The sequence below is a fragment of the Thermomonas sp. genome (assembly GCF_041905325.1).
Taxonomy (GTDB): domain Bacteria; phylum Pseudomonadota; class Gammaproteobacteria; order Xanthomonadales; family Xanthomonadaceae; genus Thermomonas.
Window position 1 is genome coordinate 1 of the sequence record NZ_JAYRLK010000014.1, and the last position, 47,027, is coordinate 47,027.

Sequence of the window (47,027 nt, forward strand, 5' to 3'; positions counted from 1 at the left end):
ACCGGCAGCAGCTGCTTGCTGATCGCCTGCGTCAGCGGATACAGCCGGGTGCCGCTGCCGCCGGCGAGGAGGATTCCCTTTCGGAGCGGGCCCTTGCGTTTCATGCCGTTCCCATCCTTTCCAGCCGGTAGCTGCCGTCCAGCACGCGATTCACCCAGTCCTGATGGGCCAGATACCAGTCCACCGTCTCGGCGATGCCCTGCTCGAAACTGTACCTCGGCGTCCAGCCCAGTTCGTTGCGCAGCTTGCTGGCATCGATGGCGTAGCGGCGGTCGTGGCCGGGGCGGTCGGCCACGAAAGTGATCTGCGATGCGCGCGGCAGGCCGTCGGCGCGCGGACGGCGCGCATCCAGCAGCGCGCAGAGCGCCTGCACCACCTCGATGTTCTGCTTCTCGGCATTGCCGCCGACGTTGTAGGTCTCGCCCACCCGGCCCTTGGCCAGCACGGTGCGGATCGCCTCGCAATGGTCGGCCACGAACAGCCAGTCGCGCACCTGCCTGCCATCGCCGTACACCGGCAGCGGCTCGCCGGCCAGCGCCTTGGCGATCACCAGCGGGATGAGCTTCTCGGGGAAGTGGTACGGCCCGTAGTTGTTGCTGCAGTGGGTGGTCAGCACCGGCAGCCCGTAGGTGTGGTGGAAGGCACGCACCAGGTGGTCGGAGGCGGCCTTGGACGCCGAATACGGCGAATTGGGCGCGTATGGCGTGGACTCGGTGAACTGCCCCGTCGCACCCAGCGTGCCGTACACCTCGTCGGTGGAGACATGCAGGAAACGGAAGGCGTCTTTCGCCTCGCCTCGCAGCGACGTCCAGTAATCGCGCGCTGCTTCCAGCAGCGCCAGCGTGCCCACCACATTGGTCTGGATGAACGCGGCGGGGCCGTCGATGGAACGGTCGACGTGGCTTTCGGCGGCGAAGTTCAGCACCGCGTCGGGGCGGTGTTCGGCCAGCAATGCGGCAACCAGCGCACGGTCGCCGATGTCGCCGTGCACGAAGACATGGTTCGGGTCGCCCTGCACGGCGGCCAGCGTGTGCAGGTTGCCGGCATAGGTCAGCGCATCCAGGTTCACCACCTTGATGCCGCGCGCCACCGCCTGCAGCACGAAATTGCCGCCGATGAAACCGGCGCCGCCGGTGACCAGCCAGGTTGGCATGTGCCTGCGCTCTCCTTGGCCCCGAAACGCGGAAGCCCTGCTGTCCAGCAGGGCTTCCGGTGGTTCCGGACCGAGCCGGACGAGTTGGTCGGGGTAGCCGGATTTGAACCGACGACCACTTGTCCCCCAGACAAGTGCGCTACCAGGCTGCGCTATACCCCGAAGATTGGCCGGCAAGTATAGCCGATACCGGGAAAATGTCAGCGCCGCAGCAACTGCAAAACTTCTTCCAGTTCAGCCCGCACCTGGCGGACGATCTGGTTGCTCAGTGCCGACTCCTGCTTTGCACCGTCACCTTCCAGGCGCAGGCGCGCGCCGCCGATGGTGTAGCCCTGTTCGTACAGCAGGCTGCGGATCTGCCGCACCATCAGCACGTCATGGCGCTGGTAGTAGCGGCGGTTGCCGCGCCGCTTGGACGGTTCCAGGCTGGGGAACTCGGTCTCCCAGTAGCGCAGCACGTGCGGCTTGACCTCGCACAGTTCGCTGACTTCGCCGATGGTGAAGTAGCGCTTGGCCGGGATGGGCGGAAGCTCGCGGTTGCTGCCCGGGTCAAGCATGGGCGACACCCGCGTAGGCTTCCACGCGCTCCTTCAGTTTCTGCCCCGGGCGGAACGTGACCACGGTGCGCGCGGAGATCGGGATTTCCTCGCCGGTCTTGGGGTTGCGGCCGGGGCGCGGGCTCTTGCGACGCAGGTCGAAATTGCCGAAGCCGGACAGCTTCACCTGCCGCCCCTGCTCCAGCGCCTCGCGCAATGCGTCGAAGAACGCATCCACGAATTCCTTGGCCTCACGCTTGTTCAGACCCACATCCTCGTAGATGCGCTCCGCCATTTCCGCCTTGGTCAACGCCATCACCGCCCCCTGTCAGCCCCGCATGCTCGCGCCATGCACCTTGCCCAGCGCGGCCACCACGGCGGCCACCACGGCATCCACATCGGGGTCTGTCAGGGTGCGGGATTCGTCCTGCAAAATCAAGCCGATGGCGAGACTCTTGAAACCCGATTCGATGCCCTTGCCGGCATAGCGGTCGAACAACCGCAGTTCGCGCAGGCTCGGGCCCGCGGCGGTTTCCGCAGTCGCCTTCATGGCCGCCCACGACACCGTTTCCGGGACAACGAACGCAAGATCCCGGCGGACGGACGGATACTTCGACAGCGCCTTGGCGCGCGGCAACGGGCGCGCCAGCAGCGCGTCCAATGCCAGTTCGAAACCGTAGACATCCACGTCCAGGCCCAGCGTGTGCTCCAGGCGCGGATGCAGCTGACCGATCCAGCCGATGCACGCGCTTTCACCCGCCTCATCGCGGCGATACACGTCGGCGCTGCGTCCGGGATGGGCGAACGGCTGCGTCGAGGCGCGGTACTCCAGCACCGCGCCTGACAGCGCGGCCAGGCTGTCCAGATCGCCCTTGAGGTCGTGGAAGTCGAGCGCGCGCTCGGCCACGCCCCATTGCTCGGCGGTGGCCTTGCCGCAGGCAACGGCGGCGACGCGACGCGTCTCCTGCGGCGCGTCTTCGCTCGCCGCGAACGTGCGGCCCAGCTCGAACAGGCGCACGCGCGGCTGCTGGCGCGCCACGTTGCGCGCCAGCGCCGCCGCCAGCCCCGGCAGCAGGCGGGTGCGCATCACGCCCAGCTCGGCGCTGAGCGGGTTGGCCAGCGCGACGCCGCCGGCGTCCAGCTGCCACGTCTTCAGCAGATCGGCATCGACGAAGGCGAAATTGATCGCCTCCAGATAGTCGCGCGCCACCAACTGGCGACGCAGGTCGTGTTCGCTGCTGCGGCTTTCGCTGGGCGCGATCAACCGGGTGGAGCCGCCCGGCAGGGTGGCGGGAATCGCGTCGTAGCCGTGGATGCGGGCGATTTCCTCGATCAGGTCTTCCTCGATGGCGAGGTCGAAGCGGCGCGCCGGCGGCGTCACCTGCCAGCCCTCGGCAACCGCCTGCACCGCCAAGCCGAGCGCGGTGAGGATGCGCGCCACTTCGGCATCGGCCACCTGCGTGCCCAGCACGCGGGCCAGCCGCGTGCGGCGCAGGATGACCGGCTGCGGCTGCGGCAGATATTCGGGCAGCACGGCCTCTACCACCGGACCGGGTTGGCCGCCGGCGATCTCCAGGATCAAGCGGGTAGCACGCTCGATGGCGATGCGCGGCAACTCCGGGTCCACGCCGCGCTCGAAGCGGTGCGCGGCATCGGTATGCAGGCCCAGCTTGCGGCTGCGGCCGATGATGGCGGACGGCGCGAAATGCGCGGCCTCCAGCAGCACGTTGCGGGTGGTGTCGCCCACCTTGGTGTCGTTGCCGCCCATGATGCCGGCCAGCCCGACCACCCGGTCGGCGTCGGTGATGACGAGGAAGCCAGCGTCCAGCTTCGCCTCGTCGCCATTGAGCAGCATCAGGGTTTCACCCGCATGTGCATGGCGGACGCCGACCGGCCCCTTGAGTAGGTCGCGGTCGTAGGCATGCATCGGCTGGCCGAGCTCCAGCATCAGGTACTGGGTGACGTCGACGAGAAAGCTGACCGGGCGCACGCCGCTGCGCACCAGCCGCTGCGCCATCCACACCGGCGTCTTCGCCGCCGGGTCCACGCCCTCGATCACGCGGGCGACGAAGCGCGGCGCATCGCTGCCGGCGTGCAATTCCACCGCCATCACGCTGTCGATCAGCGCAGGCACGGCGTCGGCCTGCAGCGGCTCCACTTCGCAGCCGGTGGCAGCCGCCACGTCGAAGGCGATGCCGCGCACGCCGAAGCAGTCGGCGCGGTTGGGGGTGAGCTTCAGCTCGATGCTGGCATCCGGCAAGCCCAGGTAATCGGCCAACGGCTTGCCCACCGGCGCATCGTCCGGCAGTTCCAGCAGGCCGGAGGCGTCGGCGTCGATGCCCAGCTCTTTCGCCGAGCACAGCATCCCGTTGGACTCCACGCCGCGCAGCTTGGCGGCCTTGATGGTCAGCGTGCCCACCGTGGTACCGATGGTGGCCAGCGGCGCCACCAAGCCCGCACGCGCATTCGGCGCGCCGCAGACGATTTGCAGCGGTGCGCCCTGCCCGGCATCCACCTGGCAGATTTGCAGTTTGTCCGCTTCCGGGTGTTTTTCAGCGGACAGAATTTTGGCCACCACCACGCCGCCCAGTGCCTCGCCAAGTGGCGTGAGTTCTTCCACTTCCAGACCGATGGCGGTCAGGGTGGCGGCCAACTCCTCGCGCGTCGCGCTGGTCTTGACGTGCTGGCGCAGCCAGTTTTCGGAAAATTTCATCGCACTACCTCAGGCGAACTGGCGCAGGAAGCGCACGTCGTTGTCGAAGAAGGAACGCAGGTCATCCACGCCGTAGCGCAGCATGGCGAAGCGCTCGACGCCGAGGCCGAAGGCGAAGCCGGTGTACCTCTCCGGGTCGATGCCCACGCTCTTCAGTACGTTCGGATGCACCATTCCGCAGCCCAGTACCTCCAGCCAGCGGGTGCTGCCATCGGCCTGCTGCCAGGCGATGTCCACTTCCGCCGACGGCTCGGTGAAGGGGAAGTAGCTGGGGCGGAAACGCATTTCGAAGTCGCGTTCGAAGAACGCGCGCACGAACGCCACCAGCGTGCCCTTGAGGTCGGCAAAGCTGGCGTGCTCGTCCACCAGCAGGCCTTCCACTTGATGGAACATCGGCGTGTGGGTCTGGTCGGAATCGCTGCGATAGACCTTGCCGGCCGCGATCATGCGCAGCGGCGGCTGCCCGCCGCGCGCCAGCAGGTCCTGCATGTAGCGAATCTGCACGCCGGAGGTATGGGTGCGCAGCAGCCGGCCATCCGGGAAATAGAACGTGTCGTGCATGGCGCGCGCCGGGTGGTGCGGCGGGAAGTTCAGCGCCTCGAAGTTGTGCCAGTCGTCTTCGATTTCCGGGCCGTCGGCGGACGCGTAGCCCAGCCGCCCGAAGATCTCGCTGATGCGCTCCAGCGTGCGGCTGACCGGGTGCACGCCGCCGCGCGCGGCATCACGCCCCGGCAGGGTGACATCGATGGACTCGCCGGCCAGGCGCACGTCCAGCGCCGCAGCGTCCAGCAGTTGCTTGCGTTCGGCCAGCGCGCTGCCGATGGCATCACGGGCACGATTGATCGCCTCGCCCGCGGCCTTGCGCTGGTCACCCGGCAACGTGCCCAGCGCCTTCAGCTGCGCGGTGATGCTGCCGTTCTTGCCCAGCAACGCAACACGCAGGGCCTCCAGCGCATCGGGGGTCGCGGCAGCTTTGATCTCGGACAACGCCGAATCGGACAGGGATTGGATGTCGGTCATGGGATTTCCCGGAGCCAGAAACAAACATGGGGAAGGACTTGCGCCCTTCCCCACGTGATGGCGACCGAGGCCGCCGCTACAACTGCTGTGGAGTGACGGCTTACGCCGCCAAAGCGCCCTTGGCCTTTTCGGTCAGGGCGGTAAAGCCCGCCGCGTCGTGCACGGCGATGTCTGCCAGCACCTTGCGGTCCAGGGTGATCCCGGCCTTCAGCAGGCCGTTCATGAAGCGGCTGTAGCTCATGCCGTTGGCGCGCGCAGCAGCGTTGATACGCGCAATCCACAGGGTGCGGAAATGGCGCTTCTTCTGCTTGCGGCCGATGTAGGCGTACTGCAGGGCCTTGGTGACCGCCTGCTTGGCGACGCGGAAGACCTTGCGGCGGGCGTTGTAATACCCCTTGGCGGCCTTCAGGACTTTCTTGTGACTGCGCCGTGCGACGACGCCGCGCTTGACTCGTGCCATGGTTCAGTCCTCCTCAGAGATAAGGCAGCATGCGGTCCAGACGGCCTGCGTCCTCGGCACGAACATGGTTCGTCTGCCGCAGGTTGCGCTTCCGCTTGGTCGCCTTCTTGGTGAGGATGTGGCTCTTGTTGGCGTGGCCGCACTTGTACTTGCCGGAAGCGGTCTTCCGGAAGCGCTTGGCCGCCGCCCGATTGGTCTTGATCTTGGGCATTGGAAATCCTTGTGAAATCTAGAACTGGCCTGGGCGGCGGCATGCCTTGCGGCACGACCACGCTTTCCATCCTGCCCGACCGGTGGGTAAGCCCTTGATCCGAAACGGACAGGGCGGGTCCATGAGTACAACCGACAGCAAACCCAGCGAACCGGGCCAGCCATTATGCCTTGAATTGCGGGCGATTGCAAAGCAAGAGCCCCCTCCCCACTTGCCCTCTCCCCGCGTTGCGGGCGAGGGGGCGAGAGCCCTTCACCCGGCGCTTTGCGCCACCTTCTCCCGCGAGGGGAGAAGGAAGGGCATCACTTTTTCTTGGGGGCGATCATCATCACCATCTGCCGGCCTTCCAGGCGCGGGCGCGACTCGATGACGATGTCCTCGCCAAGATCGGCCTCGATCCGCGCCGCCATCTCGCGGCCCAGCTCCTGATGGCTCATCTCGCGGCCACGGAAGCGGATGTTGACCTTGATCTTGTCACCCTCGACCAGGAATTCGCGCATCTTGCGCAACTTGATCTGGTAGTCGCCCTCGTCCGTGACCGGACGGAACTTCACTTCCTTGATCTCGACCTGCTTGGTCTTCTTCTTGGCTTCGTTGGCCTTCTTCTGCTGTTCGAACTTGAACTTGCCGAAGTCCATGATCTTGCAGACCGGCGGCTCGGCATTGGGCTGGATCTCGACCAAATCGAGCTCTTCGTCCTCGGCCATGCGCAGCGCTTCATCACGGGACAGCACGCCAATCATCTCGCCATCGCTGCCGATGACGCGGACGCGCGGGACGCGGATTTCGAGGTTGCGCCGGTTCTGCTTGTTGTCGGGGGTACTGATGTTGCAATCTCCAAGGGTTGGCCTCGCCAGAGGCCGGATCGACCACCGGTTGGGATACCGGCGGCCTGCCAATGCACGACGGAGCTGGCGTCAACCAGCCCCTTCTTCGCGCAAACGTGCGATGAAGGCATCGACGGACATGCTGCCAAGGTCTTCCCCGCCCCGCGTGCGCACCGACAGCTGGCCGTTTTCCTTCTCGCGGTCCCCGACCACCAGCAGGTACGGCACGCGCTGCAGCGTGTGCTCGCGGATTTTATAGCCGATTTTTTCGTTCCGCAAATCGGAAACCACCCGGAAGCCTTGATTCGCAAGGGCTTTTCTGGCGTCTTCGACGGCATCGGCCTGCGCATCGGTGATATTCATGACCACCGCCTGCACCGGCGCCAGCCAGGCCGGGAACTGGCCGGCGTGGTGTTCGATCAGGATGCCGATGAACCGCTCCATCGAACCGACGATGGCGCGGTGCAGCATCACCGGGTGCTTGCGCTGGCTGTGTTCATCCACATATTCCGCGCCCAGCCGGCCCGGCATCATGAAGTCCACCTGCATGGTGCCCAGCTGCCAGGTGCGGCCGATGGCGTCCTTCAGGTGGTACTCGATCTTCGGGCCATAGAACGCGCCCTCGCCCGGCAGCTCCTGCCATTCTACCCCGGAGGCCCGCAGCGCATTGCGCAACGCGTCCTCGGCCTTGTCCCAGGTGGCATCGTCGCCCAGCCGTGAATCCGGCCGCAGCGCGATCTTGATCTGGATGTCGGAAAAGCCGAAATCCGAATAGACCTTGAGCGCCTGCTCATGGAAGGCGCGCACTTCGGATTCGATCTGACTTTCGGTGCAGAAAATGTGGCCGTCGTCCTGGGTGAAGCCACGCACGCGCAGGATGCCGTGCAGCGCGCCGGACGGCTCGTTGCGGTGGCAAGCGCCAAATTCGCCGTAGCGGATCGGCAAGTCGCGGTAGCTGTGCAAGCCTTGATTGAACACCTGCACATGGCCGGGGCAGTTCATCGGCTTCACCGCATAAGTCCGTTTTTCGGACTCGGTGAAGAACATGTTGTCCTTGTAGTTGTCCCAGTGGCCGGACTTCTGCCACAGGGTCACGTCGAGAATCTGCGGGCAGCGCACTTCGCCGTAGCCGGTCTCGCGGTACACCTTGCGCATGTACTGTTCGACCACCTGCCAGATGCTCCAGCCCTTAGGGTGCCAAAACACCAGCCCGGGACCTTCTTCTTGCAGGTGGAACAAATCTTGCACCTTGGCGATTTTGCGGTGGTCGCGCTTTTCCGCTTCCTCGATCTGATGCAGATACGCCTTCAAATCTTTGTCGTTCAACCACGCGGTGCCATAGATGCGGCTGAGCATCTGGTTGTTGCTGTCGCCACGCCAGTAGGCACCAGCCACCTTCATCAGCTTGAATGCACGCAGCTTGTCGGTACCGGGCACATGCGGGCCGCGGCAGAGGTCGGTGAACTCGCCCTGGGTGTACAGCGACAATTCTTGATCGGCCGGAATGCTTTCAATGATCTCGGCCTTGTAGGCCTCGCCCAGCCCCTTGAAGTAGGCCACCGCGTCGTCGCGCGACTTCACGCTGCGCGACAGCGGCAGCGCTTCTTTCACGATCTTCTGCATCTCCGCCTCGATCACCGGCAAGTCTTCCGGCGTGAACGGGCGCTCGTAGGCGAAGTCGTAATAGAAGCCGTTGTCGATCACCGGGCCGATGGTGACCTGCGCGCCGGGGAACAGGCGCTGCACGGCCTGCGCCAGCAAGTGCGCGGTGGAGTGGCGCAGGATGTCCAGCGCTTCCGGTGATTTCTCGGTGATGATGGCAAGCGAAGCGTCGTGCTGGATGCGAAAACTGGCATCCACCAGCGCGTCATCCACTTTGCCGGCCAAGGTGGCTTTGGCCAAGCCCGCACCGATGGAGGCGGCGACATCGGCCACCGTCACCGGCGCATCGAACGAACGGACGGAACCATCGGGCAGCGTGATATTGACCATGTTCGGTTGTCTCGGGGGCATCCGGCCAGTGCCGGCGGGAAGGAAATTCGGGGCGCAAATACGAAAAAAGACGCCGCAGCGCCTTTCGAAAACCCATCACAAGAAGGATCGAACGCGTCGGCAGGCTCAGCAGTGGGCGCAGGTAGTGCTCATGTCGCACGCTCGGCCGGCGTTGCCGCGGGCCACCTTTCTCCGATGTGTTGCCACGCCGCCAGATGCAGCGTGGTGGGCGGTACAGGGTTCGAACCTGTGACCCCTACCATGTCAAGGTAGTGCTCTACCGCTGAGCTAACCGCCCGGTTGCCCCGATCGCTTCGCTCACGGGGGCGCGAATTGTAGCCCGATGCGAAGGCTGCCGACAAGCGCCGCGATTCCGCCGCGATTTCATGGCGGCACCCCGCATGTCACGCCGGGCAGGCGGTGGCCACCGCCGGCCGCTGGCTGCGCGGGCGACCGATGTTGTTGACGATCACCTGGCCCAGCAATTGGCCATCGGGGGTGCACACGGAGACGGTGAGATTGCTGCCGGCGCTGGTGCCGTCCGGCAGGTAGCGCAGTTGGGCACGGCCACTGTTGCTGGTGATCCGCAAGTGCGGACTGGCGGCCTGCAGGTCAACCTGCAGGATGTCATCGGCGTGATCCGGCTGGCGATTGCCATCCTCGTCGATGAACATCATCCAGCCCGGGCTCCAGTCGTTGCCCGCCACGCAGTGCGCCCCGTCGCTGGTGGGGCACAGCACCGCGCGCCGGTTGCGGCTGATGGCCGCGATGCGGGCCAGTTGCATGTGCGCGGTCAAGGTGTTCATGGCCACGTTGGCACGGTGCCGCTCGACCAGCCGGCCCATCGGCGGCAGGCCGATGCCGGCCAGCAAAGCGACGATGGCGACGCTCATGAGCAATTCGATCAAGGTGAATCCGGCGTGGCGTTGCAACATGGCGGGGCTCCCGATGGCGTAGCCCCAGTCTGGCGTGGCGGGATCGTCGTCACGATCGGCCCCTGCCCCACGCACGGGTCGGAAAAAACCCTGCACGTGCCCCGGAATTCCCCGGCATGCGGCAGGCCGTCCGGCTTCACGGCGTAGACTTGCAGGTTGCCTGTTGCCAGCGCCGCCCGATGAGCCAGTCCGTTCCCTCCGACCTCGACCTTGCCACCGCCTCCGACCGCTTCCAGCTGGTATCGCCCTACCAGCCTGCCGGCGACCAGCCGCAGGCGATCGAAAGGCTGGTTGCCGGTTTCGACAATGGCGTGGCCCGGCAGGTGCTGCTGGGCGTGACCGGCTCGGGCAAGACCTACACCGTCGCCAACATGATCCAGCGGGTGCAGAAACCCACGCTGGTGATGGCACCGAACAAGACACTGGCCGCGCAGCTGTATGGAGAATTCAAGGCGTTTTTCCCGCACAACGCGGTGGAATATTTCGTCAGCTATTACGACTATTACCAGCCGGAAGCCTACGTGCCGGCCAGCGACACCTTCATCGAGAAGGACAGCGCAATCAACGACCACATCGAACAGATGCGACTGGCCGCCACCAAGGCGCTGCTGTCGCGCCGGGACACGATCGTCGTGGCCTCGGTATCCGCCATCTACGGCCTCGGCGCGCCGGAAGACTACCTGGCGATGCGCCTGATCCTGTCGCGCGGCGAGCGCATCGACCAGCGCGAGTTGCTGCGCCACCTCACCACCCTGCAATACAGCCGCAACGAATTGGTGCTGGATCGCGGCACGTTCCGCGTACGCGGCGAAACCGTGGACGTGTTTCCGGCGGAATCCGAGCTGGAGGCGCTGCGGATCGAACTGTTCGATGGCGAGATCGAGCAATTGTCGATGTTCGATCCACTCACCGGCCAGCTCCTGCGCAAGCTGCCGCGCTACGTGGTCTACCCCAAGACCCATTACGCCACCCCGCGCGAACGCACGCTGGCGGCCATCGACACCATCAAGGACGAGCTGCGCGAACGACTGGAGCACCTGTACGCCAACAACAAGCTGGTGGAGGCGCAGCGCCTGCAGCAACGCACCCAGTTCGACCTGGAAATGATGGCGGAAGTGGGCTACTGCAGCGGCATCGAAAACTATTCGCGCCACCTCACCGGGCGCGCGCCGGGCGAGCCGCCACCGACCCTGTTCGACTACCTGCCGGCCGATGCGCTGCTGGTGGTGGACGAATCGCACGTCACCATCCCGCAGGTGGGCGCGATGTACAAGGGCGACCGCTCGCGCAAGGAAACCCTGGTGGAGTTCGGTTTCCGGCTGCCGTCGGCGCTGGACAACCGACCGCTGAAATTCGAGGAATGGGAAGCACGCACACCGCGCAGCGTCTATGTCTCGGCCACGCCGGGCCCGTACGAACTGCGCGAAGCCTGCAATGACATCATCGAGCTGGTGGTGCGGCCCACCGGATTGATCGATCCCGAGGTGGAAATCCGCCCGGTGGCGACCCAGGTGGACGACCTGCTCAGCGAAATCCACAAGCGCGTGGCGATGGAAGACCGCGTGCTGGTGACCACGCTGACCAAGAAGATGGCGGAAAACCTCACCGAGTACCTGGGCGAGCACGGCGTGAAGGTACGCTACCTGCACTCCGACGTGGATACGGTCGAGCGGGTGGAAATCATCCGCGACCTGCGGCTGGGGGTATTCGACGTACTGGTGGGCATCAACCTGTTGCGCGAGGGCCTGGACATGCCGGAGGTGTCGCTGGTCGCCATCCTCGATGCCGACAAGGAAGGGTTCCTGCGCAGCACCGGCTCGCTGATCCAGACCATCGGCCGCGCCGCCCGCAACCTGCGCGGCAAGGCGATCCTGTACGCGGACCGGATCACCCGTTCGATGCAGGCGGCGCTGGACGAAACCAGTCGCCGCCGCCAGAAGCAGCAGGAGTTCAACGCCGAACACGGCATCACCCCGCAGTCGGTGCAGCGTGCCGTGCGCGACGTGATGGAAGGTGCCCGCAACGAACCGGGTGTGCTGAAGGGGCACGGCAAGACCAAGCGCGTGGCCGAGCCGGTGCAGGACTACCTGCGCCTGTCGCCTGCGCAACAGGCCGCGCGGCTCAAGGAACTGGAGCAGAAGATGCACCAGCATGCCCGCGACCTCGAGTTCGAGGAGGCCGCCAGCGTGCGCGACCAACTGCGCCGCCTGCGCGAAGCCGGGCTGTAAGGCGCACGACCCGCGCAGCACTGGCCGCGAACCCTTGCGCAAGGCACACTAGAGCATTCGCTCGACGCGCCCCACGCGCACCACACAAGGAGACACCATGGGATTCCTGCAAGGCAAGCGCGCGCTGGTCACCGGCATCGCCAGCCAGCGTTCGATCGCCACCGGCATTGCCGACGCCTTCCACCGCGAAGGTGCCGAGCTGGCGCTGACCTACCAGAATGAAAAGCTCAAGTCGCGCGTCGAGGACGCCGCCGCCGGGTACGGCAGCAAGATCGTGCTGCCGTTGGACGTGGCCGACGACGGCCAGATCGACCACTGCTTCGCCGAGCTGGGCAAGCACTGGAGCGACGGCTTCGACATCCTCGTGCACTGCATCGCCTTCGCACCGCGCGAAGCGATCGAGGGCGACTTCCTCGATGGCATCAACCGCGAGCGCTACCACATCGCCCACGACATCAGCGCCTACTCGCTGGCCGCGCTGGGCAAGGCCGCGCGCCCGCTGATGAAGGGCCGCAACGGCAGCATCCTCACCCTGTCCTACCTCGGCGCAGAACGCGCGCTGGCCAACTACAACACGATGGGCGTCGCCAAGGCCTCGCTGGAAGCCACCGTGCGCTACATGGCGATGGCACTGGGCCCGGAAGGCACCCGCGTGAATGCGATCTCGGCCGGCCCGATTCGCACGCTGGCCGCGTCGGGCGTCGCCAATTTCCGCAAGATGCTGAGCAGCTTCGAAGCCGCCGCGCCGCTGCGCCGTGCGGTCACCATCGAAGACGTCGGCAACACCGCCGCGTTCCTGTGCTCGGACCTTGCCAATGGCATCACCGGCGAGATCACCTACGTCGACGCCGGCTACAACATCATGGGCATGAGCGGGATCGACTGATCGGACTCCACCGCAGCAAAAAAACGCCCGGCAGTGCCGGGCGTTTTCGTTTCCGGGTGGCAGGCAGCACGGTCAACCGCGCCACCTGCCGCCAGCCGGGGCTCAGAGGCGGTCTTCCGCCACCTTGATGTCGTAGCGCTTGCGTTCGGTGCGGATGAAGGCTTCCTGCGCCTGCTCGCCATCGGCGGCGGTGATCTGGCGCAGGATCTGCGCGCGCTCCTGCGGCGTCATCTGGGTAATGTCGCCATCGCGTGCGGCACGCACCGCGAACACCAGGAACTGGCCCGCCACCCGGGCCTTTTCCAGCACCGGATGTTCCGCGCGCGGGCGCGGCACGTCGAAGAACGCCGCCACCGCCTGCGGCGACGGCAACGGGCTCTGGCGAACAAGGTCGTTGGCCTCCACCACCGCCAGCCCGGCCGCACGCGCGGCGGCATCCAGGCCATCCTTGCGTGCCGCCTGCAACAACGTCTGGGCCGCAGCCTCGGCGGCCTTGCGCTGGCGGTCGGCACGGATCGAAGCCACCACCGCATCTCGCACCTGCGCCAGCGGTTGCGCCTTTTCCGGCTCATGCGCGATCACCCGGATCAGCACCGTGCGCATCGGGCCCAACTCGATCGGGTCGCTGGCAGTGCCATCCTGGATCAGGGTGTCGGAAAACGCCGCCCGCAGCACCTTCTGCTCGCTGGCAATGCCCGCAGCCCCGGCGCGACTGAAGACCGGCGTGGTCTGCACCTGCAAGCCCAATGCCTTGGCCGCCGGCGCCAGCGACGACGGATTCTTGTAGACCGCATCCACCAGCTTGCCGGTCAAGTCGTTGAACGCTTGTTCGCGCCCACCCTGCTGCAACTCCTTCTCCAGCTCCGCGCGTACCTCTTCGAACGGCCGCTGCACGCCGGCCTGGACCTGGTTGACCTTGATGATGTGCCAACCGAAGTCGCTCTTGACCGGGCCGCGCACTTCGCCAGCCTGCATCGCGAAAGCCGCCTCATCGAATGCGCCGGGCATGCTGCCCTTGCCCAGCCAGCCCAGGTCGCCACCAGCGGCCTTGGAACCGGTGTCATCGGAATTTGCGCGTGCCAGCGCCGCGAAATCGGCGCCCGGCGCGCGCGCCATCTCGGCCAGCTTCGCCGCCTTGGCTTCGGCCGCCTTCTGCACCGCCGCATTCGCACCGGCCGGCACCGCGACCAGGATGTGCGAAATCTCCCGCTTCCCGGCACTCGCGTACTTCGCGCTCTGTTCCTGATAACGCTTGCGCAGCGCGGCCTCGTCGGTGGCCGGTGCCGGCAACTTGCTGCCGTCCACTTCCACGTATTCCAGGCGCACGGTTTCCGGCGAACGGTATTCGCCCTGGTGCGTCTTGTACCAGGCATCGACCTGCGCCTGCGTGACCTCGTCGGTATCGGCTGCCGGAGCCGGCAAGGCCACGTAGGCCACGTCGCGATGCTCACCCAGCAAGCGCATCAGGCGGTCGAATTCGCCATTGGTGACGAAGGTGGAGCGTGCCAGCCGCCCCGGGATCAAGTTGCCCAGCAATTGCTCGCGGATTTTCGCCTCGTAATCACGCGGCGTCATCGGCGGGCGCAGGGTGCCCAGCAGCATCTGGTAACGGTCGGCATTGAAATTGCCGTCGACCTGGAAGTCCGGGGTCTTCATGATCGTGTCCCGCACCAACGCGTCACTGATGACGACGCCGGCCTGCTTGCCGGCCATCAGCATCAGGCGTTCGTCCACCAGCGCATCCAGCACCCGGCGCTTGTTTTCCACCGATTCGAATGCCTTCGGGTCGAAGTTCTCGCCCTGCGCGTCACGCACGCGCATGCGCGCGCCCTCCAGCCGTTCCTTGTATTCCTGCTGGTCGATGTCCTCGATCTTCCACAGGTAGGTCACCGGCCACACCTGCGGTGCCGACTGCCACCACGACGGCGGCTGGGCGATGCGGGCGACGTAGGTGTCGACCCGCTGCGACATGTACGACTCCATGCCGAAGAAGGCAAACGGAACCGTCACGATCGTGAGGATGGTGCCGGCGATCCAGCCGGTGGTCTTGTCGCGGAGTTTCTGCAGCATGGGCAAACCGGCAGTGAGGCGTAGCCGCCAAGTTTAACCCGAGCGAGCTCCGTTCCTGCATCCACCTGCACGCAGGGTGCGGGCATGGCCGTGAAAAACGAAAAACCCTGCATCGCTGCAGGGTTTTCGCTTGGAACTGGCGGAGTGGACGGGACTCGAACCCGCGACCTCCGGCGTGACAGGCCAGCATTCTAACCGACTGAACTACCACTCCGCTGGGAGCCCGTAACTATACCGGAATATTTCGATCGTGCAACTTTTTTTTCATTCCGGAATCTGGTGGGCACTGAGGGGATCGAACCCCCGACCCGCTCCTTGTAAGGGAGCCGCTCTACCGCTGAGCTAAGTGCCCACAAGGGCGCGCATTATCGCAGGCCGGCACGCACAACGGAACACCCCGCCATGAAAAGCCCGGCACGAAAAAGCCCGGCACGTGGCCGGGCTGTTCGGGCATCAAGCCAGACGGGCAACGATCAGTTGACCGCGTCCTTCAGCGCCTTGCCAGCCTTGAACGCCGGGTTCTTGGAGGCCTTGATCTTGATGGTGTCGCCGGTGCGCGGGTTGCGGCCGGTACGGGCACCACGCTTGCGCACCGAGAAAGTGCCGAAGCCCACCAGGGTCACGGTGTCGCCCTTCTTCAGGGCCTTGGTGATGGCGGCCACCATCGCGTCGACCGCGCGGCCGGCGTCGGCCTTGGTGAGTTCGGCGGCATCGGCCACGGCTTCGATGAAATCGGCTTTGTTCATTTGCTTGTTGACTCCGTTGCAGGAAGTGATGCGGAGAATTCATTGACCGGGCCCGACGGCGCTCCCCTGCCGTGAACCCGGGATTGCCGCGCTGCACGGAAGGCCATCGCGGTTGCCAACCTTATACCAGTGCCGTTTCCCGTGCGCAACACGAAAGCAAGCACTGGTGCGGGTTTCAGCGTCATTGCAGCAAATCCGCGCAATGACGCATGACTTTCAGTGCTTGACAGCCGTACGCGAAGCCGAACGACCCTTCGATTTTACCTTCGCCACCGTCGCCTTGCCGGTAGCCGGCATCCGCCGCCCGTCCACCTTGCGTGCGCCCAGCGGGCGTTCCAGCGCCAGATCCAGCACTTCGTCGATCCACTTCACCGGCACGATCTTCAGGTGCTTGGTGACGGTGGCCGGCAGGTCCGCCAGGTCCTTGCGGTTCTCGTCGGGAATGAGCACGGTCTTGATGCCGCCGCGCAACGCCGCCAGCAACTTCTCCTTCAGCCCGCCGATCGCGCTGACCTTGCCACGCAGGGTGATCTCGCCGGTCATCGCCACGTCATGGCGCACCGGGATCTTGGTGAGCATGGACACCAACGCGGTGGCCATGGCGATGCCGGCGCTGGGGCCATCCTTCGGAGTGGCACCATCCGGCACGTGCACATGCACGTCGTGCTTCTGCAGGAAGTCCAACTCGATGCCGAGTTGCTCGGTGCGCGCACGCACCACCGACAGCGCCGCCGACGCCGACTCCTTCATCACGTCGCCCAACTGCCCGGTCAGCAGCAACGCACCCTTGCCCGGCACCAGGGTGGACTCGATCTGCAGCAGGTCGCCGCCCACTTCGGTCCACGCCAGCCCGGTGACCAGTCCCACTTCGTTCTCGGCCTCGGCGCGACCATAGTCGAAGCGATGCACGCCCAGGTACTTGTCGAGGTTTTTGGCGTTGACCTGCAAGGCCTTCGCCGGTGCCGCCTTGCCCTTGCCCGCCTTCGCCGGCTTGCCCTTCGCGGCAACCGGGTGCACCGGACCCTTCAGGGCGATTTCCTTGACCACCTTGCGGGCGATCTTGGCGATTTCACGCTCGAGATTGCGCACGCCGGATTCGCGCGTGTAGTAGCGGATGATGTCGACGATGGCGGATTCGGCAATCTCCAGTTCGCCCGCACGCAGGCCGTTCGCCTTGAGCTGCTTGGGCACCAGGTAGCGCGTGGCGATGTTGAGCTTTTCCTCCTCGGTGTAGCCGGGGATGCGGATCACCTCCATGCGGTCCAGCAGCGGGCCGGGGATGTTCAGCGAGTTGGAGGTGGCGATGAACATCACCTCGGACAGGTCGAGGTCGACCTCCAGGTAATGGTCGTTGAAGGTGTGGTTCTGCTCGGGGTCGAGCACCTCCAGCAGCGCCGAGGACGGGTCGCCGCGGAAGTCCATCGACATCTTGTCGATCTCGTCCAGCATGAACAGCGGGTTGCGGGTGCCGACCTTGTTGAGGTTCTGCACGATCCGGCCCGGCATCGAGCCGACGTAGGTACGGCGGTGGCCGCGGATCTCGGCCTCGTCGCGCACGCCACCCAGCGCCATCCGCACGAACTTGCGGTTGGTCGCCTTGGCAATGCTCTGCCCCAGCGAGGTCTTGCCCACGCCGGGCGGGCCGACCAGGCACAGGATCGGGCCCTTCATCTTGGCCACGCGCGACTGCACCGCGAGGTATTCGAGAATGCGGTCCTTGACCTTCTCCAGGCCGTAGTGGTCGGCATCCAGCGTCTGCTGGGCCATGCGCAGATCCTTGCGCACCTTGCTGCGCGCCTTCCATGGCACGCCCACCAGCCAATCCAGGTAATTGCGCACCACGCCGGCCTCGGCCGACATCGGCGACATCTGCTTGAGCTTGGCCAGCTCCGCCTTGGCTTTGGCCTCCACCACCTTCGGCATGCCGGCCTTGGCGATCTTCTTGGCCATGTCCTCCTGGTCGTTGGGCGCCTCGTCGAGGTCACCCAGCTCCTTCTGGATCGCCTTCATCTGCTCGTTCAGGTAGTACTCGCGCTGGCTTTTCTCCATCTGCGATTTCACCCGGCTGCGGATGCGCTTTTCCATCTGCTGCACGTCGATTTCGCTGTCCACCAGACCCACCAGCAGTTCCAGCCGGTCGGCGGTATCGAAGGTTTCCAGCAGCTTCTGCTTGTCCACCAGGCGCACGCCGATATGGGCGGCGATGGTGTCGGCCAGCCGCGACGGCTCCTCGATGCCGGCCAGGGTCTGCAGCAGCTCCGGCGGCAACTTGCGGTTGGTCTTGATGTAATGCTCGAACAACGACAGCAGCGAACGACCGATGGCCTGCAGTTCGCGCGGCTCGCGGCTGTCCACCGAGGGAATGTCCTCGGCGTCGGCGAACAGGGCACCGTCACGGGCGTGCACCTCGCTGGTACGGGCGCGGGAAACGCCCTCCACCAGCACCTTGATGGTGCCGTCGGGCAGCTTCAGCAATTGCAGCACCTGCGCCATGGTGCCCACCGGATGCAGGTCGCCGGCACCGGGGTCATCGGTCTCGGGGGACTTCTGCGCCACCAGCAGGATGCGCTTGTCGCCTTCCACGGCGATGTCCAGCGCCCGGATCGACTTTTCGCGCCCCACGAACAGCGGGATCACCATGTGCGGGAACACCACCACGTCGCGCAGCGGCAATACCGGCAGGGCCTGGTCTTTGGTTTTGGTCGGGGCGGTCATGGGGGGCTCCGTCAGGGGCGGCGCTAGCGCCGGTTCACGATGTTTATGGGGGTGTCGGGCCCTGGTTGCAAGCATGTCCTTGCGCATTGCCCGCCAAACCGCGCGCCACTGCCACTGCAAACGCAAAAGCCGCCCGAAGGCGGCTTGCGGGGACCATGGACAGGCCATGTTCAGTCGGCGGATGCCGCCTTGGCCGGCGCCGGCACGGTCTGGTAGATCAGGTACGGCTCGGACTTGTGCTCGATCACCGACTCATCCACCACCACCTTGCTGACGTTCTCCAGCGACGGCAGTTCGTACATGGTGTCCAGCAGCACCGACTCGACGATGGTGCGCAGGCCGCGGGCGCCGGTCTTGCGCTTGAGCGCCTTCCTGGCGATCGCCGACAGTGCGTCGGGGCGGATTTCCAGCTCCACGCCTTCCATCTCGAACAGCTTCTTGAACTGCTTGGTGATGGCGTTCTTCGGCTCGGTCAGGATCTTGATCAACGCGGGTTCGTCCAACTCCTCCAGCGTCGCCACCACCGGCAGGCGGCCGACGAACTCGGGGATCAGGCCGTACTTGATCAGGTCTTCCGGCTCCACCTGCGCCAGCACCTGGCCGATGTCGGCCTTGCGCTCGGCACTCTTCACCTTGGCACCAAAACCAATCCCGCCGGCTTCGGTGGAGCGCTGCTGGATCACCTTGTCGAGGCCGGCGAACGCGCCGCCAACGATGAACAGGATGTTGCGGGTGTCGACTTGCAGGAATTCCTGCTGCGGATGCTTGCGCCCGCCCTGCGGCGGCACGCTGGCCATGGTGCCTTCGATCAGCTTCAACAACGCCTGCTGCACGCCCTCGCCGGACACATCACGGGTGATCGACGGGTTCTCCGACTTGCGGCTGATCTTGTCGATCTCGTCGATGTAGACGATGCCCTGCTGCGCTTTTTCGACGTCGTAGTCGCATTTCTGCAGCAGCTTCTGGATGATGTTCTCCACGTCCTCGCCGACATAGCCGGCTTCGGTCAACGTGGTGGCATCGGCCATGGTGAAAGGCACGTTGAGCATGCGCGCCAGCGTTTCCGCCAGCAGCGTCTTGCCCGAACCGGTGGGCCCCACCAACAGGATGTTGGACTTGGCCAGCTCCACCTCGTCCGACTTCTGCCGGCTCTCGATGCGCTTGTAGTGGTTGTACACCGCCACGGCGAGCGTCTTCTTCGCCCGCTGCTGGCCGATCACGTATTGATCGAGCACTTCCAGGATCTCGCGCGGCTTGGGCAGCGAGCTGCGCGTGGAATGCGCCTTCTCCTCCAGCTCCTCGCGGATGATGTCGTTGCACAGTTCGACGCATTCATCGCAAATGAACACGCTGGGGCCGGCGATCAGCTTGCGCACCTCGTGCTGGCTCTTCCCGCAGAAAGAGCAATACAGGATCTTGCTGCTGTCGCCGATGTTGCGTCCCGGTCGATCTTCGCTCATTCGCCACTCGCTCGCCGCACTGCTGCGGCATTGGCCCGAGAATACCATAGCCTCCCCGCCGGGCAATGCCGGGAGGCCCGTGTGCCGTGTGACAGGCCGCGCAAGACCGGTATCGGCCGGCGCGGGCCGGACTCAAGCCGCCTGGATGGAATCGTCCGGGCGACGGACAAGCACCTCATCGACCAACCCGTAGTCGCGGGCGGCCTCGGCGCCCTTGAAGTTGTCGCGCTCGGTGTCGCGGGCGATCACGTCGATGGCCTGGCCGGTGTGGCGGGCCAGGATCTCGTTCAGGCGCTCGCGCATCGCCAGGATCTCGCGCGCCTGGATATCGATGTCGGTGGCCTGGCCCTGGGCACCGCCCAGCGGCTGGTGGATCATCACCCGCGAATTCGGCAGCGCGTAGCGCTTGCCGGCGGCACCCGCCGCCAGCAGCACCGCGCCCATCGAGCAGGCCTGGCCGACGCAGATCGTGCTCACGTCCGGCTTGATGTACTGCATGGTGTCGTAGATCGCCATGCCCGCGGTAACGATGCCACCCGGCGAGTTGATGTACAGGCTGATGTCCTTTTCGGGATTTTCCGCCTCGAGGAACAGCATCTGCGCGACGACCACGTTCGCCACGTGGTCGTCGATGCCGCCGACCAGGAAGATCACCCGCTCCTTCAGCAACCGCGAATAGATGTCGTACGCGCGCTCGCCGCGGCTGGTCTGTTCGACCACCATCGGCACCAGGTTCAGGTTCTTGATCGGGTCCATGGGTTCTCGCTATGTTCGATGGTGGGCCGGCGCTCAGGCGCTGATCGCGTCCTGGAAGCTCAGGGCCTGCTCGGTGTGGTGGGCGCGCTCGGCGATCCAGTCGATCACCTGCTCTTCCATCACCCGGTTCTGCAGCCCTTGGAACAATTGGGGGTCGTTGCGGTACAACGCAATGACCTGCTCGGGCTGCTCGTAGGTGGACGCGATCAGGCGCATGGTTTCGTTCAGGCGTTCCGGCTCCAGCCGCAGTTCGTTGCGACGCGCCACCTCACCCACCAGCAGGGCCACCAGCACGCGCTTGCGGGCGGCGTCCTGGAAGGCTTCCGGGGTCGCGGTAAGCGACTGCCCGCGACGGCGCGCATCCTCGCTGGCATTGGCCAGCAGGTTGCGGGCCTCCTGCTCGACCAGCCGCGGCGGCAGTTCGATGTCCTTGTAGGCCGCCACCAACTGCTCGCCCACTTCACGACGCAGGCGGTTCATCAGCGCGCCCTTGAGCTCGCGCTCCAGATTGCTGCGGATGTCGGCGCGGAATTGCTCGGCATCGCCGCTCTTGACGCCGAAGCTGCGGATGAAGGCGGCATCGACCTCCGGCAGTACCTGCTCGGAGACGTCGGCCAGCTTGAAGGTGGATGTGACGGTCTTGCCGGCGAATTGCGGCACGTGCCAGTCGGCCGGCAGGGTGATGTCGAGGGTCTTCTCCTCGCCCGCCTGCATGCCGACGATGGCGGCCTCGACTTCCGGATAGATCGCCGCCGAACCCAGCACGGTGGCGTTCTTCTCCATGCCCTCGGCAGGAGTGCGCACGCCATCGACGGTGCTGACGATTTCAAGGTTGACCAGATCGCCGGCCTGCGCCGCACGCATCACCTTGTTCCAGCTCCCACGCTGCTGGCGGAGGTTCTCGATCATGCGTTCGAGGTCGGCATCGGTCACTTCCGAGGTGTGCCGCACCACTTCCAGCTTGCTCATGTCGAGCTCGCCGAAGTCCGGCACCAGCTCGACCGCAGCCACGTACTTCAACTCGCCTTCGGCGGCATCCTCACCCGGCGACACCTGCGGCAGGCCGGCCACGCGCAGTTCGTTTTCGCGCACGGCCTGGTCCAGCCCCTGACGCAGCAGGCCGTCGACGATTTCGGCGCGCACCTGGCCGCCGTACCGCTGCTCGACCACCTTGGTCGGCACCTTGCCCGGACGGAAGCCCTTGATGCGCACGCTCTGCGCGATCTCGCGCAGGCGGCTGCCGACCTGCGCATCGACGTCGCCGGCGGGCAGGCTGAAGACGACACGGCGCTCGAGGTTGCCGGTGGATTCGACCGAGACTTGCATGATGCGATGACTCCTGGGCGGGTTCGTGGGAACCCGGTTGCGGGAACTGGGAAGGTGGCAGGCGCAGCAACCGCCACGCCGAACGCACTAGTTTCGCCGATTTCCGGCATCGACGCCAGCCGCGATGTGTCCGCCCGTCAAACACGTTGACATGGCGCGCACGGGGGCCGACAATGCGCGGCCTTTCGTTGCGCAGGCGCGCCTCGGAAGACAAGGATCGCAGCGGTTCGGGCATCCGCTGGAATGAATCGGTTCCATCGGCGGGGTATAGCGCAGTCTGGTAGCGCGCCTGCTTTGGGAGCAGGATGTCGGGGGTTCGAATCCCTCTACCCCGACCATTCCGGCGGCACCCTGCGCACTTTCCGGACCGGGCGCCCGTAGCTCAACCGGATAGAGCACCGGCCTTCTAAGCCGGTGGTTGCAGGTTCGATTCCTGCCGGGCGCGCCAAACGGAAACACGCTTCAACGATGTTCCAGAAGTTCCAAACCTGTGGTGGCTGTAGCTCAGTTGGTTAGAGTCCTGGATTGTGATTCCAGTTGTCGAGGGTTCGAGTCCCTTCAGCCACCCCACCTTGTTCCAAGATTCGCCGGCAAAAAAGCTTGCACGCCTTCGAATCACGCTTTACAATTCCGCTTCTGCGGGCCGTTAGCTCAGCTGGTAGAGCAGTTGACTCTTAATCAATTGGTCCAAGGTTCGAATCCTTGACGGCCCACCAAACTGAAACGCCCGGCACTCGCCGGGCGTTTTTTTTTGCAGATGCGAAAGTGGCGGAATTGGCAGACGCCCTGGATTTAGGTTCCAGTGCCGCAAGGCGTGCGGGTTCGAGTCCCGCCTTTCGCACCACATCGGCAACGGCTATCCTGCCGGAACGGCATTCCGCCGGATCTTCACAGGATCGACGCCATGCGCAGCGGCAACCCCGCCCTTTCCGAAAACACCTTCCTCGATCTTGGCAGCGGCACCGTGGTGCAAGGCAATGCCGGGACGATGACCCTCAACGGCACCGTCAACAAGACCGCGCTGCTGCTGGTGCTGACCCTGACCGGCGCACTGTTCAGCTGGTCGCAATTCGCGGCCGCATTGGCCGCCGGCACCCCCGGTACGGTCATGGCCTATGTCTGGGGCGGCGCGATCGGTGGCTTCGTGCTGGCGCTGGTCACCATCTTCAAGAAGGAATGGGCGATGTACACCGCACCGGTGTACGCGGTGCTGGAAGGGCTGTTCCTGGGTGCGGTATCGGCGATGTTCAACCAGCGCTACCCCGGCATCGCCACGCAAGCCGTGATCCTGACCTTCGGCACCCTGGCGGCCCTGCTGCTGGCCTACCGCAGTGGGCTGGTCAAGGCCACCGAGAACTTCAAGCTGGGCGTGGTGGCGGCCACCGGCGGCATCGCCCTGCTGTATCTGGCGCAATTGGGCCTGAACCTGTTCCACTTCGAAGGCATGCGCTTCATCAACGGCTCCAGCCCGCTGGGCATCGCCTTCAGCGTGGGCGTGGTGATCGTGGCCGCGCTGAACCTGGTGCTGGACTTCGATTTCATCGAACGGGGCGTGGAACAGGGCGCGCCGAAGCACATGGAGTGGTACGCAGCGTTCGGCCTGCTGGTGACACTGGTGTGGCTGTACCTGGAAATCCTGCGGCTGCTGTCGAAATTGCAATCGCGCAATTGAGCAAAAAAAAGGCACCTTTCGGTGCCTTTTTTCTTGGTGTAGCCCTCCCCTTCAGGGGAGGGAAAAATCAAGATCACAACCGCGACGCGATCGCCTTCGCAAACCCCATCGTGTTGCCGCTGCCGCCCAGGTCCGGGGTCAGCGAGTCCTTGGCTTCCAGCGTTGCGATGATGGCGTCGCGCAGGCGCGCGGCCTGCTCCGGCTTGGCCAGATGATCCAGCATCTGCGCCGCACCCAGCAGCAGCGCGCACGGGTTGGCGATGCCCTTGCCGGCGATGTCCGGGGCGGAGCCGTGCACGGCTTCGAAAATCGCCACATCCAAACCGATGTTGGCACCCGGGGCCAGCCCCAGGCCACCGACCAGGCCGGCGCAGAGGTCGGAAATGATGTCGCCGAACAGGTTGGTGGTGCAGATGATGTCGAACTGTTCCGGCTTCATCACCAGCTGCATGCAGGTGTTGTCCACGATCATCTCGTTGCACTCGATGTCGGGGTACTGCTGCGCCACTTCGCGTGCGGTCTTCAGGAACAGGCCCGAGGTGGACTTCAGGATGTTGGCCTTGTGCACGATGGTGACCTTCTTGCGGCCGGTCTTGCGGGCCAGCTCGAAGGCGTAGCGGACGATGCGCTCGGAGCCCTTGCGGGTGACCTTCTGGGTCAGCACCGCGGTCTCGCCGTCGGCCGAGACGTCCTGGCCTTCGCCGATGTAGGCGCCTTCGGTATTCTCGCGCACGGTGATCAGATCAACACCGCTGGAAAAGCGCGACTTGGTGTTCGGGAAGCACTTGGCCGGGCGGACATTGGCGTACAGGTCGAAGCGCTTGCGCAGCTCGACGTTGATCGAGGAGAACCCGCCGCCCACCGGGGTGGTCAGCGGTGACTTCAGGGCGATCTTGTTCTTGCGGATCGAATCCATGGTCGCCGCCGGCAGCAGGTCGCCATGCTTCTCCAGCGCGACCATGCCGGCGTCCGCGTACTCGTACGAAAGGCCCAACTGCATCGCATCCAGCACGTGCAGGGTGGCGTCCATGATTTCCGGGCCGATGCCGTCGCCGCGGATGACCGTGATCGTTGTCATTTTCGAGTGTCCAGACAGGGCGCCGCCACGCACAGGGCGCGACGGCACAGGGGGGGGTATAACCGGCGATTATGGCAGATGGCGTGCGCCGGCGTATGTCCGCCGATCGTCAGCCGTGGTCGTGGGCCACCGGCGCGGCGGCATCCCCCTGCTCCAGCCGGTCAAGGAAATCGGTGGCGCGGCGCAGGTGCGGGATGACGATGGAGCCACCCACCACCAGCCCCACCGAGAACGCCTCGAACATCTCCGCGCGGGTCACGCCGGCGTCCTTGCACTGGGCGACGTGGTAACTGATGCAATCGTCGCAGCGCAGCACCATCGACGCCACCAGCCCGCACAACTCCTTGGTCTTCACGTCCAGCGCACCCGGCTGGTAGGTCTGCGTGTCCAGCGCGAAGAAGCGCCGCACCACCTGGTTGGGCTCGTCCAGGATGCGCTTGTTCATGCGCTGGCGGAATTCGGTGAACTGCTGCACCCGGTCGTCGGAGCCGCTCATGCCGGCGTGCCTTCAAGCAGCGGCTCCAGCTTGCCAGCGCGATGCAGCGCCATCATGTCGTCGTAACCACCGACATGGACGTCGCCGACGAAGATCTGCGGCACGCTGGTGCGCTTGGTCAGGGCGACCATCTTTTCGCGCTGCGCCGGGTCGGTATCGACGCGGACTTCCGTCCACTCGCGGCCCTTGCTCTTGAGGAAATTCTTGGCCATCACGCAGTACGGGCACACCGCCGTGCTGTAGATCGTGACCTGGGGAAGCGAGGTAGTGCTCACGGCGACTCCGGAACTCGGGAAAGGGGGGTATGGTCACAAATGGGGGCGCCTGCGGATTATTCCAGCCGCTCAAGCCCCGTTCACCCCATTTCCCACGCAACGCTGCATCCTGCCCGGATGAACCTTCGCCCGCCCGCTGCCCTGCTCGCCTTCGCCCTGGCCACCTGCATCGCCGCCGCCGCGGCGCAGGAACACAGCCTGCCCGACATCGGTTCGTCCGCCGCCAATGTCCTGTCCCCGGCCAAGCAGGCCGAATACGGGGCGATGGTGCTGGCCCAGCTGCGCCACGAAGGCTACGTGCTGGATGACCCGCTGCTGGACGCCTGGCTGAACGACGCCGGCCAGCGCCTGGCCGCCGCCAGCAACAAGCCGCAGCAGCCGTTCACCTTCTTCCTGCTGCGCGAGCGCCAGATCAACGCCTTCGCCACCCTGGGCGGCTACGTCGCCGTCAATGCCGGGCTGGTGCTGGCAGCGGACCGCGAGGACGAGGTGGCCGGCGTGCTGGCCCACGAGATTTCCCACGTCACCCAGCAGCATGTGCTGCGCGGTGCGGAAAAAGCGCAGCGCGAGAGCCTGCCGATCCTGCTGGCCACGCTGGGGGCGATCGTGGCGGCACAGAAGGCCGGCGGCACCTCCAGCGGCGACGCCACCTCGGCCGCGCTGATGACCGGCTTCGGCCTGATGCAGCAACGCCAGATCGACTACACCCGCGACAACGAGGCCGAGGCCGACCGCATCGGCATCCGCCTGCTGGCCAATGCCGGCTACGACCCCGAAGCGATGGCGGATTTCTTCCAGACCCTGCAAGGCGTGGTGCGGATGAACCAGGGCGACGAGCGTGCCGCCGTGCCCGGCTACCTGCAAACCCACCCGCTGACGCTGGCCCGCATCAGCGAGGCACGCGAACGCGCCGTCAAGCTGGAAGCCGGCATGGCCAGCCTGCCCGCGCTGGCATCGACCAACAACCCCCTGCTGCCACCCGGCCTGCAATTGGCCAGCGCCCCCCACGGCCGCGTGACGCGGCGCACCGACGGTGATTTCCCCTGGGCCCGCGAGCGCCTGCGCGTGCTCAGCGCGGCCACCCCGGCGCAGGCGGTGCGCGAGTACCAGCAGATGCGGGCCAAGCAACCGCTGGACGATGCCCGGCGCTACGGGCTGGCCGTGGCCCTGCAATTGGCCGGGCAGGACGCCGCGGCGCTGCAGGAACTGACGCCGCTGGCGCAATCGCACCCCGCCAACCTGTGGGTGCAGGTGGCGATGGGCCAGGCCGAAGCACACATCGGCAAGACCGCGGATGCCGACCGCCGCTTCGAAACCCTGCTGGCGCGCATGCCCGGCCATCGCGCCCTGGCATTGGCCTACGCCAACCTGCTGGGTGAACGCAACACCCCCGCCGCCGGCCAGCGTGCGGTGGCGGTGCTGCGCCCGCTGCTGGGCAACGCGGCCGGCAACGACCTGCCGTTCCAGCAGGCCTACGCCCGTGCCTGCGAGATCGCCGGCGACCCGGCGCGCGCCGGCGAGGCGTGGGCGGAAGCGGCCTATTTGTCCGGCCGCCCCGAACAGGCGCTGGTACAGCTCAACAACCTGAAGAAGCGCACCGACCTCGATTACTACGCCCGCGCCCGCATCGACGCGCGCATCGCCGCCATCACCCCCACGGTGCTGGAATTGCGCCGGCAGGGGGTGCGCGACGATGACGTCAACGGCCAGTGGGCACCGGCACTGCACGGCGGCTGAGCCGTCACGAAACCGTCATCGAAACGCCGTGTAATTTGCCGCATGCCCAACCCGGGCGCATGCTCACGGACACCATGCACAAGCACATCCTGATCGTCGAAGACGAACCCGCGATCCGCGACATGCTGGCCTTTGCGTTGCGCAAGGGCGATTTCGTGCCGATGCTGGCGGCGGACGGGCGACAGGCGCAGGAACGCATCGCCGAGCGGGTGCCGGACCTGATCCTGCTGGACTGGATGCTGCCCGGCAGCAGCGGGCTGGAACTGGCCCGGCGCTGGCGGCGCGAGGCGCTGACCCGCGACATCCCGATCATCATGCTGACCGCGCGCGGCGAGGAAAACGATCGCGTCGGCGGGCTGGAGGCCGGCGTCGACGACTACGTGGTCAAGCCGTTCTCCGCACGCGAGCTGTTGGCGCGCATCCGCGCCGTGTTGCGGCGCTCGCGCGAGGACGACGCCGACGGCAGCGTGCAGATGGGTGCGCTGCGCATCGACGGCAGCGCGCACCGGGTCTTCGCCGAGGTGGACGGCACGGCCCAGCCCATCGCCCTGGGCCCCACCGAATACCGCCTGCTGCATTTCTTCATGACCCACCCCGATCGCGTCTATACGCGCACCCAGCTGCTGGACCATGTCTGGGGCGGCAGCGTGTACGTGGAAGAGCGCACCGTGGACGTGCATATCCGCCGCCTGCGCAAGCAGTTGGAGCCGCACGCGCTGGATGCCATGGTGCAGACCGTGCGTGGTGCCGGCTACCGGTTCTCCACCGCGCTCTGACCGGGCTCCCGGTTCCGCGGCGATCGCACTAGACTCCGGACATGCCACGCGCCGCACGCAACCTCTGGTTCCACACCCTGTCCCGGTTGGCGCTGGTGCTGGGCGCAGCATTGCTGGCCGGGATCGTGCTGGGCCAACCCTGGCCGGCACTGGCACTGGCCGCGTTGGCGGTGGTGGCCTGGCACTACGTGCGCCTGCACGGCCTGCTGCGCCGGCTGGCCGCGCGCCAGCGGCTGTCGGAACCCCGTGGCCACGACGCCTGGTCGGTCCTGGATGCCCTGCTCTACCGTGGCCAGAGCGAGCGCCGCGCCCGCAAGCGCCGGCTGCTCGACATGCTGCGCGCCTATCGCGCGATGGCGGCGGCCCTGCCCGATGCGGTGGTGGTGATCGAACGCAACAGCCAGCGCGTACTGTGGTTCAACCAGGCCGCAACGCCGCTGCTGGGGCTGCACTACCCGCGCCACCACCTTGCCCCGCTGGCCGCCGCCCTGCAGCCATTGCCGCTGGCGCAGTGGCTGGCCAGCGGGCGCAACGCCGAACCCATGCGCGACGCCCCGTCGCCGGTGGATCCGGCGGTGCGGCTGGACCTGCGGCTGCTGCCCTATTCCGACGAACTCTGGCTGCTGCTGGCGCGCGATGTCAGCAAGCTGCTGCGGCTGGAAGACATGCGCCGCGACTTCGTGGCCAACGTCTCGCACGAGCTGCGCACGCCCCTGACCGTGATCCACGGCTACCTGGAAATGCTGGAGCCGGAGGAAAAGCCCGAATGGGCGCCGTTGCTGGCGGAAATGCAGCGGCAATCGCAGCGCATGGCACAACTGGTGGAAGACCTGCTGACCCTGTCGCGGCTGGAAGCCAGCGCCGCGCCGCAGGATGAACCCGTGCCGATGGCACCGCTGCTGGCCGGCCTGCGCCGCGATGCCGAGGCGCTGAGCCATGGACGGCATCGCATCCACGTCATCGACGCGGCCGGGGTGGACTTGCTGGGGGCCGCCCGCGACCTGCACAGCGCGTTCGGCAACCTGCTCAGCAACGCGGTGCGCTACACCCCCGATGGCGGCGACATCGAGGTGCGCTTCCTGCGCGAAGCCGATGGCGGCGTCACCTTGCAGGTCCGCGACAGCGGCCCCGGCATCCCCGCCGCGCACCTGCCGCGGCTGGCCGAGCGCTTCTACCGCGTGTCCACCAGCCGCTCGCGCGAGACCGGCGGCACCGGGCTGGGGTTGGCCATCGTCAAGCACGTGCTGGGCCTGCACGGCGCGCAACTGCACATCACCAGCAGCGTCGGCGTCGGCAGCACGTTTTCCTGCCGCTTCGACGCCTCCCGCGTGCTTGCACGCAGCCCATCTTTGGTAGCCTCACCGGCATGAGCGCAGACCCGCACCCGATCTCCCTCCGCGACCCGTCGCTGCACGCCAATCGCGAGCTGTCGCAACTGGATTTCAATTTCCGCGTGCTGGCGCAGGCGCAGGACCCCTCGGTGCCGCTGCTGGAACGGTTGCGCTACCTGTGCATTTCCTGCACCAACCTCGACGAGTTCTTCGAAATCCGCGCCGGCGCGGTGCGCCACGCGGTGGAACTGAACCTTCCGCACGGGGTGGACGGGATGGACCCGTCGCTCCTGCTGGGACGCATCCACGACCGCGCCGCCGAGCTGGTGTCGGCGCAATACCGCTGCTTCTACGAGGAATTGCGGCCGGCCCTGGCCGACGAGGGCATCCGCCTGCTGCAACGCGAGCAATGGACGTCCGAGCAGCGCGCCTGGCTGCGCGAGTATTTCGTCAACGAAATCATGCCGGTGCTGTCGCCGTTGGGCCTGGACCCGGCGCATCCGTTCCCCAAGATCCTCAACAAGTCGCTGAACGTGGTGGTGCTGCTGGAAGGGCGCGATGCGTTCGGCCGCGAGGGCCACCTGGCCATCGTGCGCGCGCCGCGCTCGCTGCCGCGCATCATCCGCCTGCCCGATGCCGACGGCGATGGCGACGCCTTCCACGACTTCGTGTTCCTCAGCTCGGTGTTGTCGGCATTCGTGGACGAGCTGTTCCCGGGCATGCACGTCAAGGGCGCGCACCAGTTCCGCGTCACCCGCAATTCGGAATTGATCGTCGACGAAGACGATGTCGACAACCTGGCGCTGGCGCTGCGCGACGAACTGCTGGGGCGTGGCTACCTGCGCGCGGTACGGCTGGAGATCGACGAGCACTGCCCGCGCGACGTGGTGGACTTGCTGCTGGCCAACTTCGACCTGCCGGGGAATGCCGTCTACAAGATCAACGGCCCGGTGAACCTCAACCGGGTGGTGCAGGTGTACGACCTGGTCAAGCGCCCGGACCTGAAGTTCCGCCCGTTCCAGCCGCGCGTGCCGCAGGACATGGACGCGATGTTCGACCTGATCCGGCAGGGTGACGTGCTGCTGCACCACCCCTTCGACGCCTTCACCCCGGTGCTGGAACTGATCCGCCAGGCCGCCGAGGACCCGGACGTGCTGGCGATCAAGCAGACCCTGTACCGCACCGGGCCGGAGTCGCCGATCGTCGAACACCTGATCCAGGCCGCGCGCAACGGCAAGGACGTGACCGTGGTGGTGGAGCTGCGCGCGCGCTTCGACGAAGAAGCCAACCTGCGCCTGGCCGACCGCCTGCAGGATGCCGGCGTGCAGGTGGTGTACGGGGTGGTGGGCTACAAGACCCACGCCAAGATGCTGCTGGTGGTGCGCCGCGAGGGCCCGCTGCTGCGCCGCTACGTGCACCTGGGCACCGGCAACTACCACAGCGGCACCGCGCGCGCCTACACCGACTTCAGCCTGATGACCGCCGACCCGGCGATCGGCAACGACGTGCACCTGATCTTCCAGCAACTGTCCGGGCTGGCCGCGCCGCTGACGCTGGCGCGCCTGCTGCAGTCACCGTTCACCCTGCACCAGGGCGTGCTGGACCGGATCGCCCGCGAGGCGGCGCACGCCCAGGCCGGCAAGCCGGCGCGCATCGTGGCCAAGATGAACGCGCTGAACGAGCCGCAGGTGGTGCGTGCGCTGTACGAAGCCTCGCGGGCCGGGGTGGACATCGACCTGGTCGTGCGCGGCGCCTGCGGGCTGCGCCCGGGCCTGCCCGGGGTCTCCGAGCGCATCCGCGTGCGCTCGGTGGTGGGCCGCTTCCTCGAACACCACCGCATCTGGTGGTTTGCCAACGACGGCACGCCGGAACTGTTCTGCTCGTCGGCCGACTGGCTGGAGCGCAACCTGCTGCGGCGGGTGGAAACCGCGTTCCCCATCCTCGACCCCGCCATCGCCCATCGTGTCCATCGCGAGGGATTGATGAATTACCTGGCCGACAACCAGAACGCCTGGGAACTGCATGCCGATGGCCATTACCAGCGCTGCACGCCGGCCGATGGCGAAGCGGCGTTCTCGGCGCAGCTGGCGCTGCTGGACAAGCTTTATGCATGACGGCGGATGCCGCCGCTTCGGCCGCGGCGGCCGCCTGGGCGATAATGCCGGCATGCCCCGTCACCCCGAAACCGCCGCATGAGCCCGTCACCGCTGCGACCTGCGGTACCGCTGCGCGACGGCGACCTGCTGGCGGCGCTGGACCTGGGATCCAACAGCTTTCACATCGTGGTGGCGCAGCGCGTGCTGGGCCAGCTGCGGGTGGTCGATCGCCTGCGCGAGACCGTGCGCATGGCCGAAGGCCTGAACGCGCTGGGCGGGCTGTCGCCGGAGGTGCGCGAACGCGCACTGGCTTGCCTGGCCCGGTTCGGCCAGCGCATCGCCGACATCCCGCCGCAGCACGTGCGCGCGGTGGCCACCAATACCGTGCGCCAGCTGCGCGATGCCGAGAGCTTCCTGCGCCCTGCCGAAGCCGCGCTGGGGCATGCCATCGACGTGATTTCCGGGCGCGAGGAAGCGCGCCTGGTCTATCTGGGCGTCGCCCATGAACAACCCCCGCGCGACGACCAGCGGCGGCTGGTGCTCGACATCGGCGGCGGCTCCACCGAATGCATCATCGGCCAGGGGTTCGCGCCGCTGGAGCGCGAGAGCCTGCAAGTGGGCTGCATCGCCAGCACCCGCCGCTTCTTCGCCAACGGCAAGCTGGGCCGCAAGCGCTGGAATGCCGCGCTGCACGAAGTCAGCGCGGAGTTCCAGCAGTTCGCCAGCACCTATCGCTCGCTCGGCTGGGACGAGGCGATCGGCACCTCCGGCACCCACAAGGCGATCGGCAACATCTGCGCCGCGCTCAAGCTGACCAAGGGCGCGATCACGCTGCCGGCCTTGCAGGAGGTGCGCGAGCGCGTGCTGCAATCCAGCCGGATCGACGCCATCGCCCTGCCCGGCCTGTCCGACGACCGCCGGCCCATCATCGCCGGCGGCGTGCTGGTGCTGGAGGCGGCCTTCACCGTGCTGGGGCTGGAACGCCTGCAAGTGAGCAAGGCCGCGCTGCGCGAAGGCGTGCTGCACGACCTGCTGGGCCGTGGCGGCATCGACGACCCGCGTGACGTGTCGGTGGCGGCGCTGATGCAGCGCTACGGCCTGGACATCGCGCAGGCGCAACGGGTGGAAGACTGCGCGCTGGAGCTGTTCGACCAGGTCGCCACGCCCTGGGCACTGGGCGACGACGATCGCGACATGCTGGCGCGCGCGGCGCGCCTGCACGAAATCGGGCTGGCCATCGCCCACAGCGGCTACCACAACCACGGCGCCTACGTGCTGCAACATTCCGACATCGCCGGCTTCTCGCAGCAGGGGCAGCGGTTCGTCGCCGCGCTGGTGCGCGTGCACCGCCGCAGCGTGCCGAAATCGGCGTTCGACATGATCCCGGACCGGTTGCTGGCCAATGCCCGCCACATGGCCGCGCTGCTGCGGCTGGCGGTGCTGCTGCACCGCTCGCGCAAGGACGAGGCGATGCCGGGGCTGCGCCTGCGCGCCGAAGGCGAAAAGCTGGCGCTGCGGCTGGACAAGCGCTGGCTGCAGGCCCGCCCACTGCTCCGCGCCGACCTGGAAGGCGAGCCCGAGGACATGCTGGGGCTGGGCATCCAGCTGCGCATCGAGGCGGCCTGAACGCGAAACGCCGGCATCGCTGCCGGCGTTCGCGTCACCACGCATGCAGGAAGTGGCTTCAGTTTTCGACCACCTGCTTGCGCGGCAGCCGGGCCGGACGCTGCGCGGTGTTGTAGACGAAGGAAGCGACGATCGCCGACGCCTGCTTCAGGTCGTCCGGCACCGCATGGTCCTGCACGTCCAGGTCGGTGTGGTGGACGTGGCTGAAGTAATCCAACTGGTCCTGCACGAACTGGAAGCCGGGCACGCCCACCGCGTCGAAGCTGACGTGGTCGGTGCTGCCGGTGTTGCGCTGGGTGACGATGGTGGCACCGACGTCACGCCACGGCTTCAGCCATTCCGCGAAGATCGGCGCGACGGCGAGGTTTTCCTGCGCGTAGATGCCGCGGATCCTGCCGCTGCCGTTGTCGAGGTTGAAGTAGGCCGAGACCTTGCCCCAGTCCTGGCCGCGCAGCAGCTTGCCCTTGTGCTGGCGGAAGAACGCCGGCATCGCCTTTTCTTCCGGGTCCTTGGGCTCTTCGAAGCGGCCGATGTGGCGGCTGACGTAATCCTGCGAACCCAGCAACCCCTGCTCCTCGCCGGTCCACAGCGCCACCCGGATGGTGCGGTTGGGGCGCGCGCCCACCGCCTTGAGGATACGCATCGCCTCCATCATCACCGCCACCCCGGCACCGTTGTCGCTGGCACCGGAGCCGGCATGCCAGGAGTCCATGTGCGCGCCCAGCATCACCACTTCGTCCTTTTGCGGGCCGCTGCCCGGGATCTCGGCGATGGTGTTGTAACCGGGCTGGTTGGTCTCGCCGAGGAACCTGGCATCCACGTTCAGGCGCAGCTTCACCGGCTCCTTGCGCTCCAGCGCGCGCATCACCGTGTTGTAGTGCTCGGCCATCATCACCAGCGCCGGCACGCCCACCGACTCGCCGGCCTTGCGCGAGCCGCCGCCCATGACGCGCACGATGCCGTCGTTCCAGCTGCTGATGGACACCGTGGCCACCACCCCTTCATCGATCAGGAACTGGTTGAGCTGCGGCGCCAGCTCCATGCGGGCACGGAAACGCGCCAGCATCGCCGGATCCACGTCACGCGCCTTCGGCAGCGGATAGGCCAGCAGCTCGTCCAGGTCGGCCGCGGCATAGCGCTGGAAGTCGGACTTCTCGTTGGGCTTGTAGGTGCGCAGCTCGTCGGTGAAGACGATCTTGCCGCGCAACCGGCCCTTCCATTTGGCCAGGTCGTCCTTCGACTCCAGCTTGACGAAGATCGCCTCGCCCTCGACCGGGCCGGAGGTCCCCGGCGTCCACGCCTTCGGCAACGCGTGCAGCGGCATCGCACGGGGGCTGAGCATGTCCACGCTGGCATCGGTGAACTGCCAGCCACGCCCCAGGTTGTCCACCGCCTCGTCGTGGACGTTGGCCAGGCCCCATTCGGTGAACTTCGCGCGCGTCCAGCGATTGGCTTCCAGCATCGCCGGCGACAGGGTCAGGCGCGGGCCGATGACGTCGGTGAGATGATCCAGCGTGGCCACCACCTGCGAGCGCTGGAAGGCTTCCTGGCGGATCCTGGCAGTCATGTCCAGGTCCACCGCTTCCTGCGCCGATGCACCGTGCGCACCGGCCACGCCGGCCGCCAGCAGGGCAACCGCCCACATCATGCGTTTCATCGTCATTCCCCGCCTGCGGCAAAGCCGCGAGTGTAGCCAGCCCGTCCTGCGCCCCGCGTGGGCCATCGGTCATGCCGGCGGCCGCGCCGAAAGCTGGTACCAGTCGAGCTTGCGGGTGCCCACCATGATCGCGGCGAGGATCGTGAACAGCAGCGCCGAACCCAGCACCAGCGCGTTGTCCTCCGACAGCAGCAGGCCGTAGAGCAGCGCATACAAGGTTCCCAGCATCGCCGCGAACCCCGCCCCGCGCGCCCGGCTGCGCAGCACCGCGGCCAGATAGAAGCCGATCAGGCCGATGCAGGCCGCCGCTGCCGCCAGATAGGACAGCCCGAACGCGACGTGCTCGGAGAGACTCAGCAGCAGCAGGAAGAAGATCGCGATGGCCATGCCCACCAGCAGGTACTGGATGGGATGCACGCGCACCTGCTTGATCAGTTCGAACATGAAGAAGCCGATGAAGGTCAGCAGCACGAACAGCAGCCCGTACTTGCTGGCGCGGTCGGCCTGCAGGTAGGGGTTCACCGGGTCGATCAGCGCCACGCTGACCGCAGCGTCGGTCGCCGCCGCCTCGCGCGGGTCGCCGCCGGCGGCGATGGCGGGCTGCGCCAACACCGCCAGGTCGGGCTGTTGCAGGTAGCGGCGCTGGGCGTTGCTGGCCACCGCCGCCAGCTGCCAACGGGCGCGGAAGCCCTGCGCGTCGATGTCCTGCTGCGGCGACCGCCCCTCGAACTTGGGGCTGGGCCAGCTGGAACGCAGGCGCAGGTCGTTGGCATCCCCCAGTGGCAGCATGGCGAAACGCTCGGTGCCGCGCAGCACCAGAGCCGCGCGCACATCCAGGTGCAGGCGCGCCCCGGCCGCCGGTGCCGGCAGGCGGGCGTGCACGCCGGGGCCATCGGCATGCCCCAGCCCCTGCTCCACCGTCAGCGCGGCACCGTTGGCGAACAACGTCGGCGTTCCCTGCAAGCCGCCGACATCGGCAATGCCCACGCTCAGCCAGGGCTGGCCGATGCGGCGCTGCACGCCATCGGCATCCGCCGGAATGGCCACGTCGAAACGGGCCTCGGCATCGCCATCCCATGCATACACGCGCACCGCGTGCAGGCCGCGGCGGCGCACGTCCGGCTTGAGCACGCCGGACATCGCCAGGGTGGCCGGGAAGAACGTCCACTGCCCCGAACGCTGGCGCACGCTGCGCCGCAGGGTGCCGTCCTCGGCGGTGACGGTGGTCTCGCTGCGCTCGTCGTAGGGCACCACCAGCACCGGCCCGGCCAGCCACTGGCGGCCACCGTAGTTCGCACCGATGTCGCGCACCGCCGTTTCGCGGAATTGCTGGCGCTCCTGGATGGTGCCGCGCACCATCTGCAACGGAATCAGGATCACCAGCGTGAGCACCACCACCATCGCTGCCTTGAATGCCAACCGCATCGCCTTGCTCCATCGGAAGATGGACGACAGCGTGGCGCGCCGGGTCGAGGCCACGATGGCGCGACGATGAAGCGGGCGTGAAGCGCGCCTACCCGGCCGGCAGCTCGACGCTGGCCACCGCGCCGCCGCCCTCGCGGTTGCCCAAGGCCACGCGGCCGCCGTGCAGCTTGGCGATTTCGGCAGCGAAGTTCAGGCCCAGTCCGCTGCTGCGCGCACCGCCATCCGGGCGCGGCAGTGCGTAGAAGCGCTCGAACACCCGCGCCAACGCGAAGTCGGGGATGCCGGGACCGCGATCGCCCACCTCGATGCGCAGGCCATCGGGCTGCACCTGCAAACGCACCTCCACCACGCCGCCGGCGGGCGAAAAATCGATGGCGTTGTCGATCAGGTTGGCCAGCAGCTGGCGCAGCAGCAACGCATCGCCCGCCAGTGGCGGCAGACTAGGGGCCACGTGCAGGTGCAGCGTCACCCCACGCGCCTGTGCACGGGCTGCGGCGTCCTCCAATACCGTGCGCGCCAGCGCGGCCAGGTCCACCGGCGCCGGCGCGTCGAGCGCCTCGCGGTGTTCCAGCGCGGCCAGCGCCAGCATGCGGTCCACCAAGCCGGCCATGCGCCGGCTCTGCGCGCCGATGCTGGCGACGAAGCGGGCGCGGTCAGGGTCGGGCAGCGGCCCTTCCAGCAGTTCGGCGGCGCCGCGGATCGCCGCCAGCGGGCTTTTCAGTTCGTGGGTGAGCGCGTGCACGTACTGCTCCACGTACTGCTTGCCCTCCAGCTGCCGGCGCATGCTCTCCAGCGCGCGACCGAGGTCGGCGAACTCGCCGGCGGCGTCCGGCAGCTGCGCGCGCTCGCCGCGCGCCACCGCATCGGCATAGCGGCGCAGCGCGGCCAGCTGGCGCGACAGCCACCACGCGGCCAGCCCGCCCACCAATAGCGCGCTACCCAGCAGCACCCAGCCCCAGTGCAGGATGGTGCGCTGGCTGCGCTCGATGAAGGGCTGGATGCTGCGGTTCGGTTTCGACACCGTGAGCACGCCGGCAATCGTCCCGTCCGCCGCGAAGATCGGCGCGGCGACGTACATCACCGTGCTGGCCTCGTCGTCCGGGTCGTCGCGGGTGGAGCGCGCGCCGTACTGGCCGCGCAGGGTGCGATAGACGTCGTTCCAGCGCGAGTTGTCGCGTCCGACGTCGCGCCCGGCCGAATCGAACACCACGATGCCGCGCGCGTCAGTGACGGTGACGCGGTAGCTGGCGTGGCGCTTGGCCTGCCCCCAGATCCGCGCGTCCAGGTCGCGGCGGGCCATCGCCTGCACCCGCCGGGCGAAGGGGCCGTCCGCGATGCGGCCGGCCAGCAGGTCGTCGGTGGCCAGTTCCGCCAGCACGTTGGCGGTGTCGGCCAGGGTGTCCTCCATCGCCTGCCGCACGCCGGGCTTGACCTGCTGCACGAACACGTTGCCCAGCAGCAGCGCCGCCAGCGCCACGATCAGGAAGTACCCCAGCAGTACGCGCAGGGCGATCTTCACCGGGCGTCAGTCCACGTCCACGGAATAGCCCAGCCCGCGGTGGGTGCGGATCGGGTCGCGCGCGGGGTCCAGCTGGCGCAGCTTGGCGCGCAGCGTCTTCACGTGGGTGTCGACGGTGCGCTCGCCGGACTCCAGCGCGTCCGCCCACACCCGGTCCAGCAGCTGCGCGCGGCTGAGGATGGCGCCGGGCCGGCGCAGCAGCTCGGCCAGCAGCGCGTGCTCGTAGCGGGTCAGGTCCAGCGCGTGGCCGGCGTAGCGGATGCGGTGGGCATCGGCATCCACCTCGAAACGGCCGCGCCGTTGCGACTGGCCGCCGTCGTGCCGGCGCAGGCGCGCGCGCACCCGCGCCACCAGCTCGCGCGGGGAGAACGGCTTGGCCATGTAGTCGTCCGCGCCCAGCTCCAGGCCCAGCACGCGGTCGATCTCGTCGCTGCGCGCGGTCAGGAAGATCACCGGCAACGTGTGATGTTCGCGCAACCGGCGACAGACCTCGAAGCCGCTGACGTCGGGCAGGCCGACATCGAGGATGACCAGGTCGATGCCACCGCGCGCCAGCCGCGGCAGCACTTGCCCGCCCAGCAGCACGTGCTCGGCAGCGAACCCCTCGGCGCGCAGCGCGTACAGCACGGTCTCGGCGATGGCGGCGTCGTCTTCGGCCAGCAGGATGGTGGTGGGCATGCACGGCATCCTAGCCGAGGCGGCCACCGGGTTTGCGTGGCCAGCGTGAAGTGGGTGCGACAATGCGCGCATGAACTATCGCCACGCCTTCCATGCCGGCAACCATGCCGACGTCCTCAAGCACGTCGTGTTGCTGGCCCTGTGCGAGGCGCTGACAGCCAAGCCGTCGCCCTGCTTCGCGCTGGACACCCACGCCGGCCGCGGCCTGTACAAGCTCGACGGCGAGGCCGCGCAGGCCACCGGCGAGGCGGCCGACGGCATCGCCAGGCTGCAGGCGGAGGCCCCGCGCGAGCCGGCCATCCAGCGCTATCTGGCCGCCGTGCGTGCCTGCCGTGACACCCACGGCACGCACGCTTACCCCGGCTCGCCCTGGCTGTTGGCGCAGCCGCTGCGCGACACCGACCGCATCGCCGCCTGCGAGCTGCACCCCGAGGAGGCGCACGTGCTGCGCGGGCACTGCGCCGGCGACCCGCGCATCGCCGTGCACGAACGCGACGGCTACGCCGCGCTCAAGGCGCTGCTGCCACCGAAGCACGGTGCCACCAAATTCGCCCGTGGATTGGTGTTGATCGACCCGCCCTATGAAGCGCAACTGGCCGAATTCGACACCGCGCTGGCGGCCTTGCGGGAGGGCCTGGCTCGCTGGCCACAGGGCATGTTCGCGCTGTGGTACCCGATCAAGCAGGGCCGCGCACTGCACCCGTTCCGGCGCGCCGCCGCCAGGCTGCCGGCGAAGTCGGCGCTGCTGCTGGAGCTGCTGGTGCGTCCGGACGATTCACCGCTGCGGATGAACGGCAGCGGCATGCTGGTGCTCAATGCACCGTGGCAGTTCGACGCCGCGATGCGCCCCGCCCTCGACGCCCTGCGCCGCGCGCTGGGCGAGCCCGGCGCCGGCGCGCGGGTGGAGTGGCTGCGCGCGCCGGGCTGAACCGCCATCCATGCGAGAATCCGCACGGTTTCCGCATCGCCATTCCCCATGCCTTCCAGCTTCTTCGCCCTGTTCGACGACATCGCTTCGCTGCTGGACGACATCGCGTCCATGACCAAGGTCGCCAGCGGCAAGACCGCCGGGGTACTGGGCGATGATCTGGCCCTGAATGCCGAACAGGTCAGCGGCATCCGCGCCGAACGCGAACTGCCGGTGGTCTGGGCGGTCTTCAAGGGCTCGCTGGTCAACAAGGCCATCCTGGTGCCGGCGGCGCTGGCGATCGCCGCGCTGGAAACGTGGCTGCAGGCACGCGGCCACGGCGTGCCGCTGATCCTGCCGCTGCTGATGCTGGGCGGCGGCTATCTGTGCTTCGAGGGTGCGGAAAAACTGGCGCACAAGTTCCTGCACAAGCCTGCCGAAGACCTCCAGCATCATGACGCCCTGGTGGACGCCGTGCGCGACCCGCAGGTGGACATGGCCAGTTTCGAACAGGACAAGATCAAGGGCGCGATCCGCACCGATTTCGTGCTGTCGGCGGAAATCATCGTGATCTCGCTGGGGACCGTGGCCACGCAGCCGTTGCCCACCCAGTTCGGCGTGCTGGTGGCGATCGCGCTGCTGATGACCATCGGCGTGTACGGGCTGGTGGGCGGCATCGTCAAGCTGGACGACATCGGCCTGCACCTGGCGCGCGACGGCGCGGGCCGCATCCGCGCCGCGCTGGGCCGCGGCATCCTCGCCTTTGCACCGAAGCTGATGCGCGTCCTGTCGGTGGCCGGCACCGCCGCGATGTTCCTGGTGGGCGGAGGCATCCTCGTGCACGGCATCCCGCCGCTGCACCATGCCATCACCGCACTGCCGCTGGGCCGCCCGGAATGGCTGTGGCAGGCCCTGTGCAACGGCACGTTCGGAATCCTGGCGGGCGCGCTCCTGGTGGCAGGACTTTCGGCCCTGTCGCGCCTGCGTGGCCGCCGCCACACTCCCACCGCCTGAATACGCCGAACGGACACCCACCGTTCATTTTTTTAATGCCGTCCACGCGATGATGCCGACATGGCCGCCCGCAACCGCATGCCCCCGTGGCACGAACATGTCCGCCTGAGCAATGGGCGTGAACTGCTGATTCGCCCGATCCGGCCGGAAGACGCCGGGCCGATGCAGGCCGCGTTCACCCTGCTGGAACCGGATGAAATCCGCCAACGGTTCCTGCACCCGATGAAGGAATTGAGCACCCGGCAGGCCGAACAGCTCACCCGCCCGGACCCGCGCCGCGATTTCGCGCTGGTCGCGGCCGAACCGCTGCCGCCGGGCGAGGCGCTGGTGGGCGCGGTGGCACGCATCTGCATCGACGCCAACGGCAAGGACGCGGAATTCGCCATCCTGGTCAGCCACTACGTCAACGGCATGGGCCTGGGCCGCCACCTGATGCGCAGGCTGGTGCGCTGGGCCAAGGGCCGCAAGGTGCAGCGCGTGTACGGCGACGTGCTGGAGAGCAATCTGCCGATGCAGGCGCTGGCGCAGTCGCTGGGCTTCCATCGCGAAACGTCCGGCGAGGCCGGGCTGGTGCGGGTGGTGGTGGACCTGCCGCCGCCGAAGCCCAAGGCCCCGCTGCCGTCCGCGGCGTTCCCGGGCACGCCGGCGTAAAATCCGCGCACAACTCCACCTGACACACGCTGGCGCAACGCGTCCGGCATGGATGGCCATTGCATGCATGCGTCCCCGCTGTCGTTTCCCGTGTCCCTGCCCCGCGCCGGCCAGGCCCGTGCCTGGTGGCGCGCGCCGCCGTCTTCCACCGCGCTGGCCTGCGCGCTGGCCGCTGCCGCCGGACAGCACGCCCGCCCGCTGCTGGTCGTGACCCGCGACAACCATGCCGCGCAGCAACTGGAAGCCGACCTGCGGCTGCTGTTGGCCAGTGATGCCGCCCTGCCGGTGCTGGGCTTCCCCGATTGGGAAACGCTGCCCTACGACCGCTTCAGCCCGCACCCGGAGATCGTCAGCCAGCGGTTGGCCACCCTCACCCGCCTGCCCGGGCTGCAACGCGGCGTGGTGGTGGTGCCCGCCGCCACCCTGATGCAACGGCTGGCCCCGCGTGCCCACGTGCTGGGCAACCGCTTCGACCTGAAACGCGGCCAACGGCTGGACCTGGACGCGGAAAAACGCCGGCTGGAAGCCGCCGGCTACCGCAACGTGCCGCAGGTGTTCGACCCCGGCGACTTCGCGGTGCGCGGCGGGTTGCTGGATGTCTACCCGATGGGTGCGGACACCCCCTTCCGGATCGAATGGCTGGATGACGAGATCGATTCGATCCGCATCTTCGATCCCGACAGCCAGCGCTCGCTGGAAAAGATCGCCGCCATCGAACTGCTGCCCGGCCGCGAAGTGCCGATGGACGACGCCCACGTGCAGCGGGCGCTGGCCGCACTGCGCGAGCGCTTCGACATCGACACCCGCCGCAGCGCGCTGGTGCAGGACCTGAAGGCCGGCCTGGCCCCGGCCGGCATCGAGTATTACCTGCCGCTGTTCTTCGAAGGAGGACGCACCGGCGAGGCCGGCACCGCCACCCTGTTCGACTATCTGCCGGAGGCCTTGCCGGTGCTGTGCGAAGGCGCGCTGGACGCCGCCGACGCCGCCTGGACGCAGATCGGGCATCGCCACGAACAACTGCGTCACGACCTCGAGCGCCCCCTGCTGCCACCGGCCGCACTGTGGCTGGCACCGGACGCGCTGCGCGAACGCTTGAACCAGGGCGAGCGCATCGAAGTCTGCGGCATCCAGCATCCGCGCCACGGTGACGCGCACGCGCTGCCGGTGCAGCCTGCGCCAGCACTGCCACTGGCGGCGAAGGACCATGCGCCGGGCGAGGCACTGCGCGACTTCCTGCGCAACTATCCCGGCCGCGTGCTGGTGGCCGCCGATTCCGCCGGCCGCCGCGAAGCGCTGCTGGAAGTGCTGCAGGCGGCCGGGTTGCAACCCGAAGTGCTGGCGGACTGGTCGGCTTTTGCTATTGCTCGTCATTCCCGCGCAGGCGGGAATCCAAGGACGTTGGCCGTTGACGACGAAGCAAGAACAAAGTCCATGGATGCCCGCCTTCGCGGGCATGACGATGTTGCATTCGCCATCGCCGTCGCCCCCTTCGACGATGGTTTCGCGCTGGACGCACCGGCGCTGTGCGTGCTCACCGAACGCCAGCTGTTTCCCGAGCGCGCCGCGCAGCCGCGCCGGCGCAAGCGCGCCGGGCGCGAGCCGGAAGCGATCATCCGCGACCTCGGCGAACTCACCCTGGGGGCGCCGATCGTCCACGAGGACCACGGCGTCGGCCGCTACCGAGGGCTGGTGGCGATGGACGTCGGCGGCATGCCCGGCGAATTCCTCGACATCGAATACGCCAAGGGCGACCGCCTGTACGTGCCGGTGGCGCAGCTGGACCGCATCAGCCGCTATTCCGGCGCCAACCCCGACACCGCGCCGCTGCACAACCTCGGCGGCGAGCAGTGGGCGAAGGCGAAGAAGAAGGCCGCCGACAAGGTCCGCGACGTTGCCGCCGAACTGCTGGAGATCCAGGCCAAGCGCCACGCGCGGCAGGGCCTGGCGATCGACGTCGACCGGGCGATGTACGAGCCGTTCGCCGCCACCTTCCCGTTCGAGGAAACCCCCGACCAGCACGCCGCCATCGAAGCGGTGCTGCGCGACCTCGCCTCCTCGCAGCCGATGGACCGCGTGGTCTGCGGCGACGTCGGCTTCGGCAAGACCGAGGTCGCGGTGCGCGCCGCCTTCGCCGCCGCCAGCAGCGGCAAGCAGGTGGCGGTGCTGGTGCCGACCACCCTGCTGGCCGAGCAGCATTACCGCAACTTCCGCGACCGCTTCGCCGACTGGCCGCTGAAGGTGGAAGTGCTGTCGCGCTTCAAGAGCAAGAAGGACATCGAAGCGGAACTGCAGAAGCTGGCCGAAGGCAAGCTCGACGTGATCGTCGGCACCCACCGCCTGCTGCAGCCGGACGTGAAGTTCAGCGACTTGGGCCTGGTCATCGTCGACGAGGAACAGCGCTTCGGCGTGCGCCAGAAGGAGGCGCTGAAGAAGCTGCGCGCCAACGTGCACCTGCTCACCCTGACCGCCACGCCCATTCCGCGCACACTCAACATGGCGATGAGCGGGCTGCGCGACCTGTCCATTATCGCGACGCCGCCGGCCAACCGCCTCGCCGTGCAGACTTTCGTCCACGCCTGGGACGAGGCGCTGATCCGCGAGGCCTTCCAACGCGAGCTGGCGCGCGGCGGCCAGGTGTATTTCCTGCACAACGACGTCGAGAGCATCGGCCGCATGCACGACGAGCTGCAGGCGCTGGTGCCGGATGCGCGCATCGGGATTGCGCATGGGCAGATGCACGAGCGCGAGCTGGAACGGGTGATGCTGGACTTCCACAAGCAGCGCACCAACGTGCTGCTGTGCTCCACCATCATCGAATCCGGCATCGACATCCCCAATGCCAATACCATCCTGATCAACCGCGCCGACAAGTTCGGCCTGGCCCAGCTGCACCAGCTGCGCGGGCGCGTGGGCCGCAGCCACCATCGCGCCTACGCCTACCTGCTGGTGCCGGACGGGCGCAGCATCACCGCGGATGCGAAGAAGCGGCTGGACGCGATCAGCTCGATGGACGAACTGGGCGCCGGCTTCACCCTGGCCACCCACGACCTGGAAATCCGCGGCGCCGGCGAACTGCTGGGCGAGGACCAATCCGGACAGATGGCCGAAGTCGGCTTCAGCCTCTACACCGAGCTGCTGGAGCGCGCGGTGAAATCGATCAAGCAAGGCAAGCTGCCGGACGTGGACGGCGACGACCGCTTCGGCGCCGACGTCGACCTGCACGTGCCGGCGCTGATCCCGGACGACTACCTGCCCGACCCACACGCGCGCCTGACCCTGTACAAGCGCATCAGTGCCGCCCGCGACGCCGACGCGCTACGCGAGCTGCAGGTGGAGATGATCGACCGCTTCGGCCTGTTGCACGACGCCACCAAGCACCTGTTCGCCACCGCGGAACTGAAGCTGGATGCCACAAGGCTCGGCATCCGCAAGCTCGACCTGGGCGGCAGCGGCGGACGCATGCAGTTCGTGGAAAAACCCGCGGTCGATCCGATGGCGGTGATCCGCCTGATCCAGGGCCAGCCCAAGCACTACCGCATGGATGGCCCGGACAAGCTGCGCATCACCCTGGAACTTCCGGATGCGGCGACGCGCTTTGCCGCCGCGCGCGGGCTGCTGACGGCACTGCACCCCGCATGACCACGCCATTTCCAGAATGGCAGGGCGACGCTGCACCGATGCACGCGCTGCAAGCCACACTGGCCACGCACGTGCAATTGCGCGACGGCTTCCCGAAATCGCCGCGCACCGTGGCAGGCTTCGACGTCGGCATCGAAGATGGCGGTGCCACCACCCGCGCCGCCGCCGTCCTGCTGGATGCCGACACCTGCGCGGTGATCGACCAGCAAGTTGCCCATCTGCCCACGCGGATGCCCGATATCCCCGATCTGCTCAGCTTCCGCGAGCTGCCGGCACTGCTGGCGGCGCTGGCCTTGCTGAAACACGCCCCAGACCTTGCCCTCATCGATGGCCACGGCATCGCCCACCCGCGCCGCTTCGGCATCGCCGCGCACTTCGGCGTGGCCACCGGCCTGCCCAGCATCGGGGTTGCCGGAACCGTGCTCGTCGGCGAAGCACGCATGGCCCTGCACGACATGCGCGGCGCGTTCACCCCGCTGCGCGACGGCAAGCAGCAGATCGGCTGGCTGCTGCGCAGCAAACCCGGCAGCCCGCCGCTGGTCGTGTCGCCCGGCCACAAGGTGGCGATGCCGTCCGCACCGGAACTGGTGATGCGCTTCGTCACCCACCATCGCCTGCCCGAACCCACGCGCCTGGCCAGTCGTCTTGCCCTGCGCACGAATGGCCTTCACTCCGAGGAAGAGGCATAAACTTCCGACGTCATCCATTGGAGCCAGGCCATGCTGCGCATGCTCGTCCTATCCGGGTTTCTCGCCCTCGCAGGCTGTGCCGGTGCCACCCAGGGCACGATGGTTCCCGCACCGGCAGCCCAGACACCCGCCCCGCCCGATACGCCCATCGACGACACCCTCACGCTGGCACTCGGCGCACACGCCCGCCTGCCGGACGGCAGTGAACTGGCCTACACCCAACTCGTCAACGACTCGCGCTGCCCCGCCAACGTGCAATGCATCTGGGCCGGCGATGCAGAAATCCAGCTGCGCTGGACGCCCCGGCAGGCTCCCCCCGAAACGTTCTCGCTGCACACCACGCCCCGGCAGGAACAATCGGCCAGCCACGCCATCGGCCACCTCACCGTCACGCTGCAATCGCTGGAGCGCGGCATCGCCCCATCCGCCACCCTCCGCATCACCCGCCAATCCCCCTGACCCTACCCATCCAGCGGGCTGCGTACCCCCCGCCCGCCACGATTGAGCACATGCGTGTAGATCTGCGTGGTGGCCACATCCTTGTGCCCCAACAATTCCTGGATGGTGCGGATGTCATAACCCGCCTCCAGCAGGTGCGTGGCAAAGGAATGGCGGAGGGTGTGCGCACTGAGCAATTTATCGATCCCCGCCTGCGTCCGCGCCCGTTTCAACGCCCGCGCCAACACGGCATCGTCGATGTGATGGCGAAACACCCGCCCGCTGCGCGGATCCTGCGAGCGCTGTTCCGCCGGAAACACGAACTGCCAGCCAAAATCCTTGCCCGCACCGGGATATTTGCGCGACAGCGCATGCGGAAGGCGGGTTTCACCGAATCCATCCGCCAAGTCTTGCTGGTGGAGGATGCGCGCCCGTTCGATTTCCTGCCGCATCACCGCCTCCAGCGACCGCGGCAACACCGTGCGGCGGTCACGCGCGCCCTTGCCATTGCGAATGGTGATTTCACCACGGGCAAAATCCACATCCTTGACCCGCAACCGCAGGCATTCCATCAGCCGCATGCCCGTGCCGTACAGCAAACTGGCCAACACCCGTGGACGTCCGTCCATCATCGACAACAGCCGCTGCACCTCCTCCACCGACAACACCGTCGGCATCCGGCGCGGCCGCTTGGCCCGCAGCACCGACGCCATCCACGGCAGGTTGACCCGCAAGACATCGCGATAAAGGAAAAGCAACGCCGACAACGCCTGATTCTGGGTACTGGCCGCCACCCCGCCCTCCACCGCCAACCGGCTGAGGAAGTCTTCCACCTCCACCCCACCCAATTCCCGCGGATGCCGACGCCCGTTGGCCAAAATGAACCGCCGAATCCAACCCGTGTACGCCTGCTCCGTGCGGATACTGTAGTGTTTCGCGCGGATCTTGCCGCGAACAACGTCCATCAAGCGTGGATTCTTTCGCCCCTCAGCGCCCGACACTACACCCCTGTTTTCATCCCCGTATTCCATACACCCTCGCACATCCGGCCATATCCGGATGCTGGCACGAAGCCCGGCCAACCGGAATCGGATAACACATTGATCCAAGGTAGGATTTCTGCTTGACGCATCCCCCTTGCAGGACGCACTATCCTGTTCGTACCCCGCTTTTGGGGTCTACTAAAGTGTTAGCGCTCACTAGCTAGTAGCCGGATGCCGATGTTTCTCTCTGTAGCATTAGCCGCCTTGCTTGCCCAGTCGGACCAACCAGAGCCGCAGCCACCTGCC

Annotated in this window: 39 protein-coding genes and 9 tRNA genes; 19 read left to right on the plus strand and 29 right to left on the minus strand. The window is 67.2% G+C overall.

Features of this window, described 5'->3' with window-relative positions; translation table 11 throughout:
* The 13 genes from ACE3OK_RS11720 to ACE3OK_RS11780 form a co-directional block, all read right to left on the minus strand.
* A partial coding sequence (locus ACE3OK_RS11720; protein WP_374249764.1) for a sugar phosphate nucleotidyltransferase occupies positions 1-104 on the minus strand: 104 nt, incomplete at its 3' end.
* Positions 101-1,153 carry a dTDP-glucose 4,6-dehydratase gene (gene rfbB / locus ACE3OK_RS11725; RefSeq protein WP_374249731.1) on the minus strand — a complete coding sequence of 351 codons (1,053 nt, stop codon included), beginning with the start codon at positions 1,151-1,153 and terminating at the stop codon, positions 101-103. The genes ACE3OK_RS11720 and rfbB, both read right to left, overlap by 4 nt.
* A gap of 85 nt (positions 1,154-1,238) precedes the next feature.
* A tRNA-Pro gene (locus tag ACE3OK_RS11730) sits at positions 1,239-1,315 on the minus strand.
* A gap of 38 nt (positions 1,316-1,353) precedes the next feature.
* Entirely contained in the window at positions 1,354-1,710 is a 357-nt protein-coding gene (locus ACE3OK_RS11735) for a MerR family transcriptional regulator (RefSeq protein ID WP_374249732.1), read from the minus strand.
* Positions 1,703-2,005: an integration host factor subunit alpha gene (locus ACE3OK_RS11740; protein WP_374249733.1), complete on the minus strand. Its 303-nt coding sequence runs from the start codon at positions 2,003-2,005 to the stop codon at positions 1,703-1,705. The genes ACE3OK_RS11735 and ACE3OK_RS11740 overlap by 8 nt, the downstream gene beginning before the upstream one ends.
* A gap of 12 nt (positions 2,006-2,017) precedes the next feature.
* A complete protein-coding gene (gene pheT, locus ACE3OK_RS11745; protein ID WP_374249734.1) occupies positions 2,018-4,402 on the minus strand; it encodes a phenylalanine--tRNA ligase subunit beta in 2,385 nt (794 codons plus the stop codon).
* A gap of 9 nt (positions 4,403-4,411) precedes the next feature.
* Positions 4,412-5,422, minus strand: coding sequence for a phenylalanine--tRNA ligase subunit alpha (pheS, locus tag ACE3OK_RS11750; RefSeq protein ID WP_374249735.1), 1,011 nt, complete (start codon positions 5,420-5,422; stop codon positions 4,412-4,414).
* A gap of 100 nt (positions 5,423-5,522) precedes the next feature.
* The gene (gene rplT / locus ACE3OK_RS11755; protein ID WP_374249736.1) at positions 5,523-5,882 is read right to left on the minus strand and encodes a 50S ribosomal protein L20; all 360 of its coding nucleotides are present in this window, start codon (positions 5,880-5,882) and stop codon (positions 5,523-5,525) included.
* Positions 5,883-5,895: 13 nt separating this feature from the next.
* The gene (rpmI, locus tag ACE3OK_RS11760) at positions 5,896-6,093 is read right to left on the minus strand and encodes a 50S ribosomal protein L35 (RefSeq protein WP_027083463.1); all 198 of its coding nucleotides are present in this window, start codon (positions 6,091-6,093) and stop codon (positions 5,896-5,898) included.
* A gap of 302 nt (positions 6,094-6,395) precedes the next feature.
* Complete coding sequence (gene infC, locus ACE3OK_RS11765; protein WP_374249765.1) at positions 6,396-6,920, minus strand: translation initiation factor IF-3; 525 nt, start codon at positions 6,918-6,920, stop codon at positions 6,396-6,398.
* A gap of 90 nt (positions 6,921-7,010) precedes the next feature.
* Positions 7,011-8,912 carry a threonine--tRNA ligase gene (gene thrS, locus ACE3OK_RS11770; protein ID WP_374249737.1) on the minus strand — a complete coding sequence of 634 codons (1,902 nt, stop codon included), beginning with the start codon at positions 8,910-8,912 and terminating at the stop codon, positions 7,011-7,013.
* Positions 8,913-9,135: 223 nt separating this feature from the next.
* Positions 9,136-9,210 (minus strand) — tRNA-Val (locus ACE3OK_RS11775).
* 106 nt (positions 9,211-9,316) lie between these two features.
* The gene (locus ACE3OK_RS11780; protein WP_374249738.1) at positions 9,317-9,847 is read right to left on the minus strand and encodes a GspH/FimT family pseudopilin; all 531 of its coding nucleotides are present in this window, start codon (positions 9,845-9,847) and stop codon (positions 9,317-9,319) included.
* Positions 9,848-10,026: 179 nt separating this feature from the next.
* Here ACE3OK_RS11780 and uvrB point away from each other — a divergent pair, with 179 nt between their 5' ends.
* Together uvrB and ACE3OK_RS11790 are read left to right on the plus strand one after the other, a co-directional pair.
* On the plus strand, positions 10,027-12,075 hold the full coding sequence (uvrB, locus tag ACE3OK_RS11785; protein ID WP_374249739.1) for an excinuclease ABC subunit UvrB: 2,049 nt from the start codon (positions 10,027-10,029) through the stop codon (positions 12,073-12,075).
* Positions 12,076-12,172: 97 nt separating this feature from the next.
* A complete protein-coding gene (locus ACE3OK_RS11790; RefSeq protein ID WP_374249740.1) occupies positions 12,173-12,961 on the plus strand; it encodes an enoyl-ACP reductase in 789 nt (262 codons plus the stop codon).
* A gap of 102 nt (positions 12,962-13,063) precedes the next feature.
* On the opposite strand, the gene ACE3OK_RS11795 is transcribed toward ACE3OK_RS11790, so the two are convergent.
* The 8 genes from ACE3OK_RS11795 to tig form a co-directional block, all read right to left on the minus strand.
* Positions 13,064-15,031, minus strand: a complete 1,968-nt coding sequence (locus tag ACE3OK_RS11795) for a SurA N-terminal domain-containing protein (protein ID WP_374249741.1) — start codon at positions 15,029-15,031, stop codon at positions 13,064-13,066.
* 137 nt (positions 15,032-15,168) lie between these two features.
* Positions 15,169-15,245: transfer RNA gene (locus tag ACE3OK_RS11800), tRNA-Asp, on the minus strand.
* 63 nt (positions 15,246-15,308) lie between these two features.
* Positions 15,309-15,383, minus strand: a tRNA-Val gene (locus ACE3OK_RS11805).
* Between the two features lie 121 nt (positions 15,384-15,504).
* On the minus strand, positions 15,505-15,777 hold the full coding sequence (locus tag ACE3OK_RS11810; protein WP_297833357.1) for an HU family DNA-binding protein: 273 nt from the start codon (positions 15,775-15,777) through the stop codon (positions 15,505-15,507).
* Between the two features lie 216 nt (positions 15,778-15,993).
* A complete protein-coding gene (gene lon / locus ACE3OK_RS11815) occupies positions 15,994-18,492 on the minus strand; it encodes an endopeptidase La (protein WP_374249742.1) in 2,499 nt (832 codons plus the stop codon).
* 170 nt (positions 18,493-18,662) lie between these two features.
* Entirely contained in the window at positions 18,663-19,952 is a 1,290-nt protein-coding gene (gene clpX / locus ACE3OK_RS11820; RefSeq protein ID WP_374249743.1) for an ATP-dependent Clp protease ATP-binding subunit ClpX, read from the minus strand.
* 132 nt (positions 19,953-20,084) lie between these two features.
* Positions 20,085-20,708, minus strand: coding sequence for an ATP-dependent Clp endopeptidase proteolytic subunit ClpP (clpP, locus tag ACE3OK_RS11825; RefSeq protein ID WP_374249744.1), 624 nt, complete (start codon positions 20,706-20,708; stop codon positions 20,085-20,087).
* A gap of 33 nt (positions 20,709-20,741) precedes the next feature.
* A complete protein-coding gene (gene tig / locus ACE3OK_RS11830) occupies positions 20,742-22,034 on the minus strand; it encodes a trigger factor (RefSeq protein ID WP_374249745.1) in 1,293 nt (430 codons plus the stop codon).
* A gap of 261 nt (positions 22,035-22,295) precedes the next feature.
* On the opposite strand from tig, the gene ACE3OK_RS11835 reads away from it, so the two are divergent.
* The 6 genes from ACE3OK_RS11835 to ACE3OK_RS11860 all read left to right on the plus strand — a co-directional run bounded on the left by ACE3OK_RS11835 (position 22,296) and on the right by ACE3OK_RS11860 (position 23,706).
* A tRNA-Pro gene (locus tag ACE3OK_RS11835) sits at positions 22,296-22,372 on the plus strand.
* Between the two features lie 33 nt (positions 22,373-22,405).
* Positions 22,406-22,482: transfer RNA gene (locus ACE3OK_RS11840), tRNA-Arg, on the plus strand.
* A gap of 45 nt (positions 22,483-22,527) precedes the next feature.
* A tRNA-His gene (locus tag ACE3OK_RS11845) sits at positions 22,528-22,604 on the plus strand.
* Between the two features lie 70 nt (positions 22,605-22,674).
* Positions 22,675-22,750: transfer RNA gene (locus ACE3OK_RS11850), tRNA-Lys, on the plus strand.
* Positions 22,751-22,793: 43 nt separating this feature from the next.
* Positions 22,794-22,878: transfer RNA gene (locus tag ACE3OK_RS11855), tRNA-Leu, on the plus strand.
* 60 nt (positions 22,879-22,938) lie between these two features.
* Positions 22,939-23,706 carry a Bax inhibitor-1/YccA family protein gene (locus ACE3OK_RS11860; RefSeq protein WP_374249746.1) on the plus strand — a complete coding sequence of 256 codons (768 nt, stop codon included), beginning with the start codon at positions 22,939-22,941 and terminating at the stop codon, positions 23,704-23,706.
* Between the two features lie 73 nt (positions 23,707-23,779).
* Here the strand turns inward: ACE3OK_RS11860 and ACE3OK_RS11865 are convergent, their stop codons facing one another.
* The 3 genes from ACE3OK_RS11865 to grxC form a co-directional block, all read right to left on the minus strand.
* Positions 23,780-24,784 (minus strand): isocitrate dehydrogenase, encoded by a 1,005-nt coding sequence (locus ACE3OK_RS11865; protein ID WP_374249747.1) that lies wholly within the window; start codon positions 24,782-24,784, stop codon positions 23,780-23,782.
* A 109-nt stretch (positions 24,785-24,893) separates the two neighbouring features.
* Positions 24,894-25,280, minus strand: a complete 387-nt coding sequence (locus ACE3OK_RS11870; protein WP_374249748.1) for a carboxymuconolactone decarboxylase family protein — start codon at positions 25,278-25,280, stop codon at positions 24,894-24,896.
* Complete coding sequence (gene grxC, locus ACE3OK_RS11875) at positions 25,277-25,555, minus strand: glutaredoxin 3 (protein ID WP_374249749.1); 279 nt, start codon at positions 25,553-25,555, stop codon at positions 25,277-25,279. The genes ACE3OK_RS11870 and grxC overlap by 4 nt, the downstream gene beginning before the upstream one ends.
* 117 nt (positions 25,556-25,672) lie before the next feature.
* Between grxC and ACE3OK_RS11880 the strand changes: the two genes are divergently transcribed.
* From ACE3OK_RS11880 to ACE3OK_RS11900, 5 genes are all read left to right on the plus strand, one after another.
* Positions 25,673-27,292 carry a M48 family metalloprotease gene (locus ACE3OK_RS11880; RefSeq protein ID WP_374249750.1) on the plus strand — a complete coding sequence of 540 codons (1,620 nt, stop codon included), beginning with the start codon at positions 25,673-25,675 and terminating at the stop codon, positions 27,290-27,292.
* Between the two features lie 74 nt (positions 27,293-27,366).
* Entirely contained in the window at positions 27,367-28,068 is a 702-nt protein-coding gene (gene phoB, locus ACE3OK_RS11885; RefSeq protein WP_374249766.1) for a phosphate regulon transcriptional regulator PhoB, read from the plus strand.
* A 41-nt stretch (positions 28,069-28,109) separates the two neighbouring features.
* Positions 28,110-29,438 carry a phosphate regulon sensor histidine kinase PhoR gene (gene phoR, locus ACE3OK_RS11890; RefSeq protein WP_374249751.1) on the plus strand — a complete coding sequence of 443 codons (1,329 nt, stop codon included), beginning with the start codon at positions 28,110-28,112 and terminating at the stop codon, positions 29,436-29,438.
* On the plus strand, positions 29,435-31,513 hold the full coding sequence (gene ppk1, locus ACE3OK_RS11895) for a polyphosphate kinase 1 (protein ID WP_374249752.1): 2,079 nt from the start codon (positions 29,435-29,437) through the stop codon (positions 31,511-31,513). Before phoR ends, ppk1 begins: the two co-directional genes overlap by 4 nt.
* A gap of 78 nt (positions 31,514-31,591) precedes the next feature.
* Positions 31,592-33,121, plus strand: coding sequence for an exopolyphosphatase (locus ACE3OK_RS11900; protein WP_374249753.1), 1,530 nt, complete (start codon positions 31,592-31,594; stop codon positions 33,119-33,121).
* Positions 33,122-33,179: 58 nt separating this feature from the next.
* Here ACE3OK_RS11900 and ACE3OK_RS11905 read toward each other — a convergent pair whose 3' ends face one another.
* The 4 genes from ACE3OK_RS11905 to creB form a co-directional block, all read right to left on the minus strand.
* Positions 33,180-34,769, minus strand: coding sequence for a M20/M25/M40 family metallo-hydrolase (locus tag ACE3OK_RS11905; RefSeq protein ID WP_374249768.1), 1,590 nt, complete (start codon positions 34,767-34,769; stop codon positions 33,180-33,182).
* Between the two features lie 78 nt (positions 34,770-34,847).
* Positions 34,848-36,203 (minus strand): cell envelope integrity protein CreD, encoded by a 1,356-nt coding sequence (gene creD, locus ACE3OK_RS11910; RefSeq protein ID WP_374249754.1) that lies wholly within the window; start codon positions 36,201-36,203, stop codon positions 34,848-34,850.
* An 88-nt stretch (positions 36,204-36,291) separates the two neighbouring features.
* Positions 36,292-37,722, minus strand: coding sequence for a two-component system sensor histidine kinase CreC (creC, locus tag ACE3OK_RS11915; RefSeq protein WP_374249755.1), 1,431 nt, complete (start codon positions 37,720-37,722; stop codon positions 36,292-36,294).
* A gap of 6 nt (positions 37,723-37,728) precedes the next feature.
* A complete protein-coding gene (gene creB / locus ACE3OK_RS11920) occupies positions 37,729-38,409 on the minus strand; it encodes a two-component system response regulator CreB (RefSeq protein ID WP_374249756.1) in 681 nt (226 codons plus the stop codon).
* A gap of 61 nt (positions 38,410-38,470) precedes the next feature.
* Between creB and ACE3OK_RS11925 the strand changes: the two genes are divergently transcribed.
* From ACE3OK_RS11925 to ACE3OK_RS11950, 6 genes are all read left to right on the plus strand, one after another.
* Positions 38,471-39,328 (plus strand): 23S rRNA (adenine(2030)-N(6))-methyltransferase RlmJ, encoded by an 858-nt coding sequence (locus ACE3OK_RS11925; RefSeq protein WP_374249757.1) that lies wholly within the window; start codon positions 38,471-38,473, stop codon positions 39,326-39,328.
* A 48-nt stretch (positions 39,329-39,376) separates the two neighbouring features.
* Positions 39,377-40,321: a DUF808 domain-containing protein gene (locus tag ACE3OK_RS11930; RefSeq protein WP_374249758.1), complete on the plus strand. Its 945-nt coding sequence runs from the start codon at positions 39,377-39,379 to the stop codon at positions 40,319-40,321.
* 60 nt (positions 40,322-40,381) lie between these two features.
* The gene (locus tag ACE3OK_RS11935; RefSeq protein ID WP_374249759.1) at positions 40,382-40,972 is read left to right on the plus strand and encodes a GNAT family N-acetyltransferase; all 591 of its coding nucleotides are present in this window, start codon (positions 40,382-40,384) and stop codon (positions 40,970-40,972) included.
* 63 nt (positions 40,973-41,035) lie between these two features.
* Positions 41,036-44,611 carry a transcription-repair coupling factor gene (gene mfd / locus ACE3OK_RS11940; RefSeq protein WP_374249760.1) on the plus strand — a complete coding sequence of 1,192 codons (3,576 nt, stop codon included), beginning with the start codon at positions 41,036-41,038 and terminating at the stop codon, positions 44,609-44,611.
* A 38-nt stretch (positions 44,612-44,649) separates the two neighbouring features.
* Positions 44,650-45,300, plus strand: coding sequence for a deoxyribonuclease V (gene nfi, locus ACE3OK_RS11945; RefSeq protein WP_374249761.1), 651 nt, complete (start codon positions 44,650-44,652; stop codon positions 45,298-45,300).
* A 39-nt stretch (positions 45,301-45,339) separates the two neighbouring features.
* Positions 45,340-45,759 (plus strand): hypothetical protein, encoded by a 420-nt coding sequence (locus ACE3OK_RS11950; RefSeq protein ID WP_374249762.1) that lies wholly within the window; start codon positions 45,340-45,342, stop codon positions 45,757-45,759.
* A gap of 2 nt (positions 45,760-45,761) precedes the next feature.
* On the opposite strand, the gene ACE3OK_RS11955 is transcribed toward ACE3OK_RS11950, so the two are convergent.
* Complete coding sequence (locus ACE3OK_RS11955) at positions 45,762-46,769, minus strand: integron integrase (protein WP_374249763.1); 1,008 nt, start codon at positions 46,767-46,769, stop codon at positions 45,762-45,764.
* Positions 46,770-47,027: the final 258 nt, after the last annotated feature.

Bases quoted from the DNA above. Each gene is read 5' to 3' on its own strand.
- ACE3OK_RS11870 (WP_374249748.1), bottom strand. From the start codon at position 25,280: ATGAGCGGCTCCGACGACCGGGTGCAGCAGTTCACCGAATTCCGCCAG.
- creB (WP_374249756.1), bottom strand. From the start codon at position 38,409: ATGCCGTGCATGCCCACCACCATCCTGCTGGCCGAAGACGACGCCGCC.
- ACE3OK_RS11880 (WP_374249750.1), top strand. From the start codon at position 25,673: ATGAACCTTCGCCCGCCCGCTGCCCTGCTCGCCTTCGCCCTGGCCACC.
- mfd (WP_374249760.1), top strand. From the start codon at position 41,036: ATGCATGCGTCCCCGCTGTCGTTTCCCGTGTCCCTGCCCCGCGCCGGC.
- ACE3OK_RS11900 (WP_374249753.1), top strand. From the start codon at position 31,592: ATGAGCCCGTCACCGCTGCGACCTGCGGTACCGCTGCGCGACGGCGAC.
- phoB (WP_374249766.1), top strand. From the start codon at position 27,367: ATGCACAAGCACATCCTGATCGTCGAAGACGAACCCGCGATCCGCGAC.
- ACE3OK_RS11935 (WP_374249759.1), top strand. From the start codon at position 40,382: ATGGCCGCCCGCAACCGCATGCCCCCGTGGCACGAACATGTCCGCCTG.
- ACE3OK_RS11795 (WP_374249741.1), bottom strand. From the start codon at position 15,031: ATGCTGCAGAAACTCCGCGACAAGACCACCGGCTGGATCGCCGGCACC.
- ACE3OK_RS11930 (WP_374249758.1), top strand. From the start codon at position 39,377: ATGCCTTCCAGCTTCTTCGCCCTGTTCGACGACATCGCTTCGCTGCTG.
- rfbB (WP_374249731.1), bottom strand. From the start codon at position 1,153: ATGCCAACCTGGCTGGTCACCGGCGGCGCCGGTTTCATCGGCGGCAAT.
- ACE3OK_RS11740 (WP_374249733.1), bottom strand. From the start codon at position 2,005: ATGGCGTTGACCAAGGCGGAAATGGCGGAGCGCATCTACGAGGATGTG.
- tig (WP_374249745.1), bottom strand. From the start codon at position 22,034: ATGCAAGTCTCGGTCGAATCCACCGGCAACCTCGAGCGCCGTGTCGTC.
- thrS (WP_374249737.1), bottom strand. From the start codon at position 8,912: ATGGTCAATATCACGCTGCCCGATGGTTCCGTCCGTTCGTTCGATGCG.
- ACE3OK_RS11905 (WP_374249768.1), bottom strand. From the start codon at position 34,769: ATGATGTGGGCGGTTGCCCTGCTGGCGGCCGGCGTGGCCGGTGCGCAC.
- ACE3OK_RS11790 (WP_374249740.1), top strand. From the start codon at position 12,173: ATGGGATTCCTGCAAGGCAAGCGCGCGCTGGTCACCGGCATCGCCAGC.
- pheT (WP_374249734.1), bottom strand. From the start codon at position 4,402: ATGAAATTTTCCGAAAACTGGCTGCGCCAGCACGTCAAGACCAGCGCG.
- ACE3OK_RS11955 (WP_374249763.1), bottom strand. From the start codon at position 46,769: ATGGAATACGGGGATGAAAACAGGGGTGTAGTGTCGGGCGCTGAGGGG.
- uvrB (WP_374249739.1), top strand. From the start codon at position 10,027: ATGAGCCAGTCCGTTCCCTCCGACCTCGACCTTGCCACCGCCTCCGAC.
- ACE3OK_RS11810 (WP_297833357.1), bottom strand. From the start codon at position 15,777: ATGAACAAAGCCGATTTCATCGAAGCCGTGGCCGATGCCGCCGAACTC.
- creD (WP_374249754.1), bottom strand. From the start codon at position 36,203: ATGCGGTTGGCATTCAAGGCAGCGATGGTGGTGGTGCTCACGCTGGTG.
- ACE3OK_RS11925 (WP_374249757.1), top strand. From the start codon at position 38,471: ATGAACTATCGCCACGCCTTCCATGCCGGCAACCATGCCGACGTCCTC.
- rpmI (WP_027083463.1), bottom strand. From the start codon at position 6,093: ATGCCCAAGATCAAGACCAATCGGGCGGCGGCCAAGCGCTTCCGGAAG.
- ppk1 (WP_374249752.1), top strand. From the start codon at position 29,435: ATGAGCGCAGACCCGCACCCGATCTCCCTCCGCGACCCGTCGCTGCAC.
- ACE3OK_RS11780 (WP_374249738.1), bottom strand. From the start codon at position 9,847: ATGTTGCAACGCCACGCCGGATTCACCTTGATCGAATTGCTCATGAGC.
- ACE3OK_RS11735 (WP_374249732.1), bottom strand. From the start codon at position 1,710: ATGCTTGACCCGGGCAGCAACCGCGAGCTTCCGCCCATCCCGGCCAAG.
- ACE3OK_RS11950 (WP_374249762.1), top strand. From the start codon at position 45,340: ATGCTCGTCCTATCCGGGTTTCTCGCCCTCGCAGGCTGTGCCGGTGCC.
- clpX (WP_374249743.1), bottom strand. From the start codon at position 19,952: ATGAGCGAAGATCGACCGGGACGCAACATCGGCGACAGCAGCAAGATC.
- nfi (WP_374249761.1), top strand. From the start codon at position 44,650: ATGCACGCGCTGCAAGCCACACTGGCCACGCACGTGCAATTGCGCGAC.
- clpP (WP_374249744.1), bottom strand. From the start codon at position 20,708: ATGGACCCGATCAAGAACCTGAACCTGGTGCCGATGGTGGTCGAACAG.
- rplT (WP_374249736.1), bottom strand. From the start codon at position 5,882: ATGGCACGAGTCAAGCGCGGCGTCGTCGCACGGCGCAGTCACAAGAAA.
- phoR (WP_374249751.1), top strand. From the start codon at position 28,110: ATGCCACGCGCCGCACGCAACCTCTGGTTCCACACCCTGTCCCGGTTG.
- ACE3OK_RS11860 (WP_374249746.1), top strand. From the start codon at position 22,939: ATGCGCAGCGGCAACCCCGCCCTTTCCGAAAACACCTTCCTCGATCTT.
- ACE3OK_RS11865 (WP_374249747.1), bottom strand. From the start codon at position 24,784: ATGACAACGATCACGGTCATCCGCGGCGACGGCATCGGCCCGGAAATC.
- lon (WP_374249742.1), bottom strand. From the start codon at position 18,492: ATGACCGCCCCGACCAAAACCAAAGACCAGGCCCTGCCGGTATTGCCG.
- pheS (WP_374249735.1), bottom strand. From the start codon at position 5,422: ATGACCGACATCCAATCCCTGTCCGATTCGGCGTTGTCCGAGATCAAA.